Annotated in this window: 56 protein-coding genes (1 of these 56 only partly in view); 19 read left to right on the top strand and 37 right to left on the bottom strand. The window is 47.3% G+C overall.

What is annotated here, in order from left to right:
- A protein-coding gene (locus BGP75_RS13920) for a pseudouridine synthase (protein ID WP_076719433.1) crosses the window boundary here: on the bottom strand, positions 1-729 show its 5' portion. It extends 12 nt beyond the left edge of the window; 729 of the gene's 741 nt are visible here — the first part of the coding sequence; its start codon is at positions 727-729; its stop codon lies beyond the left edge, outside the window.
- 330 nt (positions 730-1059) lie between these two features.
- Between BGP75_RS13920 and BGP75_RS13915 the strand changes: the two genes are divergently transcribed.
- The 6 genes from BGP75_RS13915 (at position 1060) to BGP75_RS13890 (ending at position 4941) form a co-directional block, all read left to right on the top strand.
- On the top strand, positions 1060-1740 hold the full coding sequence (locus BGP75_RS13915) for a Bax inhibitor-1/YccA family protein (protein WP_076719432.1): 681 nt from the start codon (positions 1060-1062) through the stop codon (positions 1738-1740).
- Positions 1741-1825: 85 nt separating this feature from the next.
- Positions 1826-2233, top strand: coding sequence for a sulfurtransferase complex subunit TusD (gene tusD / locus BGP75_RS13910; protein WP_233152925.1), 408 nt, complete (start codon positions 1826-1828; stop codon positions 2231-2233).
- Positions 2234-2295: 62 nt separating this feature from the next.
- Positions 2296-2664, top strand: coding sequence for a sulfurtransferase complex subunit TusC (gene tusC, locus BGP75_RS13905; protein WP_076719431.1), 369 nt, complete (start codon positions 2296-2298; stop codon positions 2662-2664).
- A gap of 2 nt (positions 2665-2666) precedes the next feature.
- Positions 2667-2963: a sulfurtransferase complex subunit TusB gene (gene tusB, locus BGP75_RS13900; protein WP_083704819.1), complete on the top strand. Its 297-nt coding sequence runs from the start codon at positions 2667-2669 to the stop codon at positions 2961-2963.
- Between the two features lie 3 nt (positions 2964-2966).
- On the top strand, positions 2967-3320 hold the full coding sequence (locus tag BGP75_RS13895) for a TusE/DsrC/DsvC family sulfur relay protein (RefSeq protein ID WP_076719430.1): 354 nt from the start codon (positions 2967-2969) through the stop codon (positions 3318-3320).
- A gap of 298 nt (positions 3321-3618) precedes the next feature.
- Positions 3619-4941 carry a response regulator gene (locus BGP75_RS13890; RefSeq protein ID WP_076719429.1) on the top strand — a complete coding sequence of 441 codons (1323 nt, stop codon included), beginning with the start codon at positions 3619-3621 and terminating at the stop codon, positions 4939-4941.
- Here BGP75_RS13890 and BGP75_RS13885 read toward each other — a convergent pair.
- From BGP75_RS13885 to BGP75_RS27060, 9 genes are all read right to left on the bottom strand, one after another.
- Positions 4938-5324, bottom strand: coding sequence for a response regulator (locus BGP75_RS13885; protein WP_076719428.1), 387 nt, complete (start codon positions 5322-5324; stop codon positions 4938-4940). The two genes, BGP75_RS13890 and BGP75_RS13885, sit on opposite strands and share 4 nt — an antisense overlap.
- Positions 5325-5396: 72 nt before the next feature.
- Entirely contained in the window at positions 5397-7673 is a 2277-nt protein-coding gene (locus BGP75_RS13880; protein ID WP_076719427.1) for an ATP-binding protein, read from the bottom strand.
- A 27-nt stretch (positions 7674-7700) separates the two neighbouring features.
- On the bottom strand, positions 7701-8759 hold the full coding sequence (cheB, locus tag BGP75_RS13875) for a chemotaxis-specific protein-glutamate methyltransferase CheB (RefSeq protein ID WP_076719426.1): 1059 nt from the start codon (positions 8757-8759) through the stop codon (positions 7701-7703).
- Positions 8760-8782: 23 nt separating this feature from the next.
- Entirely contained in the window at positions 8783-11107 is a 2325-nt protein-coding gene (locus BGP75_RS13870) for a hybrid sensor histidine kinase/response regulator (RefSeq protein ID WP_076719425.1), read from the bottom strand.
- 1 nt (position 11108) lies between these two features.
- Positions 11109-12920, bottom strand: a complete 1812-nt coding sequence (locus BGP75_RS13865) for a methyl-accepting chemotaxis protein (RefSeq protein WP_076719424.1) — start codon at positions 12918-12920, stop codon at positions 11109-11111.
- 94 nt (positions 12921-13014) lie between these two features.
- A complete protein-coding gene (locus BGP75_RS13860) occupies positions 13015-13680 on the bottom strand; it encodes a chemotaxis protein CheW (protein ID WP_076719423.1) in 666 nt (221 codons plus the stop codon).
- Between the two features lie 38 nt (positions 13681-13718).
- The gene (locus tag BGP75_RS13855) at positions 13719-15344 is read right to left on the bottom strand and encodes a CheR family methyltransferase (protein WP_076719422.1); all 1626 of its coding nucleotides are present in this window, start codon (positions 15342-15344) and stop codon (positions 13719-13721) included.
- The gene (locus tag BGP75_RS13850) at positions 15341-15886 is read right to left on the bottom strand and encodes a chemotaxis protein CheW (RefSeq protein WP_076719421.1); all 546 of its coding nucleotides are present in this window, start codon (positions 15884-15886) and stop codon (positions 15341-15343) included. Before BGP75_RS13850 ends, BGP75_RS13855 begins: the two co-directional genes overlap by 4 nt.
- 1 nt (position 15887) lies before the next feature.
- Positions 15888-16028: a hypothetical protein gene (locus BGP75_RS27060; RefSeq protein WP_158070114.1), complete on the bottom strand. Its 141-nt coding sequence runs from the start codon at positions 16026-16028 to the stop codon at positions 15888-15890.
- Between the two features lie 477 nt (positions 16029-16505).
- Here BGP75_RS27060 and BGP75_RS13845 point away from each other — a divergent pair, with 477 nt between their 5' ends.
- Positions 16506-16997: a chemotaxis protein CheW gene (locus BGP75_RS13845; protein ID WP_076719420.1), complete on the top strand. Its 492-nt coding sequence runs from the start codon at positions 16506-16508 to the stop codon at positions 16995-16997.
- 12 nt (positions 16998-17009) lie between these two features.
- On the opposite strand, the gene BGP75_RS13840 is transcribed toward BGP75_RS13845, so the two are convergent.
- Both BGP75_RS13840 and BGP75_RS13835 read right to left on the bottom strand, forming a co-directional pair.
- Complete coding sequence (locus BGP75_RS13840) at positions 17010-17363, bottom strand: hypothetical protein (RefSeq protein WP_076719419.1); 354 nt, start codon at positions 17361-17363, stop codon at positions 17010-17012.
- 70 nt (positions 17364-17433) lie between these two features.
- On the bottom strand, positions 17434-17925 hold the full coding sequence (locus BGP75_RS13835; RefSeq protein ID WP_076719418.1) for a class I SAM-dependent methyltransferase: 492 nt from the start codon (positions 17923-17925) through the stop codon (positions 17434-17436).
- A gap of 423 nt (positions 17926-18348) precedes the next feature.
- Between BGP75_RS13835 and BGP75_RS13830 the strand changes: the two genes are divergently transcribed.
- The 3 genes from BGP75_RS13830 to BGP75_RS13820 are packed head-to-tail and all read left to right on the top strand — an operon-like array spanning position 18349 to position 22638.
- Positions 18349-18975: a paraquat-inducible protein A gene (locus BGP75_RS13830; RefSeq protein WP_076719417.1), complete on the top strand. Its 627-nt coding sequence runs from the start codon at positions 18349-18351 to the stop codon at positions 18973-18975.
- Positions 18972-19598, top strand: a complete 627-nt coding sequence (locus tag BGP75_RS13825) for a paraquat-inducible protein A (RefSeq protein ID WP_076719416.1) — start codon at positions 18972-18974, stop codon at positions 19596-19598. The genes BGP75_RS13830 and BGP75_RS13825 overlap by 4 nt, the downstream gene beginning before the upstream one ends.
- Positions 19591-22638 (top strand): intermembrane transport protein PqiB, encoded by a 3048-nt coding sequence (locus BGP75_RS13820; protein WP_076719415.1) that lies wholly within the window; start codon positions 19591-19593, stop codon positions 22636-22638. Before BGP75_RS13825 ends, BGP75_RS13820 begins: the two co-directional genes overlap by 8 nt.
- A 39-nt stretch (positions 22639-22677) precedes the next feature.
- Here the strand turns inward: BGP75_RS13820 and BGP75_RS13815 are convergent, their stop codons facing one another.
- A complete protein-coding gene (locus BGP75_RS13815) occupies positions 22678-23598 on the bottom strand; it encodes a LysR family transcriptional regulator (RefSeq protein ID WP_076719414.1) in 921 nt (306 codons plus the stop codon).
- A gap of 112 nt (positions 23599-23710) precedes the next feature.
- Here BGP75_RS13815 and BGP75_RS13810 point away from each other — a divergent pair, with 112 nt between their 5' ends.
- A complete protein-coding gene (locus BGP75_RS13810) occupies positions 23711-24574 on the top strand; it encodes a pirin family protein (protein ID WP_076719413.1) in 864 nt (287 codons plus the stop codon).
- Positions 24575-24657: 83 nt separating this feature from the next.
- On the top strand, positions 24658-25284 hold the full coding sequence (ycaC, locus tag BGP75_RS13805; RefSeq protein ID WP_076719412.1) for an isochorismate family cysteine hydrolase YcaC: 627 nt from the start codon (positions 24658-24660) through the stop codon (positions 25282-25284).
- Between the two features lie 431 nt (positions 25285-25715).
- On the opposite strand, the gene BGP75_RS13800 is transcribed toward ycaC, so the two are convergent.
- From BGP75_RS13800 to BGP75_RS13720, 17 genes are all read right to left on the bottom strand, one after another.
- The gene (locus BGP75_RS13800; protein WP_233152924.1) at positions 25716-26138 is read right to left on the bottom strand and encodes a secondary thiamine-phosphate synthase enzyme YjbQ; all 423 of its coding nucleotides are present in this window, start codon (positions 26136-26138) and stop codon (positions 25716-25718) included.
- Positions 26139-26144: 6 nt separating this feature from the next.
- The gene (locus BGP75_RS13795; protein ID WP_076719604.1) at positions 26145-26672 is read right to left on the bottom strand and encodes a DUF1285 domain-containing protein; all 528 of its coding nucleotides are present in this window, start codon (positions 26670-26672) and stop codon (positions 26145-26147) included.
- Positions 26673-26743: 71 nt separating this feature from the next.
- Positions 26744-27640 (bottom strand): radical SAM protein, encoded by an 897-nt coding sequence (locus tag BGP75_RS13790; protein WP_083704817.1) that lies wholly within the window; start codon positions 27638-27640, stop codon positions 26744-26746.
- 114 nt (positions 27641-27754) lie between these two features.
- Positions 27755-28528 (bottom strand): TatD family hydrolase, encoded by a 774-nt coding sequence (locus BGP75_RS13785; protein ID WP_076719411.1) that lies wholly within the window; start codon positions 28526-28528, stop codon positions 27755-27757.
- Positions 28529-28658: 130 nt separating this feature from the next.
- Complete coding sequence (locus tag BGP75_RS13780) at positions 28659-29009, bottom strand: PilZ domain-containing protein (RefSeq protein ID WP_076719410.1); 351 nt, start codon at positions 29007-29009, stop codon at positions 28659-28661.
- Between the two features lie 93 nt (positions 29010-29102).
- Entirely contained in the window at positions 29103-30137 is a 1035-nt protein-coding gene (locus BGP75_RS13775; protein WP_076719409.1) for a DNA polymerase III subunit delta', read from the bottom strand.
- A gap of 3 nt (positions 30138-30140) precedes the next feature.
- Positions 30141-30812, bottom strand: coding sequence for a dTMP kinase (gene tmk / locus BGP75_RS13770; protein ID WP_076719408.1), 672 nt, complete (start codon positions 30810-30812; stop codon positions 30141-30143).
- Complete coding sequence (gene mltG / locus BGP75_RS13765) at positions 30812-31900, bottom strand: endolytic transglycosylase MltG (RefSeq protein ID WP_076719407.1); 1089 nt, start codon at positions 31898-31900, stop codon at positions 30812-30814. The genes tmk and mltG overlap by 1 nt, the downstream gene beginning before the upstream one ends.
- Positions 31897-32781, bottom strand: a complete 885-nt coding sequence (gene pabC, locus BGP75_RS13760; protein ID WP_076719406.1) for an aminodeoxychorismate lyase — start codon at positions 32779-32781, stop codon at positions 31897-31899. Before pabC ends, mltG begins: the two co-directional genes overlap by 4 nt.
- A gap of 105 nt (positions 32782-32886) precedes the next feature.
- Entirely contained in the window at positions 32887-34128 is a 1242-nt protein-coding gene (fabF, locus tag BGP75_RS13755; RefSeq protein ID WP_076719405.1) for a beta-ketoacyl-ACP synthase II, read from the bottom strand.
- 106 nt (positions 34129-34234) lie between these two features.
- On the bottom strand, positions 34235-34468 hold the full coding sequence (gene acpP, locus BGP75_RS13750; protein WP_076719404.1) for an acyl carrier protein: 234 nt from the start codon (positions 34466-34468) through the stop codon (positions 34235-34237).
- A 164-nt stretch (positions 34469-34632) separates the two neighbouring features.
- Positions 34633-35376, bottom strand: coding sequence for a 3-oxoacyl-ACP reductase FabG (fabG, locus tag BGP75_RS13745; protein ID WP_076719403.1), 744 nt, complete (start codon positions 35374-35376; stop codon positions 34633-34635).
- 64 nt (positions 35377-35440) lie between these two features.
- Positions 35441-36373, bottom strand: a complete 933-nt coding sequence (gene fabD / locus BGP75_RS13740) for an ACP S-malonyltransferase (protein ID WP_076719602.1) — start codon at positions 36371-36373, stop codon at positions 35441-35443.
- A 263-nt stretch (positions 36374-36636) separates the two neighbouring features.
- Positions 36637-38226, bottom strand: a complete 1590-nt coding sequence (locus BGP75_RS13735; RefSeq protein WP_076719402.1) for an ABC-F family ATPase — start codon at positions 38224-38226, stop codon at positions 36637-36639.
- 266 nt (positions 38227-38492) lie between these two features.
- A complete protein-coding gene (gene plsX, locus BGP75_RS13730; RefSeq protein ID WP_076719401.1) occupies positions 38493-39506 on the bottom strand; it encodes a phosphate acyltransferase PlsX in 1014 nt (337 codons plus the stop codon).
- Positions 39507-39508: 2 nt separating this feature from the next.
- Positions 39509-39688, bottom strand: coding sequence for a 50S ribosomal protein L32 (gene rpmF, locus BGP75_RS13725; RefSeq protein ID WP_076719400.1), 180 nt, complete (start codon positions 39686-39688; stop codon positions 39509-39511).
- An 18-nt stretch (positions 39689-39706) separates the two neighbouring features.
- The gene (locus BGP75_RS13720) at positions 39707-40225 is read right to left on the bottom strand and encodes a YceD family protein (protein ID WP_076719399.1); all 519 of its coding nucleotides are present in this window, start codon (positions 40223-40225) and stop codon (positions 39707-39709) included.
- 122 nt (positions 40226-40347) lie between these two features.
- Here BGP75_RS13720 and BGP75_RS13715 point away from each other — a divergent pair, with 122 nt between their 5' ends.
- A complete protein-coding gene (locus BGP75_RS13715) occupies positions 40348-40926 on the top strand; it encodes a nucleoside triphosphate pyrophosphatase (RefSeq protein ID WP_076719398.1) in 579 nt (192 codons plus the stop codon).
- Between the two features lie 146 nt (positions 40927-41072).
- Here BGP75_RS13715 and sppA read toward each other — a convergent pair whose 3' ends face one another.
- Positions 41073-42164 (bottom strand): signal peptide peptidase SppA, encoded by a 1092-nt coding sequence (gene sppA / locus BGP75_RS13710; RefSeq protein ID WP_083704816.1) that lies wholly within the window; start codon positions 42162-42164, stop codon positions 41073-41075.
- 13 nt (positions 42165-42177) lie between these two features.
- Positions 42178-42906, bottom strand: coding sequence for an HAD-IA family hydrolase (locus tag BGP75_RS13705; protein WP_076719397.1), 729 nt, complete (start codon positions 42904-42906; stop codon positions 42178-42180).
- Positions 42907-43286: 380 nt separating this feature from the next.
- On the opposite strand from BGP75_RS13705, the gene BGP75_RS13700 reads away from it, so the two are divergent.
- Together BGP75_RS13700 and BGP75_RS13695 are read left to right on the top strand one after the other, a co-directional pair.
- Positions 43287-43715 carry a MaoC family dehydratase gene (locus tag BGP75_RS13700; RefSeq protein ID WP_076719396.1) on the top strand — a complete coding sequence of 143 codons (429 nt, stop codon included), beginning with the start codon at positions 43287-43289 and terminating at the stop codon, positions 43713-43715.
- A 185-nt stretch (positions 43716-43900) separates the two neighbouring features.
- Positions 43901-44446 (top strand): hydrolase, encoded by a 546-nt coding sequence (locus BGP75_RS13695; RefSeq protein ID WP_076719600.1) that lies wholly within the window; start codon positions 43901-43903, stop codon positions 44444-44446.
- A 163-nt stretch (positions 44447-44609) separates the two neighbouring features.
- Here BGP75_RS13695 and dsbD read toward each other — a convergent pair whose 3' ends face one another.
- The 3 genes from dsbD to BGP75_RS27055 form a co-directional block, all read right to left on the bottom strand.
- Entirely contained in the window at positions 44610-46469 is a 1860-nt protein-coding gene (gene dsbD / locus BGP75_RS13690; RefSeq protein ID WP_076719395.1) for a protein-disulfide reductase DsbD, read from the bottom strand.
- A gap of 94 nt (positions 46470-46563) precedes the next feature.
- A complete protein-coding gene (locus BGP75_RS13685) occupies positions 46564-47154 on the bottom strand; it encodes a TIGR04211 family SH3 domain-containing protein (protein WP_158070113.1) in 591 nt (196 codons plus the stop codon).
- 149 nt (positions 47155-47303) lie between these two features.
- Complete coding sequence (locus tag BGP75_RS27055; RefSeq protein WP_158070112.1) at positions 47304-47450, bottom strand: hypothetical protein; 147 nt, start codon at positions 47448-47450, stop codon at positions 47304-47306.
- Positions 47451-47721: 271 nt separating this feature from the next.
- Here BGP75_RS27055 and BGP75_RS13680 point away from each other — a divergent pair, with 271 nt between their 5' ends.
- On the top strand, positions 47722-48867 hold the full coding sequence (locus BGP75_RS13680; RefSeq protein ID WP_076719393.1) for a porin: 1146 nt from the start codon (positions 47722-47724) through the stop codon (positions 48865-48867).
- Between the two features lie 483 nt (positions 48868-49350).
- On the opposite strand, the gene BGP75_RS13675 is transcribed toward BGP75_RS13680, so the two are convergent.
- Both BGP75_RS13675 and BGP75_RS13670 read right to left on the bottom strand, forming a co-directional pair.
- A complete protein-coding gene (locus tag BGP75_RS13675) occupies positions 49351-49578 on the bottom strand; it encodes a hypothetical protein (RefSeq protein WP_076719392.1) in 228 nt (75 codons plus the stop codon).
- Between the two features lie 344 nt (positions 49579-49922).
- Entirely contained in the window at positions 49923-50588 is a 666-nt protein-coding gene (locus BGP75_RS13670) for a LexA family transcriptional regulator (protein WP_076719391.1), read from the bottom strand.
- A 99-nt stretch (positions 50589-50687) separates the two neighbouring features.
- Between BGP75_RS13670 and BGP75_RS13665 the strand changes: the two genes are divergently transcribed.
- From BGP75_RS13665 to BGP75_RS13655, 3 genes are all read left to right on the top strand, one after another.
- Positions 50688-50897: a Cro/CI family transcriptional regulator gene (locus BGP75_RS13665; protein ID WP_083704815.1), complete on the top strand. Its 210-nt coding sequence runs from the start codon at positions 50688-50690 to the stop codon at positions 50895-50897.
- Between the two features lie 281 nt (positions 50898-51178).
- Positions 51179-54094: a PD-(D/E)XK nuclease family protein gene (locus BGP75_RS13660; RefSeq protein WP_233152923.1), complete on the top strand. Its 2916-nt coding sequence runs from the start codon at positions 51179-51181 to the stop codon at positions 54092-54094.
- Positions 54087-57488, top strand: a complete 3402-nt coding sequence (locus BGP75_RS13655; RefSeq protein ID WP_076719389.1) for an exodeoxyribonuclease V subunit beta — start codon at positions 54087-54089, stop codon at positions 57486-57488. Before BGP75_RS13660 ends, BGP75_RS13655 begins: the two co-directional genes overlap by 8 nt.
- Positions 57489-57671 lie beyond the last annotated feature (183 nt).

Raw genomic sequence — 57671 nt, 5'->3', positions numbered from 1 at the left:
GTTTTGGGGATCGGGCCAGCCAAATCTATCAAACAATGGCATTATATCTTCAGGAACACCGGTAGACACCTGGATTTCTTCGCCGGTGAAGGGGTGTGAAAAAGAAACACTTCTTGACCAGAGTAGTAATCTATAACTTTGGAACTGTTCTCTGAAAAGCCTGTTGTGGCGCCCTTCTCCGTACCGGGTGTCACCTATTATCGGATGAGCGATGTGGTGCAGATGCCGGCGTATCTGGTGTTTTCGACCGGTTTCGGGAACAACCCTGACCAATGAGTAACGACTGGTGCTAAAACGACCTGTTGAGAAGGGAAGCTCAATGGTTGCTATGCGTTGATATTCTGAAAGAGCCGGTTGAGGTTCTCGCAGGTCGTCGGCATGGCGTTTCTCTTCCTTCTCCCTTTTATCACTTAATGCGTAATCGATAATTCCGGACTCAGGGGCGTAGCCACGCACCACAGCCATATACTCTTTGTTTACCTGTCGTTCGCTGAAAGCCTGTTGCAATTTGCTGGCGGCACCGGAGTGGAGGGCAAAGACCAGCACTCCAGAGGTTGGCTTATCCAGGCGATGAACGGGATAAACCCGCTGACCAATCTGATCACGTAACATCTGCAACGCGAAACGAGTTTCCCTTTTATCAATTTCACTACGATGTACCAACAGTCCGCTGGGTTTGTTTATAACAATATAATCATCATCACGATAGAGGATTTGGAGCTCACTCATTAGGCAAAAACTCTGAGGGTTGTATCGACAAGTACGGTGATTTTGAATCCTTGGCCCAAGGCCAGGTTAGAAAAAGAGTCACAGTGAGGGAAAACAGGCGTAAACCCTGACTGATGTAAACCTTGAAAAGTAACCAAAACCCCCCATTGTTGTTAACAAACGGGCTAATCTTAAGGGAGGGATTTAACAAGTCAATCACCCTTTTGCTTACTCAAGGGTGGAACCAAACAGGTAAGACTGCTATAAAAGCAACTATTCTGATCTTTGGTGGTCTATTAAGGCCGTAGCACTTAAAGAGACATATGTATTTTATAACGAATAAGGTGATTTATGAGAACTAGTCAAGTTGCAGCTGCTCATCAGGGCCGCACACTGATAGAAACCAATAAAATGATTCGCAACACCTATATGTTGCTGGCCATGACATTGGTATTCAGCGCCATTACTGCTGCCATTTCTATCGTTATAAATCCGCCTGTCATGGTTTATTTCGGTAGTGTTATTGGCAGTTTCGTGATGATTTTTGTTCTTAACCGTATGCAGAATAGTGTCTGGGCACTGCCACTGACCTTTTTGTTTACAGGTTTGATGGGGTTTGGACTAGGACCTATTCTCAATCACTACCTGGCAATGGCCAATGGTGGTGAAATTATTATGACCGCTATGGGCATGACCGCTCTGACGTTCTTCGGCTTGAGCGCCTATGTGCTGACCAGTCGTAAAGACTTCAGCTTTATGGGAGGTTTTCTTGCCGCCGGAATGATCGTGGTTCTGATCGCGATTGTAGCGAGCTTTGTGCTTCCGATGTTTGGCGTTCAGATTTCGGGCTTTTCCACGGCTATCTCAGCTGTGGTCGTTTTGCTGATGGCAGGTATGATTCTCTATGATACCAGCAACATTGTTAACGGTACTTACACTAACTATGTAATGGCTACCGTTAGCTTGTACCTGAACATCTATAACCTGTTCGTACATCTGCTGGCGCTCATTGGCGTACTCAGCGACGACTAATATCAGGCAGACAGTAACAAGCCCTCGCCTTCTTTGAATCGCGGGGGCTTTTTTTGTTCTTAGCGAAAAGCAGGTAGCATGTCGAATGAGTCCAACACCTATTAGCTTCTCAATACTGGTTTACGGGGCACCTTATAGCAGTCAGTCGGTGTCAACAGCTTATCGATTTACCAAGACAGCCATCGAAAAAGGTCATCGAATTCACCGGGTGTTTTTCTATGGAGACGCTGTTCAGATAGGCAGCAGACTGGTAGCAGTCCCCCAGGATGAAGTTGACCTGCAGCTAAAATGGCAGCAATTGGGTGAGCAGTATCAACTGGACATGGTCATCTGCATTGCAGCGGCCTTAAAACGCGGGATAATTAATAGTGATGAAGCTAAGCGTTTTGAAAAAGATGCGAGCAATCTTGCTGAAGGCTTTACTCTTTCTGGCCTTGGACAGATGATCGACGCAACACAGAGTTCTGATCGAATAGTGACCTTTGGCTATTAACAACCCAGAGCCTGTTAAGATCTAAGAGTAAATACTTAAACGCCCTCGAAAAGGGAAATTGAATGACTGACAAGAAGCAATCTATCCTGGCTGTGCTTACAAAGCCTCCCTACGGTGGTACGACCGCAAAAGAAGCTCTTGATGCAGTTCTTACCGCGGCAGCATTTGAAGTGCCTGTCTCTGTCTTGTTTATGGATGATGCTGTATTTCAACTGTTGCCGGAACAAAAAACTGAAGGCATTGAGGTAAAATGTCTGGCCACTACCTTGCCGGTGCTTCCTATGTATGACGTTGAGCATATTTACGTTGACCGAAAGGCTCTGGTTGACCGAGGTATTGATGCAGAGCAGTTGATTCTGTCTGTTCAACCGGTCGAAACTGACACGCTAAGATCCCTGTTTCAAAACCATAGTCGTATTTTGAGTTTTTAGACATGATTCTCCACACTGTAAATAAGTCGCCACTGACCAGCAGTTGTCTTAATAATTGTCTTCGTGCCATTGGAGATAATGATGGATTGTTATTGATAGAAGATGGTGTCTACGGAGCAGATAAGCATCAAGGCTTAAAACTTAAGCCGCTGCCTTCAGGTATTACAGTCTATGCGCTGAAAGCAGATGTCGAAGCAAGAGGGCTTATGGGGCGTTTATCGGAAGATGTCCGAGTGATCGATGACCAAGAGTTTGTGGATCTGGTTGTTAGCCATAACGCGTCTCAGAGCTGGTATTAAGTCATGTCAAAACGGATATTGACTGATAGCCAGAGTCAATCGAAGCATGGAATCTCCGTTGACGTGGAAGGTTATCTGCGAAACCTGGATGACTGGTCCGAGCAGGTAGCGGAAGTTATTGCCGAAAGCGAAGGTTTGCAACTCACTTCCGAGCACTGGGAAATTGTACGCTTACTTAGAGATTTTTATCAGGAGTATAAAGTCTCTCCGGCCATGCGAATTCTGGTAAAACAGGTTAAAAACAGCCTTGGAAGTGAAAAAGGTTCCAGTATTTATCTGATGAAACTATTCCCGGGAAGCCCTGCCAAATTAGCGAGTAAAATTGCTGGCCTGCCAAAGCCTACAAACTGTTTGTAGGCTTAAAACATTTATTCCTGCCCCTAAACCCTGAAACAGTGACTATACTCTTTCTCAGGAGGGCTCAATCTTCAATTCTCACTTAAGTTACAAGCATCTAACCACTGAGATTAAAAATTTGACGAGGAGTAAAGCGCCTCTATTTAAGAAGCCAATGTTGAATTAATAGTACTGGATTGATGGTACTGGATTGATTGGCTGACAGATATGATAGCTGGGCTGTAATCATTAGGATCTAATCATTAAATGGAGCTTCATGGCTAAGCCATAGAATGGACACTCGTTAAAAGGACTGACTATGAAACAGCCCAAAAAGGTTCTCATTGTTGATGATGAGCGCCTTAATTGTAAGTTAATGGCCGAAATTGTTACCCGTGAAGGATACGATTATCAATGCGCGAGTGATGGCCTGGAAGCACTTACAAAAATGGAGGAGTATAAAGCTGATTTATTGCTGGTTGACATGATGATGCCGGGAATGGACGGAATTGAATTGACCCGCCGTCTTAAAGCCGATAAAAACACCTGTAACGTGCCAGTCATTCTTGTCACCGGAATGAAGGACCAGGATTCCCGATTAAAGGGGCTTGGTGCCGGAGCTGAGGACTTTCTTAACAAGCCGGTAGATCGAACAGAGTTGTCTATCCGGGTTCGAAATTTACTTCGTCTTAAAGAGTTGATTGATCAATCAACCGCTCGTAGTAATGTTCTTGAAAAAGAGGCGATAGAAACAGCTGAAGAACTGGCCGATGCCCGTCAACAGCTACTGCATTCAGAAAAAATGGCTGCAATAGGACAACTTGCTGCTGGTGTTGCCCATGAAATCAATAATCCTGTGGGATATATCAGTTCCAACATTAATTCTATGGATGAATATGCCAAGGACTTGCTTAGATTATTAGAGGCATACGAGTCAGTGGAAAAGCTGTTACCGGAAGATGATGCCGGTACTCAGCTGATATCCCGGCTAAAGGAAGAAGTTGATATCGAATATCTCAGGGAAGATGTTCAGCACCTGTTGGATGAGAGTAAACAAGGCGTCGAGCGGGTGAAGAGTATTGTCCATGACCTTAAGTATTTTGCCCATCCGGACAAGGGTGACTGGCAGTGGAGCAACTTGCATGATGGACTGAATAGCACCATCAACGTGGTATGGAACGAAGTTAAATACAAAGCCGATGTGAATAAGAGTTATGGCGAGCTGCCCGAAATATTATGTCTTCCCTCCCAGTTAAATCAGATATGGATGAATTTTCTGGTGAATGCGGCTCATGCGATTGAGGGGATGGGCGTTATTCATATCCGTACGGGGATGGATGGTGATGATCATGTCTGGGTGGAGGTAGAGGATAATGGACAAGGTATGCCTCCCTCCGTGCAGAAAAAAGTGTTCGAGCCATTTTTTACGACCAAACCACCAGGCAAAGGAACTGGGTTAGGGCTTTCCATTTCTCTTGGGGTTATCGAAAAGCATGGAGGTCAGGTCGACATTGACAGTGAATTGGGCCGTGGAACAAGGCTGCGCGTCACACTGCCCGTCTCAAGATCTGAACCAGTCCCGAACGCTGAACCGGTTTTGAATTCAGTGCCTGTGCAGGACCAGGAATCAGTGCAGGGCTAGTTAGAAATTGCTGGTTGACCATCGAGAAACTGACGGACTAATTCTTTAAGCTCGCTGAGCCGGATTGGTTTACTGAGGTAACCGTCACATCCTGCTGCTCGAACCCTCTCCTCATCACCTTTCATTGCTAACGCCGTCAGGGCAATGATGGGGATGTTCAGCGTAGCCGGGTCTGCCTTTAGCTTTTGCGTGGCTTCCAGACCATCCATTACTGGCATTTGTAAATCCATCAGAATCAACACAGGGTTACAAGCTTTAGCTAACTTGACCCCTTCTTCCCCGTTATAAGCTTCTTCGGTTTTATAACCGGTCAGTACCAGAGCGTCTCGAACTAACTTCATATTTCGGGGTTCGTCTTCAATGATTAGAATGGGGCCCATCATTTTGATCTCCAATATGCTATCCGCAGGTGTTGAATCGAAATGATTCAGGTGAGCGCCATCTGCATCAATTTTTCAAATTTCTATACACTCTTCACAATTATTCACGACTAGCGGTAACCTGATGCAGAACTGACTGCCCTTTCCTTCCCCTTCACTCTCCACGTGGAGTCTGCCACCATGCATCTGAATAAAGCGTCGGGCAATCGGCAGGCCAAGGCCGGTCCCTGCTGTTTTGTTCTTCAATCCGCCTTGCACCTGATAAAACTCCTCAAACAACTTCTCCTGGTGCTCTGGGGCAATGCCGATACCACTGTCTTCAACACGAATTTCGATATAGCCATCACTGTTTTCCAGTAAAAACTCTTCTTTATCATGTTCTGTGGAGCTGTTTTCCGGTGAACGCAAGCAGGCGCAGACACGGATATTCCCCCCATCCGGAGTGAATTTTGTAGCATTTGACAGCAAATTGAACAGCACTTGTTTTAATTTGGTCTGATCAACCGTTAGCTGGATGTCGCGACAATTTTTATCAATATCCAACTGTAGCTGGATGCCATGCTGACCGCATTTTTCACGTATCATGAACAGGCTCTGCTCTACAAGGTCTGCAATAATGACGGGGGCAACGCTCAGCTCCATCTTTCCTGCCTCCACTTTGGCAAGATCAAGAACATCATTGATAAGCTCCAACAGGTGATAGCCACTGTCAAAGATGTCGGTAATATACTCTTTCTGCTTCGGGTTAAGCTCGCCAACGGCAGATTCCTTCAATAGCTCGGAAAACCCTATGATGGCATTTAATGGTGTCCTCAGTTCATGGGACATGCTGGCAAGAAAATCGCTCTTTGCCTTACTGTTGGCTTCTGCTGCGTTCTTGGCATGCAGGATTTCCAGTTCCGCTTGCTTCCTGTCAGTTATATCAGCAGCCATAGATATAACGATAGCCCTGCCATCGGGTAACTGGCCTATTGGAGCGGAGCTGAAATCCCATATCCGTTTATCTCTCTTTTTGGTGGTAATCACAAACTCATGTCCGGTAGTCCGGGTTTTTAGCTGAAACAGACCTTCGTAGTAGGATTTGATATTAGTACGGGACACCTCTTTTCCGTCAGCATCTTTACTGTCGGGGTTCTCTGTCAGGGTAATCCATTCATCGATACATCGGGTTTCTTCTGGTGTATAACCGCTCAGTTCTACCCAGGCCTTACTTAGCTGAATAACGGCCCCATCTTCTGCATGAATCATGACCGGGTAAGGCGCATCAATGACTGCTCGTCTAAATCGGGTATTGCTTTCAATCAGTTCCCTTTCCGTGCGTTTGCGTTCGGATATATCTCTGATAACCCCCACCGTACCTATGAAAAGATCGCTTTTTTTACCCGGCTTATCCTGATACAAACCTGAACTGTTCACTTCAACAACGGCAATACCCTCCTTAAACCCAAAACTTGCGACTGAGCCGGGTTTCGATATCAGCCGCACTTCCAGCCCCACCGTCTTTCGACTTCCTGTACGTCTCTCATCAAACAACTTTGGAGGCTCATCCCCGACGACACTTCGCCCCAGGTATTGTGGCAATACCTTTTCCCGTGAAACTCGATCAACATCTGATTCCAGAATAATTTCACTGAAGTGTTTACCAATCAGCTCTTCTGGCTCGTATCCCAGGTTATTGATTGCTGAGTTGATAAACATGAATATACCTTCAGCATCTGTCCAATAAACAATATCGGGAATGGTGTCGACCAGGACTTTGAATCGATCTTCGGAAGCCAGAAGCTTTTCAAAGTTTTCCGCAAGCTGTCCGTTCACCTGCTTTAATTCTCGTTCAGTACCCTTTAATTGCTCATTTTGCTGCATTAAGTTTTCATAGGTTGCGATGAACAGGTTAAGAATTTGCTGGGGCTCAGATGCAACATGATAGGTTTCACCGAAAATGGTGACGGAAAGACTTTCTGGCTCCTGCTGGCCGGTTTCACTGCTACCGATTTCTAACAGATACTCAATTTTTTCTGCCAACCGTGTCGCGTCGCAGGGTTTTGTGAAATAAAAATCGGCGTGGGATTCCAACCCCTGGAGAATATGTCGAGAGTCGGTTAATGAAGTTAACAAAATAACAGGAATATGTTTCAGCGTACTGTCTTTTTTGATTGCGGCACAAAGCTGAAATCCATCCAGGCCGGGCATTAGCACATCAGTAACAATTGCTGCAGGTTTGTGCTCTTTGGCAAACGCCAGTGCCTGCATACCATCGCGGGCAACCAGGCAGTTATAATCAAAACGTTCCAACGAGTGCTTGAGCCGAAGAGCCTGTGTCGGACTATCCTCTGCAACAACAATGGTTTTCATTTCAGTTCCTTTTCATTGAAAGTCAAATCACTTTGAAATCAAACCGTTTAAGTAAAAAGGCAGTTTTTCAAGTTGAACGATCTGATCAACTGCATCCAATGCCAATGCCGACCCGGGCATACCGTAAACCACGGCACTTTCTGCATCCTGAACCAGAGTGTGGCCGCCGTTTCGACGAAGCTCAAGCAGTCCCTCTGCCCCGTCGCACCCCATTCCGGTCATCAGTATCCCTATTCCCTTCCTGCCACAGACCCTGGCAACAGAATGCAGCAACGGCGTTGCTGAGGGTCGAAAACCATTGACAGGTGCGCTGCTGCATAACTGTGCTACCAGTCCGTTGTGATTACGGGCCACCAGAAGGTGGTAATCATCTGGTGCAAAATAGACAGTTGCTGCCTTAAGTGTTTCTCCGTCTTCGGCGCATTTCACGGTCAACAGCGTATTGGTGCTTAACCAGGTTATAAGCCCCGCTAAGAAGCCTTTCGAAATATGTTGAGCTATCAGAATGGCAACAGGGAATTCTAATGGCAGCGATAAAAGCAGTCCTCGAATTGCCAGTGGTCCACCGGTCGATATACCAATAGCAACCAGCTCATAGACCCCGGTTAATGGGGGTAATACGGGTAATACCTGTGTGCAAGTGTCTAACGCAACAGTTGTATGACGAGCGGGTTTTCGCCGAATTACTTTAACTTCTGACATTGCCCGCACTGTATCGACAATATCATTGCGAATAATTTCAAATCCCGGGTGGTTTAAACCATAAGGCTTCTCCAATACGGCTAAGGCTCCCTCCTCAATGGCTCGAAAAGTAATCTGAAGCTCATTATCGTCAACGCAGGAACTGATCACCACTATGGGAACAGGGCTGGTTGACATGATTATTCGTGTCGCTCCCAAGCCATCCAACTCCGGCATACGGATATCCATGGTTACCAGATCAGGTTTTAACTCATTGACTTTGAGCACGGCTTCACGACCGTTTCGAGCACGCCCGATAACTGCCATATCGGGTTCATTGTCCAGTATGGCCTGTAACAGCATAGCGACTACATCGGAATCTTCTGTGATCAGTATCCGTATCATCCAAATCTAACCTCTAACGGGGGTTATATTAGCTGCTTAACCACTTCCAGTAGTACCTTGGTTTCAAACTGACTTTTGACAATATAAGCGTCAGCACCCACCTCTATCCCCCGCTGTTTATCTGCCTCACGGGCCAGGGACGTTACAATAATGACCGGAATGCTTTGATATTTGCTGTGTTGTTTTATTAAATCTGTCAGGTCAAAACCATTCATGTTTGGCATTTCAACATCGGTAACAACCAGGTCAAAAGCTTGCTCTTGAAGCTTGTTCCAGCCTTCTCGCCCGTCTACTGCGATTTCAACGCGATAACCAGAATTCTCAAGAATGCCTTTCTCCAGGGTCCGGGTGGTAATTGAGTCGTCTACGATAAGGATTGACGACTGCTTGTTTTCAGAACTACTTTCATTCTCAAAAAATCGGCAGTTTGTCTTCATGCTGAGAGCCGATGTAACAAGATCAATAGGGTTCAAGACGATGATAATTTCACCGGAGCCGCTGAGGGTACCACCAGTAACGTTCCGCACCGAGATCAGTGGAGGAGTCAAAGGTTTAATGACGATGTCACGTTCTCCGACGATGTCGTCTACCAAAAAAGCGACCGCTCCCCAGTTCTTGGATAATATGATGACGGGGTATTGCTGTAGGTCTTTGGCAGCCCAGGGTGACAACTTTAATGTGAGAGCGAGATCCCGCAGTGGCACCGGCTGTCCATCCAGTAACACAGCCTGACTTGCCTCCACTTCGACTACATTTTGCGGAGAAATTGTCATTACACGCTCTACAGCGGCTATTGGAACGGCAAATATGCCCCCTCCGCTACGAATGATGAGTCCTCGTTCTGTAGACAGACTTAAGGGTAAAGACAGTGTAAATTGACTTCCCTTGCCAACCGTTGAATCAACACTGACATGACCCTTTAACCGGTTCAGGTTGGATTGGACTACGTCCAGGCCTATCCCCCGACCTGATAAATCCGTAACACTTTCTTTTGTTGAAAAACCCGGTCTGAAAATAATATCCAACATCGCTTGTCGGTCCATATTTTCCAGCTCTGTAGTGGTTATCAACTGCTTTTCAAGAGCGATTTTTTTAACGGTATCGCCATCAATACCGGCTCCATCATCAGACACTTTCATCAGTATTTGATTACCATGTCCTTCTACGCTTATTGATAATCGCCCTACGGGAGGCTTTCCCGCAGTAAGCCTTGCTTGCGAAGACTCAATACCGTGATCCACCGCATTTCGAAACAGGTGAAGCAACGGGGCTTTCACTCCTTCCAAAACAGCTCGGTCCATTTCAATAGCATCACCGGAAATATCAAAATCGACTTGTTTACCCAGTTCCCGGGCAATCGTCCGGACTGATCGGGTTAGAGGCTGTAACAGGGTGCGTACAGGCACCAGTCGCATTGATTGCATATCGCGGTGTAAGGCGACTGATAGTGTATTAAGACGCTTATTGTTAATTTTATATTGGTCAAGAATGCTGCGAGTATTGCTATTCAGTTCAAGGATAGTCTGTTGGAGCTGTTCGGTTAGTTTAATTATTGGAGAAGGCTGTTGGAGGTCAGTTTTCAGCATAGGTGTAAAACGATCCAAAGTATCTCGTAACCCTGCTGCCTGATCGTGTAAACGCCGCAGTTGATCCATCTGATCTGCTGACTCCGTCTTTACCAGCTGCAACTCTTCGGTCAGTCCAGTAACCTGCTCCAGTTTATCCATAGAAACTCTGATAGAAGCACTCGATTCCACTGAAGGAAGCAAGTCTGTGTTCTTTTCTTTTCCGTCTTTATTTTGCTTGCTGATTCGGTTTTCATGTTCACTGTCAATAGATTCAGACTGAATGGCGGCAGAAAGGGTGTGTAATGGTATTTTTGTAGCAGACTCTTCAGTAACAACTGTGGGCCGGACAGAGGACGATGCGTTCAAGCTGAGAGTTGAATGAGCGGATAACCTGTCCAAACGAAATAAAAGGTCATTGATATCAAAAGTAGCAGCGCATCCATTACAGAAATCCTCCATGGCCTCTCGCATTCTGTCCAGAGTCTCCAGACACAGATCAATAATCGGGCTTTCGATCAAAAGATCTCCGTTTTTTACTGCTCCGAACAGACTCTCCATACGATGTGACAAGGCGACGATATCCAAAACATCAACGCCTCGCGCTGCCCCTTTAATATTATGGGCAGCACGAAATAAGACATTGATCAGTTCCAACCGGGGGGAGTCATCAAGTCCTTTTTCCAACGTCAGCAGACCTTCTGAAATAACCTGTATCTGGTCATCCAGTTCTACTCTGAACGTTTCGAGTAACTCGCGGCTGAACTTCTCGTCCAAATCCATATCAAGCCCCTTGGGCGAGTTGATAAACCTTACTGCTGCTGTTAAGACGCTGAGCTACGGTGCTTAAGTCATGATTGGCCTGTTCGGTCTGGCGCACCGCTACAACCAATTGAGCTGTTGCCGTATTTATCTGGTCCATGGCATCGTTTACCTGGTTGATTCCACTGGCTTCCTGTCGTACCGCCGCAACAATCTGTTGACTGGCCGTGGCGGTTTCACGGATAACACCGCTCAACTCCCGCATAACTTCTCCGTTGCGATTAACCAAATCCAGGCCTTCACTAGCACCTTTGCTACCCTCTTCCGTGGCCATCACAGCCCGATCCGTAGCGAGGCGAATGTCCTGCAGTATTTTCTGCACCTGGGTCGTTGACTGTTGAGATTGCTCTGCCAGCTCTTTGACCTCCATAGCGACCACTGCAAACCCCTTACCCGAATCACCAGCCTTGGCAGCCTCGATAGAAGCATTGAGTGCTAACATTTTCGACTGTTGTGCCAACCCCGCCACCACATCGGTAATTTCACCGATCTGTTGAGTTTGCTCTGAAAGTTCGAGAATCGTGGTAGCAATGTCATCCATGCGATCGCGTATGACTTCCATACCTTCGATTGCCTCTTTCACGGCAAGTTGACCCTGTTCGCCTTCCTTGCGAGTTTGCTCAGCCGATTTACCCAGCTGCTGCGCCTTCTCCAGCGTTTGCAGGGAAGTGGCCCTGATTTCTTCCAGCGTTGTACTGGTCTCACTCACGGCGGTGGCCTGTTCAGAGGCATTGGCAGCCTGAACCGTCGTGGTGGAGCTTACTTCTGCAAGAGTACTGACGATCTCCTGGCTGGCTTGGCGTACATTACCAGCGATCTCTCCCAGGCTGGAAATCATGGCATTAATATCGTGGCCGAGACGCCCCAGCGCGTCGTCGCGTTGTACCTTTACATGCTGAGAAAGATCACCTCTGGCTACCTTGGTCATCAGCGCCTGATATTCGGCTACAGTGCTGTTCAGTTGAGCAAGATCCTTTCGGCTTTGCTCTTCTTTTTCGGTAAGTACTTGTTCAGATTTCAAGATGGAGTTTTGCATGATACTCAGCGCTCTGAGAAGATCTCCTGTCTCGTCCGGAATATCCAATTTAATGACAACATCCCTGGATCCGGCAGATATTTTTTGTGCCAGAGAAACTGCTTCAATGAGCCCTCCCGCAATGGATGCTATGGAGTAGCGAGCAACCATAACCACCAACAGTGTGACAACAACAATCCCGATAAAAATAGTATTGGCGGCAATATCCTCTGACTGTGAAGAAGCCAGATTACGTTCAGACAGGCGTTGGCGCTCCTCATCACCAAATACCTTCACCGTCTTTCGCAGATCATTGGTTACCTTTTTACCCTTGTCAGTCAGTACTACCGCAGGCGCTTCTTCAACTTGATTACTGCTAAGTTGGGTTATGGTTTTCTGGAGAGTTTCAATTTTTTCATCAAGCAGTGTCCGCATGAGTGCTATCCGTTGCAGCTGCCGTGGATTGTCCTTTACCATGATTTCAAGATCGTCCAACACCCCATCACTCAATTCTATAACGGTATTGAACGGCTCAAGGAAACTGGCATTTCCGGTAAGAAGATATCCCCGTTGACCGGTGTCCAGATCTTTGGTTAAAGAATGAAACGATTCGAGCTTTGCCAGCACTTTATAAGTATGCGTTGACCAGTTCCGTGCTTCTTGCTGTTGTTGGCTGAGCCATTCCATAACCCCACCCAGTGCCAATAGTGCGATGATGGGAATAGAGAACCCCAGTATTAATCTATGCTTTATCTTCATAACATTTCCCTTTAATCCGACAATTGCTTTCAGCTTTTATATAGCGGAATATTAATTAAAAATCGCTAATACACAGGCCGCCTTCAGGTCATTATTAACCTTGAGATGGTCTGTCATTGACCATTAATTCTTCATCTGAAAGCAAAGCATCCAAATCAAGCATCGTTACGGTTCCCTTATAAATTCCTAAGACATAATTTAAATTGGTCGCGCGATCTGAAGATAATGCAGGTGACAGTGATGTTCGGTCATAGATTTCGTTGCCGGATACCGCATCGATTAAAAGACCGACTCTAAGTTGCTTATTCTGAACCACAGCAACCCTGCGTTCCTCTTTCTCTTCCTCACTGAACGTTTCAACCGGGAAAAAGTGCTTCAGGTCAAGCACAGTGAGCAGTTCTCCCTGATAATTAATGACTCCTGCAACAAAAGAGGGTGTGCCAGGGACCGCGATCAGGCCGGTGGCATAGATCAATTCATCCAACCAGCAGTATGGAATGCCATACCACTCAGATGCACCTAATCGACAGCGTAAATACTGTTCCTGCTCAGCCAGGTTTTCGCTCTGTTCCTCTTTCGCCAACAGCTGACTGCGCTGCTTTAACAACTGCTGTTGCTCTATGCCCTGAGGCATCAGCTTTGCTGCTTTAGGTATAGCCAGTTCTGCAATGTCCGTAACAACTTGCTTTAGCTCTGTCTCAGTATTTCTGCTGCCAGTCGGTTGAGCTTTCCCTGCATTTGGGGCTGTCTCCGTCTTCATGCTCACTGATCCTGTCTCATTGGATATATGCAGACCACTTATATACCGGTGTTCCCAAATATGCTCAGCTCCTGGCGTAACATCCGGGCAAAGTGCTGATAGGTTATTCCCTGAGTATATTCAAGGCACTTTCGTTGATCTCCCCGTTCTGCCAATAGCAAGGCCTGCTCAAGGCTTTTAATCCCTTTTTTGCTCTGGCCATTTGTAATCAACAACAATCCCAAACGGTAATGGGATTCTGGGTAGTAGCGATCAAGATAGAGTGCTTTACGAAACGATGCCTCAGCTTTTTCCAGCTGTCCTTTTTCCATCCGAACCAGCCCCTGGACCAGATAAATATGCTTGTCATTGGGATTCAGACCAATGCTTTCTCTACACACCCTTTCGGATTGCTCCAGTTGACCGAGATTGGCCAATGCCCGTGCTTTATATCCCAAAAGAGATGCGTTCTGATCTTTTCCTGCTTGAAACGTATCGACAGCGCTTACCAACTCCTGCCAACGACCTTTCTGGTATAAATTTAAAATGGTTATATTATTGGCAATAATTAAATTGTCTTCGATTCTCGCTGGAGCAGTGCTGAACGTTTTCTCTGCCAGGCGGAGATTGTTTTTTTGGGGGACACAATTTTGTGTGTCTTGGGGTAAAGCGCTAACCGAGTCTTGATTCTGCCCATCACTTTCTATATGGCTTTCTCTATCACCTTCTCCATCAACATCCGGCTGATAGCAGGAGTCTAATTGAAAGTCGATCAGCTGAATTCGGCTATCTGTCGAGAGGGCTTGTTTGTTCTTACGATAAAACAGTACATCGCCGGAACGAATCTGATTCAGTCCCGTGTCTTTCCATCTGACAGTGTCAACCGCACCTAACAGCAATTGTCCATCTGGCTTTAAACAATTGGCAAATTTACAAACAATCTCCTGCGACGTTTCTGGTGCCAGATAGATGAAAACGTTTCGACAAAGAATAAGATCTAAAGCGTTGGTTTTGCTGAGAATACTAGGAAAAACATCTTCAGCTAAATTTAAATAATGAAACTTAACCTGTTGACGGACATCATGGCGAAGCTCAAACAGTTCGTTGACAGGACAAAAATACTTAGCCCTTAATCGGTCAGACATCCCCCTCAGAGACCATTCTCTATATTGACCGCGTTGTGCACTTGTCAGTGCGGGGGCGTTAATGTCAGTCCCGAACAAATGTAAATCCCAGTCGTCGATATCAGGAAGCAATTCGCGTAGCAAAATGGCTATGCTATAAATTTCCTGGCCTGCTGAGCTACCTGCACTCCAAACCCGCAATGACAGATTCCCAGAGCGGCGTCGGCGATGAATAATGTCGGGGAAATATTCATACTGCAACCAATCGAATTGTTGACCATCACGAAAAAAATAGCTCTCACCGATGGTTATCGAAGCAATAAGGCTTTCCAATTCCGGGGATTTGTTATCACTGCTGTATAAGCTCTTAAGTAAATCGCAGCTACTGGAGTAACCCAACGTCAGACAGAGCTCCTGAAGTTTGCTACGCAATTTGCTCTGTTGATGATGTTGTATGAGTATACCGGTACGTTGCAGAATAAATTGATGCAGAAAACCTTCATCCTCAGGTGACAGCTCAGAAGTTGATTTCCGGGAACTCGCTTCGCTGCATATATTCATCTGCTGTCCCTTATGCTTGTTTCACCACATTCGGGAGATTTGGCTGGTGGTTCTACCTCATTAACCGATTCCGTTAAATTTATGCTCAGTACCTTCGCAGTATTAATGAGTAATGAAAGGCCTTGTGGGATCGATACAGTTGCACTCACTGATGGGCGGGAGTTGCTGAATTCATCAACCATCTGAATGTCTTTAAACTGAGGTTGAGCAACTTCCAGCACCTGATTGACGACCAATCCGCCCGTCAGGGTGCCTGCCCGACACAAAACAATAGGTGTTTCCGTGTCGTAGTGACAGACCTCTGTCAGCCCTAGCTTTAACGCCAAATCAATGATCGGAATACTAACTCCGTGAAAGCTTACGAACCCAACCAGATAGTCAGGCCCACCGGGTACCTCTTCAACTGAAACGAGAGGAAAAACCCGCGTAACGTCCGCAAGATCGATACAAATCCGAGTATCGGTGCCAACTACTACATGCAGTACCCATTTGGATATTTCGCTTTGCGAGATCGATACAGCATCCATTCCTGCGATCATCATGTTATATCCCAAGCCTCACGTGACCATCATCCTCTGATTTACTCAGGCAGGTTGCCATGGTTATCTCATCCGCCATTAACAACAGGCAGACGGTATCGGGATAAATTGATTTGCTGACTGTTTGATGTCTTTTCGAAAGCATCGTTGCACCTCCATTGCGATTCAGCAAAATCTAACCAAACTCAGCGAAACTGGACGTTCGAATCCGTTTAAATCATGCTTCGGTCACTACTGATAATAGACCCTTTCCCGAATGTTGCCATGACTAAACATTAGAGATCCTGCAAATAAACTTATTATGTCCTTATCACTCACTCTTGTTATTTTCCGTTGTCTCGGAATGGTCGATACTCGCTGATTATTTGAGTTCTCAGAAGGATATTAAGCAGACTGTTGATGAGATTTTTGGTTGATTTTTGTTCAGCCTGGTCCGCCAGAATTCTGTATTAGCAATCCCCTGTCAGTTTTTTCAACCTATTCAGGTAATTGGGCTTGATAGGCTATACTCGCAGTGTTGCATTAGAATACAATCCACACAGTAATACCGAGTCTAGCTTTGGCTGGTAAAAGACAACTTGTAACGGCTGGTTTTCCAAATAGCTAAATAAGGAACCTTGCAATGGCAACAAATCAAGTAAGCACGGATAAAGAATCTGATGACGTATTGCTGCAATGGGCGACGTTCCAGCTGGCAGAAGAGTATTACGGCATCAATGTCATGCAGGTTATGGAAGTGCTGAGGTTGACTGAAATAGCGCCGGTACCCGGCTCTGCCGAGTACATAATCGGTATCATTAATTTGCGTGGTAATGTTATTACCGTTGTTGATACCCGCACACTTTTTGGCTTACCAAAAACCGAAGCTTCGGATAATACACGGATTGTCGTTATCGAGCTTGATGATCAGGTGGTTGGGATGTTGGTTGATTCTGTTGCAGAAGTCATTTATCTGAATCAATCCTCAATTGAACGTGCCCCCAATGTAGGCACAGAAGAGAGCACCAAGTTTATACAGGGTGTAAGCTACCATAACGATGACTTGATTATTCTTCTCGATCTTAATCGTATCATCGATGAAAATAACGAATCTGATGACTTTGAAGAGCTTTAGCTCTCGCTGTGATTAACAACTGAGATTCCCTTTTAGCTCCAGAAAACAGCGGTATTCACGAATGCTATGATCTTCACCCATGGTGTAGAAAGTTTTACAGGGCTTAAGCCTTTTCAGTTCACTACTCTGGTACACAGAACTGCGGCAAAGCTCTGTTGCTCGTTTGTTCCAAAATTCTTCAATCAGACTCCAGGCTTCTTCTTCGTTTCCTGCAAAGCTTTTGCTGCCGGTATAGCTGAGTTGGTAGGTGGAATTGTCAATTCTCTGCTCCTGATAACCCACTCCTGCCCAGTCTTTACTCATATACTGAGCACTGCTGCAGGCAGAAAGGATCAGAGCGGCTCCTAAGGTTAGTATTATTTTCATTGCTATCGTTGACCTCTGAAATAGTTTATCGACTAAACAATGGTTTCTGACCAACAGAACGATTTGACCACTAGCGTATTTTTTTAAGTAAAAAATACCGGTTCGGAGCAACACCAGCAGGAAGCGGCAAGGCTTCACAGCCTGCTATATTGAACATCTGATCGCTCGCCACGATCGCCCCATTTTTCAGAAAAGGCTCCAATATTTCACTTAAGAAGCGAGCCATTGATCTGCTGCTTCCTTCCACTCCTGTTCCAACATCAGCGTGAACAAGAGCACATTGTCCAGCGAACCGCTCAGATACATCGACCAGTGTTTGTTGAAACTCCCCCAGAAAAAGATGATTGTCATCGGGTATACAGCTGGGATGAGCGGCAACATTTCGATCAAAGACAAAGATTTCCCGGTCTGGCAAAAGCTCTCGCAGGTGGTCAAAAGTACGCCCATTGCCCAGTCCCAGCTCAAACACCACGCCGTCGGTATTTGCAATTTCTCCGGCTGCAGCACCCAGGCACTTACGCTGAGCCTCCAAACGTCGGATTACGCTGTCCAATCGTGACATGCATTGACCTCTTTGGTCGTTTTGGTCGTCGGAGAAATCTCAAGGCGCCAATCGCCTGCGCTTCAATGTATTTTCAATCATTGCGACTTCTTTGTTTACCGCCCACATCGTTTGGGGTCCACATACCTTGCCGCTTATAGAGTGATGACCTTAGTAAAGCAGAATAGTTTTATTATTGTGTGAAAATACACGCAGTTACTTTATCGAGTAGCCAAATTGTCCTGGGGCGGCAGGTCAATGGCATGTTTAATGTCAAACTGAATTCAGCAGCAACGGAAAATAAGCGACGGGATGGTTTAAGCAGAGTTGATAATCGGTACAATGCTTTACAGCGTACTTGGATGGCATATCTGTGAATATAGAGGAACCTGAAGGTTGAAGAAAACATTGATTTCGAAAAACAATAGATATCAGTTGGCGTAGATGAGTTTGAGTGCAGCCGCCAGCAACAGGCTTCATGCCTGCCATGATTGTGACCTCTTGGTCAATTTGGCCGGCCTTTCTGTAAACAGCCGCGCCAAATGCCCTCGTTGCGGTGCCCTTTTAGCCCATAAAAAGTTCGATAGTATCAATCGGACATTAGCGTTAAGTTTAACGGCTTTGTTACTGTTTATTCCGGCAGCCACCCTTCCGGTCATGACTATAAAACTGCTGGGGCACGCCAATGCAAACACCATGCTGAACGGTGTCGTTCAGTTGCTAAACAGTGGTAGTTGGTGGATGGCCTTTATGGTCGCATTTTGTAGTTTAATCGTGCCTCTATTGTTGTTATTACTGCTATTTACCACCTGTCTGTTTTCACGCTTTTACCTGTTCCCCAAAATACAGATAGTGCTGCTTAAAAGTCATCATCATCTCAAACATTGGGGGATGCTTGATGTTTATATGCTTAGCTTGCTTGTCGCCATTATAAAAATGAAGGACCTTGGTGACCTGCAAATGGGTACCGGTCTTTATGCTTTTATTGTCTTGATGCTGCTTATGGTTTACGCACAACAACAGTTCGACAGTCATGAATGTTGGGATAGACTGGAGGGTCGGTCTGCATGAAAACAGCTATCAACGCTGGTTTGGCTCTTTGCCACTGTTGTCATAAGCTGCAACGATTAGTAAAAGCAAGCCCTGGTGAACGGGCTTGCTGCATACGTTGCGGCTCTGGTCTTCATGCCCGGTTACCTAACAGTATTATGCTTACCTGGGGCTATACCTTGGCAGGATTCATAATGATGATCCCTGCTAATTTCTATCCGATAATGACCGTTGTCTATTTGGGTCGTGGTGAACCTGACACGATAATGTCAGGAGTCATGCATTTGGCTCAAGCAGGCATGTACCCCATCGCCATTCTGGTTTTTGTGGCCAGTATTGCTGTTCCTCTAATCAAACTGCTTGGCCTTACATTGCTGTTATTGGCAGTCCAGAGACACTGGAAGCTCAGTGCCCGCCAATGCACGCTGATGTATCGAATTATTGAATTTATCGGTCGTTGGTCGATGCTTGATCTTTTTATGATATCGGTATTGGTAACATTGGTAGACCTTGGCTCCATCGCCACGATTACTGCGGGCCCTGGAGCAAGTGCTTTTGCTACGGTCGTCGTATTAACCATTCTCGCCGCTCTGAGTTTTGACCCTCGGCTGATTTGGGACCGGGAGGCCCCTCGCAATGATTGATCATCAGGATATTCCTGAAGCTGTTGTTACACCCAAAGAACGCTTGTCGATAATTTGGTTACTCCCTTTGGTTGCCGTCGCTATTGGTGCCTGGTTGTTCTACAAAAGCCAGGCTGAAGCCGATATTCCCGTACTTATTCATTTTCCAACCGGCCAGGGGCTGGTCGCGGGGAAAACAGAAGTCCGTTACCAGGGGATTCCTATTGGGTTGGTTGAAGAGTTTGAGTTGGATACCGATCTTGATGGTGTTGTTGCCAAAGTTTCCTTTGATCGTCGTGCCTCCAAAGCGTTAAAACAAGGAACAGTGTTCTGGCTGGTCAAACCTCAGGTCTCTCTTAAGGGTATATCCGGACTGGATACGCTTGTCTCGGGTGAATACATCAGCCTGAGACTTGGAGAAGGAGAACCCAGATTTCAATTTGATGCGCTGAGTGAGCCTCCTCCACTGGAGTCAGGAGATCCGGGATTAAATATCACTTTACGGGCAGACACGCTGGGTTCTATTCAATACGGATCACCCGTCCATTACCGCCAGTTGCAGGTGGGTGACGTCCAGGGCTATGAGCTTACGGATGACGGTAAGGAAGTCCTGCTAAAAGTGAATATCAAGGAAGAATACGCCCCGTTGGTGCGCGGCAACTCCCGCTTTTGGAATAACAGCGGGGTTCGTCTGAAAGGAAGCTTATCAGGTCTGTCGCTACAAACCGATTCCATAACGTCCCTTTTGATTGGTGGGATCAGTTTTGATACCCCCGGGAATGAAGACAAGGGCCCTCTTGTTACCAGCGGTCAAACACTCAAGTTATACGACAGCTTTGAAGCTGCTGATACAGGTGTATTGGTAAAAGTGGCTTTTGAAACGGCTAAAGGTCTGGAAGCAGGTGTTACACCGGTTATTTTCAAAGGTTTAAAGATAGGAACAGTCGTTAAGCTGAACTTTGAAAAAGAAATCAGCAAAGTTATCGCCGAAATACAGTTACCGCCGGAAGTTGAATCAAGGCTTAATAATAACACTCGATTTTGGCTGGTTAAGCCTCGTCTGGGCTTTTCGGGCATCAGCGGCCTGGAAACCCTGCTAAAAGGTAACTATATCCAGATAGAACCCCGTAAAGGTGAAGGTGGGCCTGTGTTTGAATTTGAAGCCCTTCCTAATCCACCGGTTTTGGGGCCGGGAGATCCAGGTCTGAATATCACCCTGTCCTCGGACACTCTCGGTTCACTGCAAGCGGGTTCGCCCGTTAACTATCGTCAACTTCAGGTTGGTGATGTACAGGGATATGAATTGAGTGAAGACGGCCAGCAGGTTCATGTTCATCTGAATATACGTGAAGAGTATGCCAACCTCGTTAAGCAAAACACCCGCTTTTGGAACAACAGTGGCTTAAGCCTTAAAGGAGGGTTATCCGGATTGTCATTAAAAACTGACTCTCTTTCCTCTCTATTAATTGGCGGAATCAACTTTGATATTGCCAATGGAGAACGGCCCGGACAAAACGCCACTAGCGGTAGCAAGTTCAAACTCTACAACAACTTTGAAGATGCAAACACTGGAGTATTAGTACGGGTGCGCTTTGAATCAGCCGAAGGGCTGAACGCTGGAGTGACTGCTGTTCGACTGCAAGGGCTGGATATCGGCAAGGTTACTCGACTGGAAATGGACGACAAACAGGAATCTGTTATAGCCACTGTCAAGTTACCGCGCCAAACCGCACGAAGACTGAGTGAAGACACGCGTTTCTGGATGGTTAAACCCGAGATTAGTTTATCTGGCATTTCTGGTCTGGAAACCCTGATTAAAGGGAATTACATCGAAATGGATCTGGGTAAGAAAGTGAAGACAGCCAGTGCCAAATCGGCCCAGAGGCTGTTTAGCGCACTTAAAGAGCCACCAAGGCTCGATTATTCTACCCCAGGACTACATCTGAGACTGTTTGCTCAGGAGGCCAAGGGGCTCTCTCGGGGCACTCCGGTCTATTACCGTCAAATACAGGTAGGAAGCATTCAATCCGTTAAATTGGTCGATAGCGGACAACAGGTTGCTATCGATGTTCATATCGCCCCCTCTTACAGCAGTCTGATTAATCATAATACCCGGTTCTGGAATACCAGTGGTTTGGCGGTTACGGCCGGACTCGGTGGTGTTAAGATTGAGTCGGCACCCCTCAAAGCAATGCTGGGTGGAGGCATTGCGTTTGACACTCCAGGAAAGCTGCAGAAATCATCAATCAAGAATGGAACTCAGTTCAGGCTCCACCCCGATCGTCAAAAGGCGATGGACGACGGACTCCAAATCAAGATCAGGTTCTCGAAAGCCAATGGTTTGGCCAAAAATGCTCCGATTCGATATCAGGGGTTTGATATTGGTCGAGTCCTGGGTTTAACACTGGAACCTGATTCTGATCAAATTCTGGTTTCTGCGTCTATTGATAAGGTCTACCAGTACCTGATCCGACAGAACAGTGACTTCTGGGTGGTTAAACCAAAACTGGGGCTGACTGCGACAGAAAACCTGGAAACATTGGTAACCGGTGGGTATATCCAGGTTCGTCCAGGGTCTGGGCCCACTGCTGTCAACTTCAGGGGGTTAGAGAAGGAGCCCTTCCTGGTTGATGGTGGGACCGGCAACGGCAACATTTTTATCTTACGAAGCGACAGACTTGGCTCCCTTAAAAAAGGCTCTCCTGTCTACTTCAGACAAATACCCGTTGGTGAGGTTACCGGCTTTCGTTTGTCAGATGACTCCAAGTACGTAAACATACATATCAGTATTGAATCTCGCTATGCGCCCATTGTCCGGGAGAATACAAAATTCTGGAATGTCAGCGGTATAGACCTGAATTTCAAACTATTTGGCGGTGCAAAAATAAACACCGAATCGGTGGAGAGCATTCTTGCAGGCGGAATTGCAATGGCAACCCCCGGCAATGGGGAAGAGAATACCACTGCCAGGGCAAAGCCAGGTACAACATTCAGTCTCTACGAGAAAGCAGAGCCGGAGTGGCGAAACTGGTCCCCTGCCATTGCATTACCTTCAAGATGAAGGGTATAAGCAATCAAAGTATAACGTTCCTGTAAGAGGTCAAATACTGGTCTTAATCATTTTCATTTCCCGGAATCGTTCAGCCAGGAAATCAATCAGCAAACGAACCGCGGGTGGGAGCCCGCGTTTTGTCGGGAATATTGCGTGTATGATTTCTTTGGGTGGTGACCAGTCCTCCAACAGCCGTACCAGCTCTCCTTGTTGAAGCTGCTTATATACCATGATCTCAGGGAGTTGCACGACACCAATACCCGCGATAGCCGCTTGCCTTAGCGTCAACATATCCGTGGTGATTAACTTGGGCTGATGATGTTGATTGGCAGCAGCGCCATTGGGGCCCAGCAATTTCCAGGAATACCCGTCGACGGGGCGCCCATTTGCTAAACTGGGCCAATTGGCCAGTTCGGCTGGCATTTTGGGTGCCCCTAGCTTCTCGACCAGTGTGGGGCTGGCAACCAAGTACTGTCTCGCATACCCCAGTGATCGCATAGCCAAGTCACTATCTTCCAAAGGCAGTGGTCGGACGCGAATAGAGACATCCAGCCCCTCGCCCACTACGTCAACCGGCCGGTTAATATCGACCAATTGAATTGTTACCTCTGGATACTGAACAGAAAAATCAACCAATATATTCCCAACCAGTGCCTGCAGCAAAGCGATGGGACAAGAAATGCGGACCGTTCCACAAGGGACAGCGTGTGTATCGTCCAGTACTGATTGAGCCGCTTCTGCCGCCTGCAACAGGTCTTTGCATCGTTCATAGTATGCCTGACCTAGTTCAGTCACCACAAAGCGTCGAGTCGTGCGCTGTATTAAACGCACCTCTTGGCGTTCTTCGAGTAAAGCAATGCGTCGGCTGAGTTTGGATTTGGGTATACCCAGAGCACGCCCCGCCTGGGTGAACCCTCCATGCTCCACCACTTGGACAAAATAATATAAATCGTTCAGATCTTGATGCATACCTATTGTTCTATAAGTAGGACTCTGACGGCAAATATAGACTCTAGTCAAAGAAAAGCCAACAAACTAAGCTCTTTTTTAGAACGATAAATCTTAGTTAACGGAGTATCGTATGAAAAAAATTGTTGGCGTTTACAGTGCTCCAAGAACCCATTGGGTGGGTAACGGTTTTCCGGTTCGCTCCCTGTTTTCCTATAACACTCAGGGTCAGTCGCTCAGCCCATTCTTGTTGCTGGATCGTGCAGGCCCAGCGGAATTTGATATTTCGAATGAACGCCGGGGAGTCGGTCAGCACCCACACCGAGGATTTGAAACCGTCACCCTTGTTTACAAGGGCGAGGTAGCCCATCGGGATTCCACTGATGAAGGCGGCGTCATTGGTCCGGGTGATGTCCAGTGGATGACGGCCGCTTCGGGAATTTTACATGAAGAATACCACTCAGAGGCTTTTGGGCGTGAAGGCGGAACCCTCGATATGGTCCAGCTATGGGTCAACCTACCTGCTAAAGACAAAATGTCGCCACCGGGCTATCAAGCTATACAAAGTAAGGACATTCCTACCGTGTCATTAATGGATAACGCGGGAACAGCGCGCGTCATAGCGGGAGAGTATGAAGGCCATAAAGGTCCGGCTAAGACCTTTACACCGATGACAGTACTCGATCTTCAGCTAACACCGGGTGTCACGGTTGATATTCCGGTACCGGAGGGTTGGAGTACTGCGGTGATCGTTTTGCACGGCTCAATTCAAGTCAATAGCGATACCACGGCTCGTGAAGCCGATCTGGTGGTACTTAGCCAATCACAGCGTGATTTATCTGTAATGGCAAATGGCGATGCTTCCGTGTTGCTGTTAAGTGGGGAGCCCATTGACGAGCCTGTGGTCGGTTATGGCCCTTTTGTAATGAATAGCGAGGAAGAAATTGCCGTGGCGGTGGAGGATTTTAACAGTGGCCGGTTTGGCAACATTGATTAATTTGATTTTTGCAGGCTCTGGCTTTTGAGCATGCACTACATCTGATGCCAAAAACGGCGTCATCAATCTTGAGGAGAAAGAAAATGAGCAAGCCTTATGTTCGCTTAGATAAAAATGATGCGGCAGTTTTGTTAGTAGATCACCAAGCAGGATTGTTGTCGCTTGTACGAGATATCGAACCTGACAAGTTCAAAAACAACGTATTGGCTGTTGGAGATTTGGCGAAGTATTTTAACTTGCCAACCATACTGACGACCAGTTTTGAGACCGGCCCTAATGGCCCATTGGTGCCTGAGCTAAAAGAACTGTTCCCAGAAGCTCCTTACATTGCGAGACCGGGCCAGATTAATGCGTGGGACAACGAAGAGTTTGTTGATGCGGTTAAAGCAACAGGCAAAAAACAGCTCATCATCGCTGGGGTTGTCACTGAAGTTTGCGTGGCATTCCCCGCGTTATCAGCCCTGGAAGAAGGTTTCGATGTTTTCGTGGTCACCGATGCTTCTGGAACGTTTAATCAAGTGACTCGTCACTCCGCATGGGATCGCATGTCACAAGCAGGCGCGCAGTTAATGACATGGTTTGGATTGGCCTGTGAGTTGCATCGAGACTGGCGTAATGATGTGGAAGGTTTAGGGGCTCTTTTCTCTAATCATATTCCAGATTATAGAAATCTCATTACCAGCTACACAGCGTTAACTGAGAACAAATAGGGGCTCTTTTAATCAACCTAAAAAGGCTGGCTCAATCGCTGTAGCTGCCATTTACAGATACATTACCCAGCTCTTCAGCCAAGTTAAGCAAACCTGCTTTGTGTTTAATGATGAGCTGGTTGTATGAATCATGAGAGCTACCTTTTTTGATTTTAGGTTCGCGCACCTTTATCAAAACGGGTAACTCTCTCTTTTTTAAAAAGAAGTGTCAGATCAGATTGGGACTAATACCGATCATTTTATAGAATCAACCCCATCTGGGAATGTATTTCTCACAGTCAGGACTTTTTATAAAACCTTCATCTTCTTCTATATTTGTTAAATAAACATAGTCGATGAGCCATACATCATCGGTCTCTTTATAGGTGACTAATAGTGACACTTTCCCAAAGTACACTATCCCTATCTTTCAAGTAGCCTACATGCTTAGTCTATCCACCGATATGCACAGCTACCTTCCTGCGATGATTTCCGTACCTGTGTTCCCAACAAAATATCCCCTGCCAGGTGCCCAGTACAAGTCGGCCGTTTATGATCGGAATGCTAAGGCTTGTGGCTGTTAATGCCGCTTTGATGTGGGCAGGCATATCATCGGAGCCTTCGCAGGTGTGGGTGTATAGAGGATCATCTTCTTTAACTAATCGTGAAAGCCAGTGTTCCAGGTCTTTACGGGCCGAAGGGTCTGCGTTTTCCTGGATAGTCATGCTCGCACTTGTATGACACATAAACAGTGTACAGAGCCCCTCAGAAACTCCAGAATGAGAAACAACTTTGCGAACCTGTTCCGTAAATTCAAACAAGCCCTGTCCTCGGGTCACAACTTCAAACTGCTCCACCATTGTCTTCAGGTCCATGCCAAATTATGTTTCCAAAGGAGTATCATCAAGCACAAAAAAGGAACCTGCGCTCTCAACACCCAGACAGAGCTTACCATTAACTTTACGCGATTCAGATAACTCAGCCAGCTCATAGAAAACAGCCCGGGATATCAGGCCATCGAGTCGATCCCTGACCCTGACGTAAGGGGCTGGTTCTCCGCTGACCGGATCATTGATGACCCATAATGGATGGTCCTCATCAACCCGTAGCTGATCACCTGTGTTGGTTTCCATTATCAGGCACTGACGCCCATCCTGGTTCACCACATCCAGACTGACGATAACGAAAGGTGCATCCTCGACCTGAATTCGCACTTTCTCAACCGGTGTAACAAGATAATAGTCATCCTCATCCTTACGAAGGATTGTGGAAAAGAGTCTTACCATAGCCAATCGAGTAAAAATTGATCCTTTGTAAAACCAATCCCCATTTCGGGCAATACGAATATCAATATCGCCACTAAAGTCGGGATTCCACAGATGTACCGGTGGCAGGCCTTTCTTTCCCATTTGTTTCGCATGATCCAACAGTGCTTGCGTACGTGGGTCAGGTTGTATTTCTTCAGCCATGATATCTACTCCTAAAAACCTCTTTGCCATTCGGGACGAAGATGCGCTCCCTGAGGGTCTGTAATTGCGGCTCTGACTTGATTGAGTAGCTGCTGCTTATCTCGTCCCAGAACGCCTTTTAGCACCAGTGAATTGGAGGCGTGGTCACTTCGGAAAATCGTCTTTTCAAGATCCAGCTCTTCCAATAACCATTCCATCTCCTGAAATAGATCTGACTGTTCAAGTGGCTTGAACTCACCAGCAAACCCCTCCTGAAAACGCTGTTGCCCCTTGTAGAAAGTAACGACCAGCGTAGCCAGATATTCAGGTTGTGTGGCATTAGCCAGTCTGGCTGAGTTAATAGCGTGCTGGCGGCTGTATTGCTGCCCGCCAAGGCCATTGAGTATCATCACCGAACGTTTTATGCCTGCTTGTTTCAGACGATTGAGTGATGTCATTGTACTGTCGAACGTCTCTCCCTTGCTGACCAGCTCAAGTACGTTGTCATCACCGGATTCAGCACCGACATACAATAAGGTTAAGCCGGCTTGTTTAAGGGACAGTAATTCCTGGTCGGATTTGTTATTCAGGTTTCGAGGAAGGCAGTATGCAGAAACACGACTGACTTCAGGAAAATACTGCTGAATTGCCTGCAAAATAGTCAGCAGCCGCCGGGCAGACAAGACCATGGCATCACCATCCGCCAGGAATATACGCTTGATGCCGGAGGCTCGTTCAGAGAGGTTTTTTATTTCTTCAAGCAGTTCATCCTCAGGCTTTGGTCTGAATTTCTTTTGAGGATCTGTGTACATCTCACAGAACGTGCAGCGATTCCAGCTGCAGCCGTTGGTGACCTGCAGAATTAACGAACGAGCCTCGCTGGGTGGGCGGTAGACAGGTTCAATATAGTTCAAGGGTGGGTATTGCACGTTGTGACTCCCTTTGTTTACCCATAGGATCACTTAAGCTCAGGAGCGTATCTAAGAATAGCCCGTCACAATAAAATATAGACTTGCCAATCAAGTTATCCGATTACAATCCATTCAAGCACGATTAAACAAACGGAAAAAATTGGATGTTGTTGCTTCTACCACTTCTTCGTACGCCAGTCCTTTGATCTCTGCAACTCGCTCGGCCACTTGCTTCACGAACTTTGGTTCATTGGATTGCCCGCGATAAGGCGCAGGTGTTAAATATGGAGCATCAGTTTCGACCAGTATGCGCTCCAGAGGGACCTGTTTCACCACTTCTCGCAAAGGAGCGGCGTTGCGAAAGGTTATTATCCCGGAAAATGATATCCAATAGTTGAGATCAATCGCTTGCCTGGCCATCTCCCAGTCTTCGGTAAAGCAATGAAGCACACCGCCCGTCTCGACATCTCCCGATTGGCGAATCAGTGCCAAAGTATCTTCTTTTGCATTACGAGTATGAACGATAACTGGCAAGCCGCTTTGGCCGGCTACACGCAGATGAATCTCAAAACTTCTTTTTTGCTGTTCTATTGTTTCTGGCTGGTAGTAATAGTCCAGCCCTGTCTCTCCTATCGCTACCACACGGTCATTATTTATCGCATCCAGCAATTGCTGCTCAGTAATGGTGGCTATTTCATCGCTTATAGGGTGTACACCCACAGAAGCAAGAACGTCTTTTTTGGACTGAACCAGCTCTAACATCTGAGGAAGGCGAGCCATATCGGTGGATACACAGAGGATCTTTCCGACCCCCTGCTCTCGTGCAGCCTTAAGAGACAGGTTCAAATCACCATCGTAAGCATCCAGTTTCAGTCGATCAAGGTGGCAGTGGGAGTCAATAAGCATAGAATTCTTAAAATAGGGAATAGAAAATAAGGAGCAGTGGAAAACAATGAGACGTGCTTAAGTACTCACCTCGTTATCGGTGTGCTGTTAAGCCCATCAACATGAGAATTGCCTAAGCATATTACATCGATTACATGGTGTGAGTAAGGCGACCAGTACCTAAGGCTCCTGCAAGATAGGTCTCGATTTTGCCTGTAACAGTGTTGTCATCCGCACTTAGCTGTATGCCTATTCCGGTCTGGTTTCCCCCCTGGGCTCCTCTGGGAGTGACCCAGACAACTTTGCCGGTGACCGGTATTTTGTCGGGCTCATCCATTAAATCCAACAGCATAAATACTTCTTCACCCATCTGATAACTGCGCTGAGTTGTTACGAATAACCCGCCATTTTTAATAAAGGGCATGTAACTACGGTAAAGCTCGTCTTTTGACTTAATAGTCAAAGAGAGTATTCCGTGGCTGGCCCTTGGACTTGCTGACATTAAAAGATCCTGAGTTTCATCTGATAGCTGATGCGACTAATGATTACACATTTTCTAACGAAAAAACTAACGAGCGCTAAGAAAACACAGCTTCTAGCTGTCAAAAAGCCCGACCCAACCAACCAGCAAATCCTCGTACATCAACTGCTGATTAGGGTTGGTTTTACTGATAACCTGTAAACGATATTCCTGTATTTTGTCAATGAAAGCAAATAACTTCTCTTCCTGCACCCTGAATGAAGCCTTTGTGATCAGTTTCTCGGCATCTTTATTGACAACTTTATCGACGGATTCGCTCATCTTATAGCGGATAAAATCTGAAATCAGACTGCTCAGCCACTCCAATAGAGAATCCGGTTTCTCCTTTTGCCACTGTTGGGCTACCTCAGTTACAGACAATCGCCTTGAGGCGGCTCCTTTCAACCCCGCCAGAACTGCGCTACGGCGTTCCAAGCCCTGATCATTCAAGAAATCCAGTGCTGACAACGGAGAACCGTTACATATGCTCAATAATAGGTCAATATTGTCGTTATCGCTTTTTTGTTGCAGCCATTGTATTGATTCAGCTTTTTTGGGCTGGCTAAAGTTTATGGCCTGGCAGCGACTTCTAATAGTCGCCATTAAACGGCCACTTGAATGACTGACCAACATGAACAACGTGTTCTTCCCTGGTTCTTCAAGGACTTTCAGCACTGCGTTACCCGCATTGATATTCATTTCTTCCGGGGGGCAGATAATGACGATGCGATACCCTCCCTGTTGAGGCGAACTGGCTACAAATCGAGTCAGCTCACGAATTTGATCTATCTTTATCGGTTTCCCCGGCTCATCAGGAACAATTTCCACCATATCAGGATGAGTACCCTGCTGAGTCAGCAGGCAGGCTTTGCACTTCTCGCAGGCTACTTGAGATAACTGGTTTTCTGCCCCTTGTTCTCCCTCAGGCGAAGCCGGATTGGAACACAACATATAGCGACCAAAGGCTCTGGCAAAGTGCAACTTTCCAATGCCCTTAACACCGCTGAAAAGCAGTGCATGGGGCAACCGGTTCCGTTGTTGCAATAAACGAAGGTTATGCCAATTGTCCTGTTGCCAGCTAAAGTAAGTTTGAGTGGGTTCAGAGCTCATTAGTTACCTTTGAATTTGTTCGAACCATAGATCCAATGCCTGTTGAATTTGTTGCTGGACTTCAACGAGAGGCTGCTCTGCATCAATGACTCTAAAACGGGAGGGTTCCTGTTCTGCTCTTAGCAAATATGTGCGTCGAACTCTTTCAAAAAAATCGAGCTGCTCCTGCTCAAAACGGTCAAGCGCCCCTCGTCCTTTAGCCCTGTCAATTCCGACCTCCACCGGCACATCAAGCAGTAGCGTTAAATCAGGTTTAGTGGATGCGACCACCAGTTTTTCCAGATTGGCTATCTTTTCAGACGAAAGACTTCGTCCCCCTCCCTGATAGGCATAAGTAGCGTCGGTAAATCGATCACTGAGTACCCAGGTTCCTTCGGATAAGGCTGGGCGAATCACTTGTTGCAGATGCTGCGCTCTGGCGGCGAACATAAGTAACAACTCGCAGTCTTCACTGACCGGCTCTTCTCTGTGGGTGAGTAGCAGGTTTCGCAGCTCTTCAGCGAGAGGTGTTCCGCCAGGCTCTCGAGTCAAAATGAATGCGATGTTTCGGGATTTAAGGTAATTCTGAACAAATTGCAGATTAGTTGTTTTGCCGACCCCTTCACTCCCTTCAACCGAAATAAACTTTCCGGGGAAAGCATTGGGAGCATTTTCAGTTTTTTCTGGTGCTGACATCAGGAATCTCTCTTTTCAACAGAGGCTGGGAGATCGGTATTGCTCGAAGAGGCTGATTTGGGAACCGAGCGATAGTTTTTACGTCGTTGGTTTTTCTGAAAGTTGTTTACTGCACGGTTATGTTCTGCGAGCGTGCTGGAAAACTGATGCCGACCATCTCCCTTTGCTACGAAGTAGAGCGCCTTTCCCGGCGCCGGGTTTAGAACAGCATGTATGGCTTCACGGCCAGGGTTTGCGATGGGAGTCGGAGTCAGGCCTTTGATTTTGTATGTATTATAAGCCGTATACTTGTTCAGGTCTGAACGTCTGATATTTCCCTTGTAAGCATCTCCCATTCCGTAAATAACCGTGGGGTCAGTCTGTAAACGCATCTTTTTCTTTAAACGCCGAATAAACACACCTGCAATCTGTGCCCTCTCTTCAGGGGCCGCGGTTTCTTTTTCTACAATGGAGGCAAGAATTAATGCCTCATAAGGAGTTTTTAACGGAAGGTTTTCTTGTCGGTTAGCCCACTCCTCCTGAAGTACATGCTTCATGGTGTTGTGAGCTCTGTTCAGAATATCGATGTCTCTGGTGTTTTTGGTATAGCTATAGGTATCCGGATAGATCCATCCTTCGAGATGCGCTGGAGTAATTCCCAGCTCCAGGGCAATGTCTTCCGTGCTTTTACCTTCAAGTGTTTTGATAATGATGGGATCAGCGGCCAGTCGAGCCAGGTAGTCGCGGGACCTGAGACCTTCAACAAAGGTTATCTGGCGCTGAACTACTTTTCCGTCAACAAACAGCTGTAGTAATTCTCTATGGCTCATTTGGGGCTTAAGCTGGTACTCACCGGTTTTTATCTGCTGCAACTCTTTCTGCATGCGGGAGAACAATCTCAGTTTAAGCCCGTCATCGATAACCCCAAGTTTTTCAAGTTCTGAGACCATCCCTCGTACAGAAGTCCCCGGACGTAACTCATAAAGAGTGTCTTCTGTCAGACTGATTGGTGTATCACCAAACGACTCGATATGTTGTTTTCCAAAGACCCCGGCAATGGCGACACCCATTACTACAACGACGGTCAACAAAAACAATTTTCGAATCATTTCAACTCCTTACGATTGCTTTCTAATGTATTAAATTCAGACAAGCTCAATGTTTCTGCTTGTTGTAGCCACAGCCCCATAGTACTGATCAATTGATGCGGTTTATAGATACGATCAGCAAACTGACGTACAGGCCAAACGCCTATGAGGCTATTCGTAACGCATAGAGCCTGCGCTGATAGCAGGTCATCTACACTAAGGCTCTTAACCAAAACGGTTAGATTCTCTTGCTGAGCTCTTTCTATTAAAAGATCCCTGATGATTCCCGATACCCCACAATCTGTCAGTTCGGGAGTAACAAGACCCTTATCAGTAAGGGCAAAAATATTACTCATAGTTCCTTCGATGACCCGGTCGGAATAATCGCAGAGAACCCCTTCTGCATATTCATCCTGCCATTCAGATCGAGCCAGCACCTGCTCAAGTCGGTTGAGGTGCTTTATGCCTGCAATCCGTGGGTTTATGGATAAACGAGTCTGACAAAGAAACAGCTTAATTCCTCTCTGGTAATGTTCTTGCGGAAACTCCGGCAATGCAGAGGCAATCAGTATTCGCTGCGCTGTCAAATCCTGGCTGGGTCTATATCCACGCCCACCAGTACCACGGGTAACAATCAGCTTAATTACTGCATCTGAGTTTTCAAGCTTCTCGCAGAGTGTGCTGATTTCGGATTCTAACTGATGCTGCTGTTCGCTACCGAATGGAATACCCAAACAGCTGCATCCTCGCAGCAAGCGGGCCTTGTGGAGCGGCCACAATAAGGGTCTGCCCTGGGTAACCTTAACTGTTTCGAAGAGGCCGTCACCGTAAGCAAGTCCACGGTCAAAAGCGCTTAAAGCACCTTGCCACTGGCCATTAATGAGGGTTATGGGAAATTGCATAGTTAGAAGTCTGCCGGACTTCGCCGACCATAAAAGTCAGTTGTAAGCCGGACAGGCTTCCAGCGAACTGGAAGCCCCTTAAAGATCCAGAATACAGCAGTGATACTATGACAACTTGCTGAAAACCAGCGAGCCGTTAGTACCACCGAAGCCAAAGGAGTTACTGATAGTTGCATCAATCTGGATTTCTTGAGCCTGATGAGCAACATAGTCGAGATCACATCCTTCAGAAGGATTGTCCAGGTTAATTGTAGGTGGTGCTACTTGGTCGCGAATGGCTAATACAGAGAAGATTGCTTCTACTGCACCTGCCGCACCCAGAAGGTGACCTATCATCGACTTGGTAGAACTCATCCGGACATTGCTGGCAGCATCACCTAACACCCGCTTCGCAGCATTAGACTCTGCTATATCGCCTGCTGGGGTTGATGTCCCATGAGCGTTGATATAGTGGATCTGATCCGGGTTTAAGCCAGAATCTTTAATGGCATTAAACATGGACGCAGCGGCTCCACTTCCATCCTCAGGGGGAGAAGTCATGTGGTAAGCATCACCACTCATCCCAAAACCGGATAACTCTGCATAGATTCGAGCCCCCCGCTTTTTCGCGGACTCGTACTCTTCAAGAACCATGACCCCGGCTCCATCACTGAGCACAAAACCGTCTCTATCTTTATCCCATGGGCGACTGGCAGCCTGCGGGTTGTCGTTCCGTGTAGATAAAGCGCGAGCAGCGGAGAAACCACCTAATCCCAAAGGAGTGGTTGCCATTTCAGCACCACCGGCCAGCATCACATCTGCATCACCGTAAGCGATCATGCGAGCAGCTGAACCTATGTTATGGGTACCCGTCGTACAGGCGGTAGTAATCGCGATGTTCGGTCCTTTCATCCCGTAACGGATAGAGAGGTTTCCGGCGATCATGTTTATAATACTACCCGGTACAAAGAATGGTGAAATCCTTCGTGGACCGCTATTGTTGACGACATCGTGGTTCTTTTCGATCATCGGTAAACCGCCAATACCCGAACCGATAGCAACACCAATTCGAGAAGCATTTTCTTCCGATACTTCCAAACCAGCATCTTCTATAGCTTGAATACCAGCAGCCATGCCGTACTGGATAAAATAATCCATCTTGCGAGCGTCTTTAACGCTCATGTACTGACTGACATCAAAATTTCTAACCGACCCACCAAAGCGGGTGTTGTAAACAGAGGTATCAAAATGCTCGATAGGAGTGATACCACTCTTGCCGTTTACGATGCCATCCCACGTCTCTTTGACCGTGTTACCCAAAGGGGTAAGCATACCCAGACCGGTAACAACAACTCTTCTCCGAGACATAGCCGTCCTCCAATAAACGATGAAACAAAAGCCAAACGAAAAAACAAAAGAAAAGCCGCTCTATACAGGATAGCAGCGGCTTCTCGTAAGCTTATTCTAAGCGAGACTACTGATTCGCTTCGATGTACCCGATGGCCAGCTTAACAGTAGTAATTTTTTCAGCTTCTTCATCAGGAATTTCAGTCTCGAATTCCTCCTCTAAAGCCATTACCAGCTCTACAGTGTCCAGAGAATCTGCGCCCAGGTCTTCTACAAAAGAGGCCTCGCTCGTCACTTCCTCTTCTTTGACGCCCAATTGTTCTGCAACAATCTTCTTTACGCGCTCTTCAATAGTACTCATAGTTCTTCCTACTTGTTGTGAACGATTTTTCCAAAGATGTCTTTCCTAGTTGACAAACATCTTCAGGGATATCTGTTTCGCCGTCCGCCACTTGAATCAGTATGTGGCTGGATGAAGGGGACATTATCAACAAATTCGCAAAAAAAACAATTCCCCTTCATCATTTAAGACATATACATGCCACCATTTACGTGGATTGTGTCTCCAGTTACATATGCACCGGCATCACTGGCTAGAAAACCAACAACTGCAGCAACCTCTTTTGGGTCCCCCAGGCGATTCATCGGAATCTGTGCACGAAGTTTATCTTTGTGCTCATCGGCCAATCCGCTAGTCATATCCGTATCAATAAATCCAGGAGCAACGGAGTTAACAGTAATATTGCGAGATCCTACCTCTCGGGCCAGGGCACGACTAAATCCTTCTATCCCGGCTTTGGCCGCGGCGTAGTTAGATTGCCCTGCATTCCCCATAGAAGCAACAACGGAGCTGACATTAATGATACGCCCCCAGCGAGCCTTGGTCATCCCTCTTAAGCAGCCTTTTGCAACCCGATAAATGGAACTCAGGTTAGTGTTCAGTACGGAATCCCATTCATCGTCCTTCATCCGCATCAGGAGATTGTCCCGGGTGATACCCGCGTTGTTAACGACAATGGTGACTACGCCAAAATCGTTCTGAATGGACTTCAGTACCTCATCTACTGATTCCTGAGAGGCAACATCCAGAACGACGCCAGCGCCTTTGATACCCGCTTCTGCAAGACTCTGGGTGATCGTAGCGGCGCCTTTTTCGCTAGTGGCAGTTCCAACGACGACAACACCTTGACGGCCAAGCTCTTCAGCAATAGCCTTACCGATACCTCGGGTTGCACCTGTTACCAGAGCAACTTTACCTTCGATACTCATTAAAAAAACCCTTCTTCAAAAATCCTGTGTCGCCACGTTCTTTTTCAACGTCTGTTTCCAGTGGCTAATCAGACAATGCCTTTTCCATTCCGGCAGTATCATTAATAGCTCCAACGGTCAGGCTACGTTGAATTCGCTTGTTTAGCCCGGACAATACTTTGCCTGGACCGCATTCAATAATATTTTCAACGCCCTGTTCAACCATCTGGTTAACGCTCGCAGTCCATAGAACCGGATTATACAACTGGGACAACAGGTTTTGCTTCAATTGATCAAGATCGGCTGGGACTGTTGCCGTTACATTCTGGATGACCGGTATTTCAGGACTGCTGAGAGTCAAGGTATCCAGCATCTGCGCGAGTTTTTCTGCCGCCGGCTTCATTAGCGCACAATGTGAAGGGACACTAACCGGCAAAGGCATGGCGCGCTTTGCTCCCATCTCCTTACAGGTTTCAATTGCACGCTCTACCGCAGCAGCCTGACCTGCAATAACGACCTGCCCTGGCGAGTTGTAATTGACAGCAGACACCACATCCCCCTGAGATGCCTGAGCACAGGCTTGCTCAATCTTTTCATCATCCAGACCAAGAATTGCAGCCATTGCCCCCTGCCCGGCTGGAACAGCCTCCTGCATAAATTCGCCACGAGCCTTGACCAGTCTAACGCCATCTTCAAGAGTGATAACACCGGCACAGACCAGCGCTGTATATTCTCCCAGACTGTGGCCAGCCAAAACCGTTGGTTTGGCACCACCGAGATGATTCCAAAGGCGCCATAAGGCCACGCCAGCGGTAAGCAACGCAGGTTGTGTTTTATCGGTACTGTTGAGTTCTTCAATTGGGCCATTCTGTATTAAAGCCCATAAATCATAACCAAGAGCCTTTGATGCAGACTCAAAGGTTTCTTTGACGATGGGATGCTCTTCTCCCAACTCAGATAACATTCCAATTTGTTGTGAACCTTGCCCAGGAAAAACAAACGCAAGAGTCTGATTCATGCCGTCCTCATAAACTGAAATAGATATAATCAAAATTCGCTGCAATTGAGACAACTTTCGAGCCGGACTGACCGTCTGTATTGATCCGCGATTCTTTTCGAAAATTGACTCTTGCCTCAAACCCAGTATTGCTCATAAACATCTGAGGATCCAATACTACCTGAATTAGATAGCCAGACCAGAAAGATGTCTATTTTATTACCTGTTAACTTCGCCTTGTGACCTTGGTAACCGTCCTCGGTCATAATGCTCCCCGTTATAAGTTACTGCACACCCTGGCTGCGCAGGTAATCTTCATAGGTACCACGGAAGTCAACAATACCTGTTGGCTTAAGTTCGATAACACGAGTGGCCAATGAGGAAACGAATTCGCGATCGTGGCTGACAAAAATTAACGTTCCAGGATAATTTTCCAGAGCAAGGTTCAGCGATTCTATCGATTCCATATCGAGGTGGTTGGTAGGCTCGTCCATCAGCAATACATTGGGTCGTTGCAGCATAAGCTTGCCGAACAGCATGCGCCCCTGCTCTCCACCGGAAATAACCTTTACCGATTTGCTAATTTCTTTCTGTGAAAACAACAACCGCCCCAGCGTCCCGCGAATGACCTGCTCATCATCCCCCTCTTTACCCCACTGCCCCATCCATTCCAACAGTGATTTCTGGTCTTCAAAATCAGCCGCATGATCTTGTGCATAGTAACCAAATTGTGCGTTTTCTGACCATTTAATGGTGCCGTTAGTCGGCTCAAGAGCCCCCGACAGACATTTGAGCAACGTCGTTTTTCCGATGCCGTTAGGGCCGATTACTGCTATTCTTTCGCCGACCTCAACCATTAAGTCCATCCCAGAGAACAAGTTCTGGTCATAGCTTTTGCTCAGTCCTTCAACTTCCAAAGCCAGGCGATGAAGCTTTTTGTCCTGCTCGAAACGAATAAATGGATTTTGTCTGCTGGATGGCTTTACTTCTTCCAGCTGGATTTTATCAATACGCTTGGCACGAGACGTTGCCTGTTTTGATTTTGATGCATTGGCAGAAAAGCGACTAACGAAGGATTTCAAGTCAGCGATCTGTGCTTTCTTTTTTGCATTGTCTGAGAGTAAACGCTCTCTTGCCTGAGTCGCAGCCGTCATGTACTCGTCATACGAGCCAGGGTACAGACGTAACTCGCCATAATCCAAATCGGCCATATGAGTACAGACACTGTTCAGGAAGTGCCTGTCGTGGGAAATAATAATCATCGTACAGTTTCGGCTGTTTAACACCTCTTCCAGCCAGCGAATGGTATTGATGTCCAGGTTGTTGGTCGGCTCGTCCAACAGCATGATATCCGGATCTGAAAACAGGACTTGAGCCAGAAGTACACGTAACTTCCAGCCTGGAGCCACTTCACTCATTGGACCGAAATGCTGCTCAACCTCTATCCCGACCCCCAGCAATAACTCACCAGCCCTGGATTCTGCTGTATAACCGTCCATTTCCGCAAATTCAGACTCCAGCTCCCCCGCCCGAATACCATCCGCCTCCGTCATTTCCGGATTGGCGTAAATGGCATCACGCTCAGACTTGACTGCCCACAACTCTTCGTGACCCATAATTACTGTATCGATAACACTATATTCTTCGTACGCAAACTGGTCTTGTTTCAGCTTACCTATTCGTTCATTGGGATCTTTTGATACGTTGCCTGATGTGGGCTCCAGGTCCGCACCCAGAATTTTCATAAAGGTAGATTTGCCACAACCATTGGCACCAATCAATCCATAGCGATTACCTTCGCCAAATTTAACAGATACACCTTCAAAAAGTGGCTTTGCGCCAAATTGCATGGTCACATTCGCGGTTGTAAGCAATGTTTTATTCCGATTTAAGTGAGCTGATTAATACGGTCCGAAAGACCTGGGCATCCAGGAGAACGGAGTCAAGGAAGGCGCGCATTATGCCAATATACCCGCGCCGGGGAAAGTACCAGACCACCTCTCAATAGCAGATAAGAAAGAAGTAAGCCGGTGTCGGCATTCGTCTTGTGCTGAAACAGTATCCAACAGAGCTTTTTGTCGCTGCAAAAACAAGATGCATCAGTGTTAAAAAACCACACCTGATTATAAGCTCGTCGCGGTTAAATCATCGTAGCCAGCCTGTCATTGAGCCGTTGAGACAGGCCGCTTACCACTTCCGCCCGGGCTTGTTCTATTGCATGAATAAAGCAGGAATGATTTGCCGAGCCATGACTTTTGATAACAACCCCTTGCAAACCCAGCAGGCTCGCGCCATTGCGCTTAGATGGATCAATCAACTCCTGTAACTCTTTTAACACGGGAGCAGCCAGCCATCGTAATGCTCGCCGGTACAGGGACTGATTGAACGCAACATTGAGAGAGCGTCCCATTAAGCGGGCCAGTCCTTCGCTGCTTTTAAGCGCAATGTTACCGACAAAGCCATCACAGATAACGACATCCGCTTTTCCCGCATAAATATCATTACCTTCTATATAGCCAATATAATTAAGCTGGCTGTGTTCCTGGATTAATCGGGAGGCCAGTTTAACTTGCTCGTTCCCTTTGACCTTCTCAGTGCCGACGTTCAGCAATCCGACTTTAGGGTGCTGGCGGCCATCAACTGCCTCGGAAAGTACTGACCCCATCAGTGCAAATTGAAAGAGATGCTCAGCACTACAATCCACATTGGCGCCCAAATCCAGCATATAGCAATGTCCTTCCCGGGTCGGTAACTCGGATGCGATTGCAGGGCGATCAATTCCGGCATGAGTTTGTAACAGGTAGCGTCCCATTGCCATCATGGCCCCGGTATTGCCTGCACTGACGCTGGCATCAGCAATTCCTTCCGAAACCAGCGCAATAGACCGATAGAGGGATGATGCTTTTCGTTTTCTAAGAGCAAGAGAGGGTTTTTCATCCATACCAACAACTTCATCAGTATGAATCACTTCAAGATTAGTATTGGCAGAAGCAGAATGCTGATTGATCAGAGAACGCAGTTGATTCTGATCGCCGACCAGAAGTAAATGACAGTCGTTGTAACGGGTGAGGAATTCTAGAGCGGAAGGAACAATTACGTGGGGACCGAAGTCCCCACTCATCGCATCAATAGCAAGGGTGCATTTAGCAGCCAAGCTTATTCTGCGTCTTTAGCTACCACTTGACGACCGCGGTAGAAACCGTCGGCAGTGATGTGGTGACGACGGTGAGTTTCACCAGTGGTCGCATCTTGAGAAAGTGTGCTAGCAGTCAATGCATCATGTGAACGACGCTGACCACGACGAGAACGAGTTACTTTACTTTTTTGAACAGCCATGGCTTAGCAGCTCCTGAACTAATGTTTGTAGCCCTTTAACTGGGCTAATATTCCAAATGGATTCTCTTTACTGTCGTCTTCCGGTTTCGCATTAGGATCCATGAATTCTGTCTTAACTTCACAATCCTCATGAGTGGGAATCAGTGGAAGAGTAAGAATTAACTCATCTTCTATTGCCTGATTCACATCCAATGCGTTATCAACAACGATTAGCGGGTCATACCGCTTTGGCAGTATTTCAGCTGCCTCGTCGTTTTTAACGATGCCCAAATTGAGCTCAGCTCTAAGGGTCATCGCTACCGGTTCCAGACAACGCTGACAAAGCATCCGAACTGAAACTTCAGCGATCCCACTCAGGTAACGAATTTTTTCTTCGTCAATCCCAAATGTTAGGCTGACATCTATATCTCCCTCCGCGTCAACCAAGTAGCTTACTAATCGGTCCAACCGTTTTAGCGGTAAAGAACCTTCATAACTAAGCCCTTGATCGGCAGATCGCCGAGGGTCTATTTTGATCGGTAATGGGGCCTTCGACATAAGCGCGCAATAATAGGGGCCAAACCCTCTTCTGTAAAGGGGGAAGCCGTTAAAAAGGGAATAAAAACGAGTAAGATAGAGGTTCTTTACCAAAACCTAGTACTTACCGCAGAAATTATAACATGACTCCGATCATTCTCGCCTCTACTTCTCCCTATCGAAAAGCTATTTTAAAAAAGCTTCAACTGGACTTTCAGACAGACTCGCCCAATATTGATGAAACCCCTCAAGCAGAAGAGTCAGCAGAACAAACAGTACTTCGCCTGGCATCTGAAAAAGCCAACGCAGTGGCAAAGAAACATACACGGGGCCTAATAATAGGATCAGATCAGCTGGCTACTCTGGGAGATAAAACACTTGGTAAACCAATAACTCACGAGAATGCATTTAAACAACTTCAAGCCTGCCGGAATAATACGGTAACTTTTTTAACAGGGTTGTCCGTTATAAATGCAGAGAGAAATTCCGAGACCCGTTGCGTAGAAGTATTTAAAGTCCATTTTCGTAAACTTTCAGATCAGCAGATAGAACAATATCTGATAAAAGAGAAGCCCTATAATTGCGCAGGCAGTTTTATGTGTGAAGGCTTGGGTATTTCTTTATTTGAACGCTTGGAGGGGGATGATCCGAATACGCTTATTGGTCTGCCGCTGATACGCCTGGTTAGAATACTGGAGGACGAAGGGGTATGCGTGCTCTAAGAAACCTGTGAAAAGAAACTGAAGATTCAGGGAAGTGATGGCCGGTTTCGGCCATCACTTTTACCAGCATATTAAGGAACCTTCGAATAAGTCCATTAAGTTTCAGCAAACCCTCCGGGGTCCGAGGGACTTGTCTGCTGTGGTCATTAGTACAGAGGCGATAGATTTTTTAAACCTAACTCCACTGCAAGCGTTCGCGCAAAACTGGTACTGAAACGTTCAACAACGCGCTCCAACGGGCTCAGTTCAGGGGTGAAATTAACAATATTCTCTTCACCGACAATATCTCTTGCGACATAGCCAGCACTGCCCAAACCATCAATAAGCCCCAGCTCCAATGCCTGCTCGCCGGTCCAGATAAGTCCGCTAAACAGTTTGGGATCGTCTTTTAGTCGATCGCCTCTTCCTTTTTTAACCTGTTCGATAAATTGATTGTGAGTGGTGTTAAGAACCTGTTCCCAAAATTGCTTTTCAGATTCTTTAAGTGGCTTAAAAGGGTCAAGGAATGCCTTATGCTCCCCTGCATTAAAGACCCGTCGCTCGACACCCAGTTTTTCCAGCACGTCAACAAACCCGAAACTTGACGAGATCACACCAATAGATCCAACCAGACTGGCCTTATCGGCATAAATTTCATCAGCTGCTGCGGCAATGTAGTAGCCACCGGAAGCGCCAAGATCAACAATCACGCTATAGACTTTAATATCCGGATAGCTGGCTTTCAGCCGGACAATTTCATCATACACATAACCCGCCTGAACAGGACTGCCTCCCGGGCTGTTTATACGCAAGATAATTGCAGCCGTAGCTTCGTCTTCAAATGCCTTTCGCAACGCGGTCACTATGGCATCGGCACTTGCCTCCTCACCTTCAGCAATCGTGCCGTTAACGTCCACCAGGGCGGTGTGACGCTCAGCAATGGCTTTATCCAGACTGAAGAAATCCCCCGGAACCAACAAAAACAAGGCAACAAATAGATAGATGAACGTCAAAGACTTAAAAAAGATCCCCCAGCGGCGTGAGCGACGCTGTTCAGCATTAAGCCCCATTATCAGCTTTTCAATCAGACGCCATTCACGAGAGTCCCGCTTCTTTTGATCAGACGCTGATGCTTGCCCGGGGTTGTCGTCCGCTGGCTTCTCTACCAGCCCCGCTTCTGTCTGAAAGGCGCTTTCATTGGCGTTACCCCCATCGGTATCTGTCTCCTTTTTCGGGCGATTCCAAAGATCTTCACTCATGGCTCACTATCCTCTAATTTGAAACCGGGTCAGGGTTCGTGTTTCCAGCCAGCGTACACTCAATGACCGCTTTTTTATCAGCTGCAGGTTCGCTGGTTTGTGAGAGCAGCCAGGATTCAAGTTCAGAGAAGTGGTCAAAAATAGCCATGGGGTTGTGGTTCTCCAAACGCTCGACAACATGAGCCCCGTAAGAAACACCCAGAGAGTTCATCCCGGCATTGGTTGCCATTTCCAGATCGAATTCAGTGTCCCCAATCATTACAGATTCGCTGACATGATGACCACTGCAGGCCAGAATTTCCTCTAACATAAGCGGATCTGGTTTTGAGCGGGTCTCATCCGCACAACGGGTAAACTCAAAGACATCCCTAAGACCGGTCACAGCCAGAACCCGATCTAAACCCAAGCGACTCTTTCCTGTCGCTACGGCCAAACGAAAACCCTGATCCCTTAACCGTATCAACCCATCCTCAACTCCCGGGAATAGCGCAGTGGGGGTATCATCAGCTTTGATATAGTAATAAGAATAGCGCTCTCGCATCTGTACCATCCCTTCCTGATCGATATCGGGATAAAGCTGCATCAGAGCCTCAGGCAACCCCAAGCCGATAATGTTCCGAATAGGTTCTGCCGGCAAACGGGGCAATCCCAATTCAACAGCGGCTTTTTGCATACTGGAAATAATCCGGTCAGCGGAATCAATGATTGTTCCATCCCAATCGAAAATCAGCAATTTAAACAACGAATACTCCTCGGTGCGCGGCAGTATCTCTGCCCGCAAAACATCAAATGAACTACAACTACCGCATCTTAACGACTAAGCGCTCTCGGCAAAACCCTGAGCGTCAGTCTTTAACGACAGAACATAAATAACAACCAAGAAAGTCAGAAAGACAGCCATTAATCACCTATGAAGTAATCATATCTGATTGCAGGTTCTGGCAATACTCCAGAGGGATGACTTAAATCAAGGATTCTCAACTGGCGGGCCGGCGCCCTGGCAAGTATCTGGTCATTTCTGCTATTGGTCGCCACTTCTCTTTACGGTATTCTCTAGGCCGATAAGCCCATTATTTATATATCGTCATATTATTGATTTTCTACACATCTGGAGCCACTAAATTGAGTGAATTACACGGATATTACCTAGAAGACCTCGAGGTAGGTATGTCAGCCTCCTACGCCAAGACCGTTTCGGAGTCTGATGTTTATACGTTTGCTGGAATCACCGGCGATAACAACCCAGTGCATATTAACGAAGAGTTTGCTGCCACTACTCAGTTTAAGAAGCGTATCGTTCACGGCATGTTCAGCGCGGGGCTGATATCAACAGTACTCGGTACTCGTCTGCCGGGACCCGGCGCTATTTATATCGACCAAACCCTTAAATTTAAAGCGCCTGTCTATATCGGCGATACCGTCACAGCGACCGCTACCGTTGAAGAGATTGATGTTCGTCGCCGCCGAGTGAAACTAAAAACAGTCTGCACAGTGAATGACAAAGTGGTTGCTCAGGGGGAGGCGACCAATATGGTGGATTCTCGAGCTTAACTGCTGAGTGCTCCTTGGTTCGCTACGACAACAGGTTAACTCGTAGCTATAGTCCAGCGTTACAATAATTTGTCTGAATACGGAAGTGGCAAATCAAGCCGATTATACTCTCAGCAAGCTCTTTGCAGGACGGAGCCTCAAAGAGCCTGCTTGCAGACTCCCAAGCTAACAAGGAAATCTACATTATGTTAATCAAAGCAAACAACTCTTGCCTGCTAGTAGTCGATATCCAGGAAAAACTGGTCCCTGCCGTACACGAAAATCAGCAGTTGATTCAAGCATCAAAGTGGCTTATCGAAGTCGCCAATATTATCGGTGTACCCGTCCTCACTTCAGAACAATACCCCAAAGGGCTAGGCGGTACGGTAGCAGAAATCGATCAGCTGGTATCTGATGAAGGAAAGATGGATAAACTTCATTTTTCCTGTGGATCAGATTCTGACTGCCTTAAAAAGATACTCTCTACAGCTCGTGATCAGGTTGTCATTGTTGGAATGGAAGCCCATGTTTGCGTACTGCAAACTGCAATGGAGTTAAATTCCAAAGGTAAGGATGTTTTTATTGTGGCGGACGCTGTTTCATCCCGGAACCCATCGGATAAACAACTGGCTCTTGAAAGGATGCGCCAGAACGGGTTGCAGATTGTCAGTCGCGAAATGGTTGCTTTTGAATGGATGGAAAAATCAGGCACTGACATTTTCAGAAAAATCAGCACAGAATATCTACGCTAACCTGGCGCTATTCCGGAATTGAAAATAAGTGATACCACTCAAATTTTATTTTGATACATACACCTGCTAATCACAGAAAACCGCTGAACAGCCTCGCAATGCAGAAAACTTCTGTGACAAGCAGGTGCTCAAAACATCATAGCCTGATGAAAAACAGCGCTATTCAGATTCGCTCCAGATGCGCAGCAAAGTCTCGAGGTGAAGGAACGCCTATCAACATCTTTTTCTGCAGCTTGCCATTGGGATCATAGAACACCAATGCCGGAGGCCCAACGATCTGATAGCGCTGGTAGAGCTCCTTGGCATCCGCATCATTGGCTGTAACATCCACCTTGATCAGGCTGAAACGGCTCATTTGTTGCTGAGCGGCAGCATCGGCAAAGGTGTAAAACTCCAGTTCCTGACAAGAAACACACCAGTCTGCATAGAAATCCAACATTACGGGCTTATTATCCAGCTGAGCTTGAGCCAGCAGCGGCTCCAGAGCGCGGTAAGAAGTGACTTTGGTAAACTGTGGCAAGGATGCTTGAGCCTGTCCTCCGCCAGCAAACCCTTTCAGGGGATAAACAACACTACGGTTCCCACCGGCAGCACCTATCAGTAGCGCACCTCCGTAGATCAGCAACAATATTCCAACACCTTTACCGAAACGCTGTAGCCCACTGGCTGTGTCTGTGAGCCCATCCAGAGCCTTCAGGTAAATCGCCGTGACAACCAGAATCACTCCAGCCAGCACCATAGTAACCGCTGTCGGCACTATCCGATCAAGCATCCAAACCGCCATCAGCAGCATTACAACGCCAAAAGCAGACTTTACTCCGTTCATCCAGCTGCCTGCCTTGGGAAGCAACTTTCCAGCAGAAGTGCCGACCAGTATCAGCGGTAATCCCATGCCAATACTCAAAATAAATAGCGCAACCCCTCCTAAGACCGGGTCACCTGTCTGCCCTATAAAGATAAGGGCACTGGCTAAGGGCGCTGCCACACAAGGCCCGACGATCAACGCCGACAAAAAGCCCATGACGACGACACCGGCAACCTCTCCACCTTGCTGGCTGCGACTCAGTCTGTTGAGCGAGTTCTGGATGCCTTGTGGCATTTCCAACTGAAAAAAGCCGAACATCGATCCGGCGAAGACCACAAACATCAAACTGAATATCGAAATAACCCAGGGGTTCTGGAAAGCTGCCTGGAGGTTTTCTCCAAACAAACCAGCGAATACACCAGCCAACGTGTAGGTCACGGCCATTGAAAGGACGTATATTACCGACATGGCGAAAGCACGCTGTGGAGTACTATTCTTCTGGCCTGCTATGACACCGGCCAGTATCGGAATCATAGGGAAGACACAGGGAGTCAGGGATAAAGCAAGACCAGCTAACAAAAATGCAGAGAGAATTAAAAACAGGTTTCCCCCGGCCAGCACCTGAGAGAACTGCGTTTGGTCCGTTAACGAAAAATCAGAAACAACGGCCTCAGTAGTAGCGGCATTAATGCCGGCTGGGGCGATGACGCTTGCTCGCATCGGGGCCAGACCGTCGGGCTTGACGGGCACCTGGTTAACCACCAACTCCTTGGTCACCGGTGGGTAGCAAATGCCACCATCCCAACACCCTTGATACTGAATTTTTACCACCTCATTAACCGGCCTATCCATGGTGCTTTTGAGATTGATAACAACCTCAGCCTGATTGTAATACACCAGCACATTACCAAAGAGAGGATCTTCCTTTGGCTCTGCTTCAGCATAGCGGCTGTCCAGATGTTCAACCTTATCGGTGGTTATAACCTTGATTTTGTCCTTATAAAGGTAATAACCATCCTCAATCTCCCAGCGCAGCTGATAAACCCCTGCCCCCGTTTCCACCCCGGAAAAGATATAGGCCTGCTCAACATCCAGAGGACTGTCTACCGACCCTGAGAGGCGATCAAACAGTCCTTCAGCATAAACCCCACCGCTAAACAGGACCAACAGCCACGGGAAAAGTCGTAGATAGATACGGGAGAGATTGAAGCTATTCAACTGCGTTTCCTGCTAACAATGGATTCAGCTAGATTGACTACGAAAGTACAGTTTTGTTTCATCGGAATTGATTTCTTTATGCCCAAGGCATCAATCACAACCACTCATCCGTACGACGGCGCCGCTTAGGAAGCTTGGGGATCATAAGCCCGAGAATAATTCCGATAATGGCTACTGCTCCGCCGTGTAGAAACCAGCCCATCAGATTTTTGTCGTCCATGCCATCAATTTCAGCCTGCAATCGAACGATCTGATTTTCCAACTGCGCCAGCTGAGCGGTTGATTTGGCCCTGGAGTCATTAATTTTACCCAGCTCCCCTTTGCGCAACTGATTAACCCGTTGCAGCTCAGCGGTGAGCGTTTCGATCTTGCTCGCCTGCTCAACCTGTATTTTCTTGCTGGCTATCAGCTCCTTCTCGACTTCCGGGAGGCGCGCTTTAACACTTTTCCCGACTTTAAGATAACGCCCATCAATCCACCCCTGCACCCCTTTATCTGTGCGTACCTGGACATATTTAGTTTCATTATTACGAGCGAGTAGCGTTAAAGGAGTGCCACTATTGACCCGAGCCTTGATCTTGTACTGATTGCTGGGGCCGCGATGCATGTATATTTTGACTTCATCGGTAACATGATAAGACTCAGCGCCAAAGGCTGAAATCGCGTAGAAAAATGATAATGACAAAAGGAAAGTGCTTCGTAAGAAAGAGCCGCGCATAGATTTGGTACCAAGATCCCGATTTCGAAGTAAAACAATGATTAACATTAAGGACAAAACAGCCTAAAAACACAATCGCGGGATTATAGCAGGCCGGACGCATTGATTTAAGCTCATTAAAGCTCTCGGGCTATAACTCCTGCATTTGTCTGCGCTTCAGCTTGATTATCCTTCACATTCAGAACAGGCAGACACTTTTCCTGACGGATCAGCCCCACCACCACTGACCGGAGTTGGATGCCATAAGATAGCAAAAGTTTCATCGGGTACTGAAAATCCTGATAGAAGGATTGATTCGCTAAAGGGATCTGCTTATCCGATACAGAATTCTCATCAAGAAAGCACTGCAGAAAACAAGCTGATCATTGAGGCTGAGCTATATTTCCGCGCCAATCCACTGCTAAAAGTACAGCCAAATAGGACCCGACTAAAGTCTTATAAATACCGTCCTGTTGGTGAATATTTGAACAACGAGAGGATGCTGATAATTGCCTCGCCGTTATTCAAACTAAAACTCCTTATATCGGGGCTGACATGAAAAACAACAAAACGATGTTGTCATTAGCTGTAGCTGCTGTATCAATGGGCATCACCGCGCTGGCTAGCGCTGAAATTACTCTTTACGACAAGCAGGGGACGACCTTCTCTGCAGACGGTCACTTTAACGCTTTCTTCGTTCAGACGGAAACTGACTTAACTGACGCAACCATCGCGGCAAACACCGCAACAAACACTGCGCTAGGTAATAACGCTCTCCCCGTCGGTGATGAAAAACAGAGTCGAGTACGCATGGGGTTTCTGCCCAACTGGATTGGATTCAACGTAACTAAGGAAATCGACACACTAAAACTAGGTGGGCGTTCTTCTTTTTGGGTAACCATCAATGATGGTCATAACAGCGTCACTGATACCGCCATTGATGTTCGTCAGTTCTACGGAACCGTTGACGGAAGTTTTGGGCAAGTACTGTTTGGTAAAGACTTTGGTCTTTATGGTCGCACAAATATCTTTAATGATGAACTGCTGCTGGGTACCGGCACCCCCATGCCGAATACCGGAGGCGTAACATTCGGCAATATTTCTACTGGCTACCCTTATGCAACTCCAGTCGCTCAAATCACTTACCGCACACCGGTAAAAAACGGCTTCCAGCTGGCGCTGGGCGTAATGGATCCGGATAGCGGTGAGAGTGTCGAAAGCAACCAGAATCAATCGGCGCGCTTTGAAGGTGAGCTTACTTACAACACTGACTTCGAAGGAGGAAAGTTCTCTGCATGGCTGGGGATGGCAAGCGGTGAGTCCGCTACAGAAGGAGTCGACGCTACAGGTGTCGCGTACGGTGCTCGCGTCTCCTCTGGAGGCTTTCAGCTTACTGCGTCGGGATTTGATCAGGAAGGAATCTCCCCAGTGCTGGCGGACTCAACACTATCCGCTGAAACTGACTCAGATGGCTACCTGCTGCAAGCATCCTATTCAGCTAACGGTCATAGGTTTGTAGTGTCACACGGAGAAACTGAGACCGGTTCTGCCAACGCCATTCAGGAGCGGGAAACCAATGCCATCGCCTACTTTTACGATGTAAACAGCAATCTAAAACTAATAGCCGAGTATGATGCATTTGAAGATGAATCAGGAAATGCTATTGATCAGCTGGCATTTGGTGCGGCTCTAAGCTGGTAGTCAAAAACCTGAACCCAACCTGACAGTCAGGGGGCCTGTGAATGAGCCCATTACATTCTCTGTGGACTCTAAAGCGGAAGACAGCGGAGCGAAATGACAAGTCCTTTTCCAGCTGTTTGACATCGCAGATGAGCACCCTGGAGCCAACCCCTTCGGGGCTATCAGAGACCGAATGGGCCTGTTCATTGGTTCCTTAGCCTGGCCCCTTCACCAGGACAGCTGTCATTATTCAATATAACAAACAATGTGGTTTGCAGAAATCGAAACCAGCCGAAGACAGGCATAAGCCATATGTCATTGGGAATGACACCGAACGGCTGGCATCCAAACGAAATACTTAGGTCGCTGTTTTGGCCCCTTCACCGGAGCAGCGACCTTTTTTTATGGACAACTTTTTTATAAAACGACTTTATAGAGTCCTCTCTCTTACAAAGACTGTTGGGAGTAAACCAACGCACAACTGATATTCTTTTGTCTTCAAATTCATCTTGATTTTGCCTGTCCCTGGCGACTCTCATTATTGACCATTTCAGCACAGGCTGCGTATAACGCCCGACTGGCGATGCCGTACTCGCCGGGTGAAACCAATACGGCCCTCCCTCGTTGAAACACCTGCACATCAACCAAAATAGCATTCGCAGGGTCTCCAACGATGACTGCACTGGCTTTAGCTGGCTTACCACTTAAAACAATGGGGGCAGTGATCTGCATGATTAAGTTCCCTCGTAAATCTGCAGTTAACGAATGATTAATAAGATCTCGTTTTTAACTCTCTTCTTAAGCACCAAACCCGAAGAGTCTGGCAAAAATTAAAAATAGATTAAAGTGCTAGCAAACGCTCCACTCTCGACAAAAGGATAGATAGCTATCATTTTTTGTCAAGTTAATTATCAATATTTGACAAATAGCCGTTAAAAACGACAGCCCCACCCGATTAGCGAGTACCTGAGACGAGGTGCTGCAAAGCTGAGTACCTGCAACGAGATTCTGGGTTACGCAGGAGGAGAAACAGATAGCAGGAGACAAAAGGTCGGGGTGCTTAAGCAACCCGACCCTTAAATTTGACAGATAACACTAACGACACGACCGATAATGTTAATTTTTTCTATATCTTCAGGACTGATAATTTCGTCTTTGTAAGCAGGAGAAGCATTGTCGAACTGTATTTTCCAGGCCCCAACAGATGTTTTTACAAACCGCTTTACCTGCAGCTCATCATCAACCCTAAAAGCGTAGACTCTTCCGTTAGCAGGTTGTTTCTGATTGGTATCCACCAGCAAGGTGCTGCCGTTGTCGATTTTGGGCGCCATACCGTCGCCCGTTGCATAGGCCACAACCAATCCATCAGAAGGAAGATTGTTCATCGCCAGCCAGGCTGTTGGAAAAGGCATATGGTCCTGGATCGCTTCATCTTCAGGCTCTGCCTGCGTTGACCAGGGTAACCGATCACTATACAGAGGAACGTAGTAGTACCCATCACCCTCAGCAATCTGATTAAAAGTCCCTTCAGAAATAGTATTCCTGTAGCCGGGTTCCAATTCACTGAGATGACAGTTAAACGCTTTTGCCAGGCTCAGCAAAGTAGGCGCTTTAACGTCCGCCGTGGGATCCTTTTCTATCTGCCCTACTCGACCGCGACTTATACTGATTCGACTGGCCAGCTCCCGCTGAGTCCAACCGCGCTCTTTTCGTAGTGCTCGTATTCTTTCACCTATACTCATGTTAGCTATCTTACTAGCATTTAAAGATAGTTTGGGTTGCTTTTTTAATGTAAGCAAACTAGCATTTCAGCAACTATGACATTGGTGATGGAGATACTAATGAGTAAACGCATTCGAACAGAGGATGCTGTAAATTATTATGGTGGACGCGGCAACGGAGGGGTTCGACGACTTGCTGCCGCACTGGGCATTACCCATGGTGCTGTCTGCCAATGGGGCGAATACCTCCCCGCTCTGCAGGCCTACCGGCTCGAAGAAATTACTCAAGGCCATTTGAAATCCAAAAAGGAGCCTAAGACTGACGTGTAAAATCGGGAAAATGCCAATTCCCTAATTTGTCACTACCATCACGGATTAAAATGGAACTTTCAATTCATGCACTGTATCAGCAAACCTCTCCCCTCATCGGTGATTGGTACAAACCTTTTGTATAACGTTGGTGCTTTGGTAACCGTCCATTTGCCGCCATGATTCCATATAGCAACTTCCTATCGCTGTTTCAAACCCCGCAAACTGAGTTATCATTGCGAGCACTTACACCCAAGAACCGTTCCGGAACCTTAGCTCTTGGTCATCATAAGGATGCGCTGTTGAAAACTCTGTTCGATATCCAACCGCTATTGCCTGCGATAGCCAGTGGTCGTCTGGTTCTGACTCCGAACAGGCGCCTTTCGGCCAAGGTTTTGGCGGCTTATGCTGAGCACCAATCGCTTCAGAATGAAAAAGCCTGGCACACTCCGCGAGTGATGCCGCTTGAAGGCTGGATTCAGCAACAGTGGCTGGAGTATCAGGACAGACGCCCTGCGGAACCGCTGGGTATTTTGATGGATAACCGGCAGGAGCTGTTGCTTTGGGAGCAGGTTGTGCTCAGTGACCGTGAAGCCTCTCCTTTATTAAAGCCCTCTGGAGCGGCGGCTCAGGCTCAGAGCGCCTATAAGACCTTGACGCGTTGGCAGCAAACTGTCAGTTCTGAAGCCTATCTGGAACATCAGAGCCCGAATGATATTTTTTCCCGCTGGTGCGCTACCTTTGAGTCTATTCGAGACAAAGATTCTCGCTTGGTCGCCGCTCAGGTTATTGAATATTTAATTGAGGAATTGAACGATAATCCATCATTAAAAGAGCCTGAAATACATCTGGTAGCGTTTCAGGAGCAGCCTCCTCTTTACGAAAAACTGCTAGAGAGTCTATCTGACACGATTGTTCGGGTACAACAACCTTCAAGAAACAGGTTTAGTGGCCTGGTTCAGCGCTCAGGGGTTGATGATGAATTGCAATTGGCGGCTCAATGGGCCCGTCAGGTTGTGACACATTCTCCCGACGCGACCATAGGGATAGTTGTTCCTGATCTCAGCATTCAGCGGGCAAAAGCCGAACGGATATTCCGTGAGGTGTTTGAGCAGGGATACGATCAACCTGAGATTCCGGCTGATGCACCAACTTTTAATATGTCTATCGGCATCCCTTTGCTGCAGGCCCCGGTTATCACTAGCGCCCTGAAGCTGTTAATGATGAAAACGACTCCTATTCGGTTGACTGAATTACCGGCTTTTCTGTACTCAGCGTTTATACCGGGGCTGAATCAGGAGCTGGAGTCCAGAGTTGAGTTTGAATATTTGTTGAGAAGCCGGGCTAAACCAGAATTCAGTCTTGCCGAACTGAGCGAGTATTGCGGAACCCTTACTAATCAAAACCGGACTCAGGAAGTCGAGCGGCCTGGAACAACCTCTACGCAGGAGGTCGGTGGCCAGTTCAGCCAGGGATCTCTTTTCCAAGCAGATGAAATGTTGATGTCAGATAATCAGCCAACTGCTGGTTGTCCTGCCTTACTGAAAGTGTTCAACGTTCTACAGCAACAGCGCTATCCTGACAGAGAGAGACCCGGTTATTGGTCCCAATGGCTTCACGGACTTCTGCTCTCGTTAGGGTGGCCCGGTGACAGAACCCCCAACTCTCTTGAGTATCAACAAATAGAGCAATGGTACGAATTGCTTTCCAGCTTCTCTCGCTTTGATGAGTTAACCGGTAAAATCAGCTTGGCTGAAGCCCTTAAACTGCTCAGTAAAGAAACGCAGGCTAGCATTTTTCAACCCAAAACGACGGACTCTCCTGTACAGATTCTCGGCCCTCTGGAAGCAGCCGGGCTGGATTTTACTCACCTGTGGTTAATGGGGCTTAGCGATGATTGCTGGCCTGCTCCACCCAGCCCTAACCCTTTGTTGCCGGTCACATTCCAGCGCCAGCGGAAAATGCCCCACGCAACGCCAGAACGGGAGCTGGAGTTTGCCGCTCAACTGACACAGAATTATCTGGAAAGTGCGGAGATTGTAATATTCAGCTACCCCGACATGAGGGATGATCAGCAATTACGACCCAGTGCCCTGATCAGTCATCATTCTTTACTGTCTGTGGACCAGATTCCACTTAAAACCCTGAGCCGGGTGGATAGTCAGGGTCTGTCCGATTCCGTGATCTGCTTTGATCATCAGCAACAACTGCCTGCTATTGCTCAACAACAGCTGAACACAAGCCCGTTGGAATTAGTTGATACTGGAACCGCACCTGCGGTGTCTGAACGGGAACGTGAAGGCATCCGAGGCGGTAGTGCTTTACTTAAAAACCAGGCCCTTTGTCCTTTCAGCGCTTTTGCCATCAATCGACTCAATGCTCGGCCATTGGAAAGTGCGGCAGCCGGTCTAAGTGCCGCAGATCGAGGCAACATGCTCCACAATGCGCTGGAAATTCTTTGGCGAGAGCTTAAAACCTCAGCAGCGCTTGCTCATAAAACAGAGCAGCAGTTGACCCGGCTTATCGACCAAACCTGCGCAAAAACACTTATCCCGTTCAAAGCCAAATCCCCCCGCTGGATGGGGGCGCGATTCTGGTCGATCGAGCAAAGGCGGTTAAGTAGCCTTTTGCATAACTGGCTAAACGTGGAAAAACAACGAACCGATTTTAAAGTGATCGCCATTGAACAAACCTTAAAATCAGAACTTGGCGGTTTACCCCTTACGCTGAGAATTGACCGAATAGATCAGCTGAGTGATGGTTCCATAGTATTGATCGACTACAAAACGGGGGAAAGCAAACCTCGAAACTGGTGTGGGGAAAGACCTAAAGAACCTCAATTGCCGCTATACGCTGTATCGAGCCGCAAGCAGACATCCGCCGTCAGCTTTGCACAAATAAACGTTAAGGCCACCGAGTTCAGAGGTATCAGCAGTGGTGAAAAACCAGCACCAGGAATCCTGCCAGCGTCACAACAGCGGCTGGAGCTTCCAGAAGACTGGCCACAACTCCTGGACCACTGGCACTCCGTACTGGAAGCCCTGGCTCTGGATTTTATGCAAGGAAAGACCCCCGTTGATCCGGTCGATAACAGTGCATACAACTACACAGGATTAGAATCATTGAATCGTTACTTTGAGTTTGAGCAGTTGTCAGAGTCTAAAGCCGATCAGACAGCCCCCGCCAGCCCAGAGCAAACAGGTAGCCGTCATGAGTGATCTCCCGGCGGATCACCGGCAACGCCTGCGTTGTTTGCAGCCCGACCAGTCCTTTTGTGTCCGCGCCCCCGCAGGTTCAGGAAAGACAGAACTGTTAACTCAGCGAGTACTGGTATTACTGGCTTCAGTTCAGAAACCTGAAGAAATACTTTGCATTACGTTTACCCGTAAAGCCGCCGCAGAAATGCAGGACCGTATTCTTCAGGCATTGCGCTGGGCTGCGACAACAGACGAACCCGAGTCCGGTTACAGGCAACAATCCTGGCGGCTGGCCCAGGCAGCGCTTGCCCAGGACCGTCAACTAAACTGGCAGCTGTTGAATAACCCTTCTCGATTACGCATTCAGACAATCGACGGTCTTTGTGCACGATTTACCAAAAGTCTCCCGGCACTGTCCAACTTTGGTGCTCAACCGGACATCCTTCAGGACCCATTTCCGATCTACCAGCTGGCAGTCCAGCGATTATTGGAGCAACTGGAAAGCGATGAGGCTATTGCTACAGCATTAGAAAAACTATTGCTTCATTTGGACAATCAAATTGAAGTGGTGGAACGACTGTTGATTTCGATGCTGGCCAAAAGAGACCAATGGCTGGGACTGGTCGGTGCAGGAAACTCAATCCGTGACGCCCGCTCTCTTTTGGAGCAGGCATTGCAGCGCCTGCTCCAAGAAGAGCTTGATGAGCTTAGTCATCAACTGAATCCTTTTGAGTCCGACCTGGTTATGCTGCTGGATTACGGAGCGGGTCATCTCCAGCAGGAGGAAAGTACCTCCAGTATTCCGTGCTGTATCGGTATTCGTCAACTTCCTGCCTGTCATGCCAGTGAATTGCCCCTGTGGCGTGGCATCGCAGAACTTCTGTTAACGGACAAGGGTGAGTGGCGAAAAACGGTTAACAAGCGCCAAGGCTTCCCCCCGGGGAGCAATAAGCTTGAAAAGGAACAGGCGAAAGCTCGAAAGTCTGAACTGATGGAATTGCTCGGTCAACTCCAGGAACAGTCAGGACTGCTGGGGCGCCTGGCTCGTATTCGCATACTGCCCACCGATCAATATGATGAAAAGCAATGGGCACTACTTGAAGCACTTACTGTGCTTCTTCCTCACCTCGCCGCGCACTTATTAATCAGCTTCTCTGAGCGGGGTGCCGTAGATTACCCTCAGATTACCAGCGCAGCGTTAGTTGCATTGGGTGATGATGACAATGCCACTGATCTGTCGCTGATCCTTGATTACCAGATCCATCATATTCTGGTGGATGAGTTCCAGGATACGTCAAGCCCTCAGATTGAACTGTTACAGAAACTCACCCGCGGCTGGGAGCCTGGAGACGGGCGAACTTTGTTTATCGTCGGTGACGGTATGCAATCCTGCTACGGTTTCAGAGATGCCAACGTGGGCTTGTTTCTCGATGCTCGTAAGCATGGTCTGGGGGATGTGCAACTGGAAGCTTCAGATCTCTGTGTAAATTTCCGATCCCAGAGAGCGGTTGTGGAATGGGTCAATCACACTTTTCGGGAAGCCTTTCCTGAGCAGGACGATATCAGTCGTGGTGCAGTCAGTTACGAAGATTCTGTTGCCTTTAACGCAGCACTGGACGGAAAAGCAGTCATTACCCGTATTTTTGTCGGTTATGAAGATCGTCGTGCCGAAGGTGAAGAAGCGGCAATGCTTGTTCGTAAAGCGCTGGACGAAAATCCTGATGGAAGCGTTGCCATTCTGGTTAGAAATAGATCTCACCTCAGACAAATATTGCCTGCACTCAGGGACGAAGGCTTGCGTTGGCAAGCGACTGATCTGGACAGTCTGGCTTCCAGAATGTGGGTTGTCGATCTCATTTCATTGTTACGGGCGCTGTTAAACCCAGCCGACCGAATTGCCTGGTTGTCGGTATTAAGGGCTCCCTGGTGTGGCCTCAGCAATGAAGATCTTTTGTCTGTTGCCGGTGGGGACGGCAAAAGCCAGAGTATCTGGGGGCGCCTCAGGCATTGGCAATCTCTTAAGCTATCAGAAGATGGCCGTGAAAGAATAATCTCCATGGCAGCGATTCTGGAATCCAGCTGGGAGAATAAACAACGCAAGACGCTACGCAACTGGATAGAAGGGACCTGGCTTGCACTCGGAGGAGCCGCAGCATTAAGGACTCCAGCCCAACTGGGTGATGTACAACGAGTATTTGATCTTCTGGATCAGCATGATCATGGTGCGCTGCTGCTTAATGATGATCTGTTTCTCCGGGATCTGGAGCGGCTGTACGCAGCCCCTGACAGCGATGCAGATCCACGCATACAGGTAATGACCATACATAAGTCCAAAGGATTGGAGTTTGATACGGTTATCCTGGCCGGGTTGGACCGCTCCCCTCGCGCAGAAGATAAGCAATTACTCTTGTGGCAGCAGCGACTTAATCAAGATGGCGGTCAGGACTTGTTGCTCGGGCCTCTGGCTGCAACGGGAGAGGAGGAAGATCCACTTTATCATTACCTGAGCAAAGAACTGGCCTTGAAGAATCAAATGGAGGGAACCCGTTTACTCTATGTTGGAGCAACACGCGCGATAAAACGATTATACCTGCTCGGCCATCTTAATCTCGATCCTAAAACAGAACGGCCCAAGCCGCCATCCAGTCGATCTTTACTGGCTTCTATCTGGCCTTCTGTTAAAGAAGAAGCGGAAATTATTCTGCCCCAGGAGCAGCGACCAACAGCGGCTAACAACCTGTTAAAACGAATTCAGCGGATCCCCGTTGACTTTAAGCCAGTCAGCATTGTCACTGAAAATCTGTTACTGACAGAGCAATCAGCACCCGCATACCTTGAATCAGAAGATAACCTGCCCACTCAAAGCTGGCAGCAGAATTTACGGCATATAGGCACATTAACGCATCGTATTTTGCAGCAACTGGTCATACATAATGAGCTGTATGGGGATCTGCTTTGCGGTGAACCGCAGCATCTGGAGGATTTTCATCCGGCCTGGTCACGACAGCTTAGACAACTGGGTGTGCCCGGGCACCAGTGCGCTGAAGCCGTTATTCAGGTTCATCAATTGATCAGCAACACCCTGGCTGACGAGAAAGGCCGTTGGATTCTGGACCCTAACCATCGCCAGAGCGCCTGTGAACTGCCCATCAGCTACGATAATGGCTTTCAAATACAGCATCTTATTATTGACCGAACCTTTATTGACAGCCAGGGCACACGCTGGATTATCGATTACAAGACAGCAGAAGCTGCTAATGAAAGTGATTTTTCCTTATTTATTGAACAGGAAGAGCAACGCTATAAGAAACAGCTCTCCAGCTATTGTCGAGCATTAACAGCCATGGAAAGCAATACGGTCAAAGCTGCACTTTATTTCCCCGAGAGTGGTTACTTTCACGAGTTGTCCTTATAGATCCTGACACGAGTTGTCTTTATAGATCCTGAAAGTACCCCTGGCTCAGCCAATATTGCTGAAAATAGGCGAACCTAAGACTTTTTGTCGTCTCGCATTACACTGCTGCCAGTAATATGATACAAATTATGGTTTTTAATAGGTGCTCCATAAGAAGAGGCGCCAGCATAAAGAATTCTCTGG

Origin of the sequence: Motiliproteus sp. MSK22-1, assembly GCF_001968815.1 — a bacterium.
GTDB lineage: Bacteria > Pseudomonadota > Gammaproteobacteria > Pseudomonadales > Balneatricaceae > Motiliproteus.
This window is presented reverse-complemented; position numbering and strand designations above follow the sequence as displayed.

Excerpts from the sequence above, each read along its gene's own strand:
- acpP (WP_076719404.1), bottom strand. The coding sequence starts at position 34,468 with ATGAGTACTATTGAAGAGCGCGTAAAGAAGATTGTTGCAGAACAATTG.
- sppA (WP_083704816.1), bottom strand. The coding sequence starts at position 42,164 with ATGAGTGAAGATCTTTGGAATCGCCCGAAAAAGGAGACAGATACCGAT.
- BGP75_RS13820 (WP_076719415.1), top strand. The coding sequence starts at position 19,591 with ATGATTGATCATCAGGATATTCCTGAAGCTGTTGTTACACCCAAAGAA.
- BGP75_RS13795 (WP_076719604.1), bottom strand. The coding sequence starts at position 26,672 with ATGGGAAAGAAAGGCCTGCCACCGGTACATCTGTGGAATCCCGACTTT.
- BGP75_RS13845 (WP_076719420.1), top strand. The coding sequence starts at position 16,506 with ATGGCAACAAATCAAGTAAGCACGGATAAAGAATCTGATGACGTATTG.
- BGP75_RS13680 (WP_076719393.1), top strand. The coding sequence starts at position 47,722 with ATGAAAAACAACAAAACGATGTTGTCATTAGCTGTAGCTGCTGTATCA.
- BGP75_RS13860 (WP_076719423.1), bottom strand. The coding sequence starts at position 13,680 with ATGAAGACGGAGACAGCCCCAAATGCAGGGAAAGCTCAACCGACTGGC.
- BGP75_RS13855 (WP_076719422.1), bottom strand. The coding sequence starts at position 15,344 with ATGAATATATGCAGCGAAGCGAGTTCCCGGAAATCAACTTCTGAGCTG.
- BGP75_RS13785 (WP_076719411.1), bottom strand. The coding sequence starts at position 28,528 with ATGCTTATTGACTCCCACTGCCACCTTGATCGACTGAAACTGGATGCT.
- BGP75_RS13835 (WP_076719418.1), bottom strand. The coding sequence starts at position 17,925 with ATGTCACGATTGGACAGCGTAATCCGACGTTTGGAGGCTCAGCGTAAG.
- BGP75_RS13840 (WP_076719419.1), bottom strand. The coding sequence starts at position 17,363 with ATGAAAATAATACTAACCTTAGGAGCCGCTCTGATCCTTTCTGCCTGC.
- BGP75_RS13695 (WP_076719600.1), top strand. The coding sequence starts at position 43,901 with ATGTTAATCAAAGCAAACAACTCTTGCCTGCTAGTAGTCGATATCCAG.
- BGP75_RS13665 (WP_083704815.1), top strand. The coding sequence starts at position 50,688 with ATGAGTAAACGCATTCGAACAGAGGATGCTGTAAATTATTATGGTGGA.
- BGP75_RS13655 (WP_076719389.1), top strand. The coding sequence starts at position 54,087 with ATGAGTGATCTCCCGGCGGATCACCGGCAACGCCTGCGTTGTTTGCAG.
- BGP75_RS13895 (WP_076719430.1), top strand. The coding sequence starts at position 2,967 with ATGTCAAAACGGATATTGACTGATAGCCAGAGTCAATCGAAGCATGGA.
- BGP75_RS13880 (WP_076719427.1), bottom strand. The coding sequence starts at position 7,673 with ATGAAAACCATTGTTGTTGCAGAGGATAGTCCGACACAGGCTCTTCGG.
- cheB (WP_076719426.1), bottom strand. The coding sequence starts at position 8,759 with ATGATACGGATACTGATCACAGAAGATTCCGATGTAGTCGCTATGCTG.
- BGP75_RS27060 (WP_158070114.1), bottom strand. The coding sequence starts at position 16,028 with ATGCTTTCGAAAAGACATCAAACAGTCAGCAAATCAATTTATCCCGAT.
- BGP75_RS13720 (WP_076719399.1), bottom strand. The coding sequence starts at position 40,225 with ATGTCGAAGGCCCCATTACCGATCAAAATAGACCCTCGGCGATCTGCC.
- BGP75_RS13865 (WP_076719424.1), bottom strand. The coding sequence starts at position 12,920 with ATGAAGATAAAGCATAGATTAATACTGGGGTTCTCTATTCCCATCATC.
- BGP75_RS13885 (WP_076719428.1), bottom strand. The coding sequence starts at position 5,324 with ATGATGGGCCCCATTCTAATCATTGAAGACGAACCCCGAAATATGAAG.
- BGP75_RS13670 (WP_076719391.1), bottom strand. The coding sequence starts at position 50,588 with ATGAGTATAGGTGAAAGAATACGAGCACTACGAAAAGAGCGCGGTTGG.
- pabC (WP_076719406.1), bottom strand. The coding sequence starts at position 32,781 with ATGCAATTTCCCATAACCCTCATTAATGGCCAGTGGCAAGGTGCTTTA.
- tusB (WP_083704819.1), top strand. The coding sequence starts at position 2,667 with ATGATTCTCCACACTGTAAATAAGTCGCCACTGACCAGCAGTTGTCTT.
- BGP75_RS13825 (WP_076719416.1), top strand. The coding sequence starts at position 18,972 with ATGAAAACAGCTATCAACGCTGGTTTGGCTCTTTGCCACTGTTGTCAT.
- fabD (WP_076719602.1), bottom strand. The coding sequence starts at position 36,373 with ATGAATCAGACTCTTGCGTTTGTTTTTCCTGGGCAAGGTTCACAACAA.
- BGP75_RS13890 (WP_076719429.1), top strand. The coding sequence starts at position 3,619 with ATGAAACAGCCCAAAAAGGTTCTCATTGTTGATGATGAGCGCCTTAAT.
- BGP75_RS13675 (WP_076719392.1), bottom strand. The coding sequence starts at position 49,578 with ATGCAGATCACTGCCCCCATTGTTTTAAGTGGTAAGCCAGCTAAAGCC.
- BGP75_RS13800 (WP_233152924.1), bottom strand. The coding sequence starts at position 26,138 with ATGGACCTGAAGACAATGGTGGAGCAGTTTGAAGTTGTGACCCGAGGA.
- tusD (WP_233152925.1), top strand. The coding sequence starts at position 1,826 with ATGAGTCCAACACCTATTAGCTTCTCAATACTGGTTTACGGGGCACCT.
- mltG (WP_076719407.1), bottom strand. The coding sequence starts at position 31,900 with ATGATTCGAAAATTGTTTTTGTTGACCGTCGTTGTAGTAATGGGTGTC.
- fabF (WP_076719405.1), bottom strand. The coding sequence starts at position 34,128 with ATGTCTCGGAGAAGAGTTGTTGTTACCGGTCTGGGTATGCTTACCCCT.
- BGP75_RS13830 (WP_076719417.1), top strand. The coding sequence starts at position 18,349 with ATGAGTTTGAGTGCAGCCGCCAGCAACAGGCTTCATGCCTGCCATGAT.
- BGP75_RS27055 (WP_158070112.1), bottom strand. The coding sequence starts at position 47,450 with ATGAAACTTTTGCTATCTTATGGCATCCAACTCCGGTCAGTGGTGGTG.
- fabG (WP_076719403.1), bottom strand. The coding sequence starts at position 35,376 with ATGAGTATCGAAGGTAAAGTTGCTCTGGTAACAGGTGCAACCCGAGGT.
- BGP75_RS13815 (WP_076719414.1), bottom strand. The coding sequence starts at position 23,598 with ATGCATCAAGATCTGAACGATTTATATTATTTTGTCCAAGTGGTGGAG.
- rpmF (WP_076719400.1), bottom strand. The coding sequence starts at position 39,688 with ATGGCTGTTCAAAAAAGTAAAGTAACTCGTTCTCGTCGTGGTCAGCGT.
- BGP75_RS13915 (WP_076719432.1), top strand. The coding sequence starts at position 1,060 with ATGAGAACTAGTCAAGTTGCAGCTGCTCATCAGGGCCGCACACTGATA.
- ycaC (WP_076719412.1), top strand. The coding sequence starts at position 24,658 with ATGAGCAAGCCTTATGTTCGCTTAGATAAAAATGATGCGGCAGTTTTG.
- BGP75_RS13850 (WP_076719421.1), bottom strand. The coding sequence starts at position 15,886 with ATGATGATCGCAGGAATGGATGCTGTATCGATCTCGCAAAGCGAAATA.
- BGP75_RS13870 (WP_076719425.1), bottom strand. The coding sequence starts at position 11,107 with ATGGATTTGGACGAGAAGTTCAGCCGCGAGTTACTCGAAACGTTCAGA.
- BGP75_RS13775 (WP_076719409.1), bottom strand. The coding sequence starts at position 30,137 with ATGAGCTCTGAACCCACTCAAACTTACTTTAGCTGGCAACAGGACAAT.
- BGP75_RS13780 (WP_076719410.1), bottom strand. The coding sequence starts at position 29,009 with ATGTCAGCAAGTCCAAGGGCCAGCCACGGAATACTCTCTTTGACTATT.
- BGP75_RS13715 (WP_076719398.1), top strand. The coding sequence starts at position 40,348 with ATGACTCCGATCATTCTCGCCTCTACTTCTCCCTATCGAAAAGCTATT.
- tmk (WP_076719408.1), bottom strand. The coding sequence starts at position 30,812 with ATGTCAGCACCAGAAAAAACTGAAAATGCTCCCAATGCTTTCCCCGGA.
- BGP75_RS13810 (WP_076719413.1), top strand. The coding sequence starts at position 23,711 with ATGAAAAAAATTGTTGGCGTTTACAGTGCTCCAAGAACCCATTGGGTG.
- tusC (WP_076719431.1), top strand. The coding sequence starts at position 2,296 with ATGACTGACAAGAAGCAATCTATCCTGGCTGTGCTTACAAAGCCTCCC.